Source organism: Amycolatopsis sp. lyj-109 (assembly GCF_046548995.1).
Lineage (GTDB): Bacteria > Actinomycetota > Actinomycetes > Mycobacteriales > Pseudonocardiaceae > Amycolatopsis.
This window is the reverse complement of record NZ_JAJPWR010000028.1, coordinates 57,672-113,428: the sequence shown is the minus strand read 5'-3', so window position 1 is coordinate 113,428 and position 55,757 is coordinate 57,672. Positions and strand designations below refer to the sequence as shown.

Below are 55,757 nucleotides of genomic sequence, written 5' to 3'. Positions count from 1 at the left end.
ATGGGCGTGCTGAACGTGACGCCCGATTCCTTTTCGGACGGTGGCCGGTACCTCGGGCTCGACCAGGCGCTGGAGCACGCCCGCGAGATGTGGGCGCGCGGGGCCGACCTGATCGACGTCGGGGGCGAGTCGACGCGGCCGGGAGCGTCCCGGGTGGACGCCGCCACGGAGCTGCAGCGCATCCTGCCGGTGATCGAGACGCTCGCCGCCGAAGGGGTGGCGCTGTCGGTCGACACCACGCGGGCCACCGTCGCCGCCGCGGCGCTCGAAGCCGGCGCGCACATCGTCAATGACGTCTCCGGCGGCCTGGCCGATCCGGACATGGCGCGCGTCGCGGCCGAGGCCGGCGTGCCGTGGGTGCTGATGCACTGGCGCGGGCACAGCAAGGACATGCAGGCGCTCGCCGAGTACGAGGACGTCGTGGCCGACGTGCGCGCCGAGCTGCTGTCCAGAGTGGACGCCGCGCTCGCGGCCGGCGTGGCCGAGCACGCCATCGTGCTGGACCCCGGGCTCGGGTTCGCGAAGAACGCGGAGCACGACTGGGCGCTGCTGCGCGGGCTGGGCTCGTTGCTCTCGCTCGGTTTCCCGGTGCTCGTAGGCGCCTCTCGCAAGAGGTTCCTCGGTCGTCTGCTGTCCGAAAAGGACGGGACGCCGCGGCCGCCGGACGGCCGGGAGGACGCCACCGCCGCGGTCTCCGCGCTCGCCGCGGCGGCCGGTGCGTGGGGCGTGCGGGTGCACGAGGTCGGGGCTTCGCTGGACGCGGTCGCGGTGGCCGCCGCTTGGAGGACGGATGGCTGACCGGATCACCCTGACCGGCCTGCGCGTGTTCGGGCGCCACGGCGTGTTCGAGCACGAGAAGCGGGACGGCCAGGAGTTCGTCGTCGACGTCACGGCGTGGCTGGACCTCGGGCCGGCCGCCGCGTCGGACGACCTGACCAAGACCCTGCACTACGGCGAGCTGGCCGAGCTGGCGGCCGGGATCGTCGCGGGCGAGCCGTACGACCTCATCGAAAGCGTCGCGGGCAAGATCGCCGACGAGGTGCTGCGCGACGAGCGCCTGACCGCGGTCGAGGTGACGGTGCACAAGCCGTCGGCGCCGATCCCGCTGACGTTCGACGACGTGGCCGTCACGGTCCGGCGCGACCGGTGAGCCGCGCGGTCCTCTCGCTCGGCTCCAACCTGGGCGACCGGCTGGGGTTCCTCCAGTCGGCCCTCGACGCCGTCCGGCCGGCGCTGGTCGCGGTGTCGGGCGTGTACGAGACGAAAGCGTGGGGCGTCGAGGACCAGCCGGACTTCCTCAACGCGGTCTGCGTGGTCGACGACCCGGCGCGCGACCACTGGGCGTGGCTGCGCACCGGTCAGGCCGCCGAGCAGACGGCGGGCCGCGTCCGGGAGCTGCGGTGGGGTCCGCGAACGCTGGACGTCGACGTGGTCACGGTGGACGGCGTGACGTCGGCGGACCCGGAACTGCTGCTCCCGCACCCGGGTACCCCGGACCGCGCGAGCGTCCTGGTGCCCTGGGTGGAGATCGACCCGGACGCGGTCCTGCCGGGCCACGGCCCGATCGCGGAGCTGCTGAAGGCCCGCCCGGCGGACGAGCTGGCCACGGTCCGCCGGACGGATCTCGAGCTGCGCTGACGGCCGCGGATTCGACGGCCGGAAAGGTGACTCATCGGTGAACCGGGGGTGGCCGTTACGGGTCACCGCCGGTCCGTCGCCGAGCTGTCGTCTCCGTGCGGTCAGCCGCGCAGGGCGTCGATCATGAAGCGGACCGCCGGCTGGGCCGTCGGGACCGGGGGCCAGCCGTTGATCGTCGCCAGCAGCTGCCAGTAGCGCTCGGCCCGCGGGTCGCCGCTCGTCGCGAACCGGTCGGCCAGCTCCGCGCGGAACTCCGGGGCCGCCGGGTCCTGGTCGTGGCGCGCCGAGGCTGCCGCGAGGTCGGCCGCAAGCGTTTGCCCCGTCTCCGACGTGGGCGATTCACCCGGTGCCACCGCCGCTTCCGCGCGGGATACCCAGACCGGCCAGTTCTCCTGCCAGGCCCCAGCCGGTTGCTGGAACTCGCCGTCCTCGATCTGCTTCGCCTGGGTTTCGCTCATCCGGCGGATCAAGGCCCGGAACTGCGGGTCCTGGACCAGCTCGGCGAACTCGATCCAGGCCTCGAGCTGCTCGGGCGTCGGGTCGTCGGGCAGCTCCGGCTTCCCGGCGCGCATCCGGCGGTAGAACTCCTGCTCGATGTCGAGCCCGGCGACCATTTCGTCCCAGAACTCGTCGACCAGCCGCTTGCGCTCCTCGTCGGACATCGACGCGAGACGGTTCATCAGGTTCACTTCCTCCAGTTCGGAATTGCGCTTGGCCACCGCGCGCAGCACCGCCCGGCGCAGCCGCAGCCGCCGGATCTGCTCGTCGAGCGCGTCGACGTGCCGGACCGCCAGCTCGCCGACCGTCGTCGACTGGCTCAGTGCGGCGGAGACGTCGGCGAGGCCGAGACCCAGCTCCCGCAGCGTGCGGACCAGCTCCAGGCGGGCCATCGCGGCGGCGTCGTAGAGCCGGTAGCCGGCGTCCGTCCGCTCGGTCGGCGGCAGGAGGCCTTCGTCCGAGTAGAAGCGGATCGTCTTGACCGGCAGGCCGGTCCGCCGGGACAGCTCGCCGATGGTGAAGGTTGCGGTGGTGCCCACAAGACGCATGATGAACTCTCCAGTCGGTGGAGAGTCAACCGTACTTCGGGGGGTCCGGGTGGCGGAGCCCCCGGCTCGGGGCGAAGCCCCGGAACGTTACTGCACGGTACGGTCGAGGCATGCACTTCACCCGGCCCCGCGACCTGCTGATCGCCGGGCTGCTCGGCCTGGGCCTCGGCTACCTGCTCTTCCAGACCGCCTACGGCTCGCTGCCGCAGCTGCCGCTCCTCGCCGGCGTCACGTTCGCCGTGCTGGCCGTGATCGAGGTCGTGCTCGCCTTCTCGATCCGGTCGCGCATCAAGAACGGCCGGGTCGTCGGCGCGATCGGGGTAGCCCGATCGGTGGCCCTCGCCAAGGCTTCGTCACTCGCTGGCGCGTTCATGGCGGGCGCCTGGCTCGCGGCGCTCGCCTATGTTTTACCCAGACGTGACGAACTCGTCGCCGCGGTCCTCGACACGCGCGCCGCGGCGGTCGGCGTCGTGTCCGCCGCAGCCCTGGTAGCTGCGGCTTTGTGGCTCGAACACTGCTGCCGGACCCCGCAGGACCACGATCGCGAGCGCACCCGCGGGACGACCGGTTAGCGCTGGAATCCCACCGCTCGCTGGCCGAGTAGGTCTCGTTCGGATTACGAGCAGGTACGGTGTCAGTCATGACCGGCGTGGGTGACGACTCGCGCGGCCGCCTACTGGGCAGGCCGTGGCTCGTTGTCGGCTTTGTCCTCGCCATCGGAGCCACCCTCGCACTGGTGCTCAGCGACGACCTCCGGTATCTCCGGCTCGGGATCGTCGCCGCCCTCTGGGCTGCCCTGATCGGCGCTTTCCTCGCCGTGAAGTACCGCAAGAGCGCGGCACAGAGCGAGGACGCGGTCGCCGAGGCGCAGGCTGTGTACGAACTGGAGCTGGAACGCGAGATCGCGGCCCGGCGCGAGTACGAGCTGGAGATGGAGGCGGAGAACCGCACCGCCGCCGACTCCAAGGGCCGCGAGGAGCTGGAGGCGCTGCGCGCCGAGGTGTCCGCGCTGCGCGACAGCCTCCAGTCGCTGTTCGGTGGCGAGGTGCTGCTCGAACGCGTCGCGCTGACCGCGCAGGCGACCCGGATGCGCAAGCTGTCCGACGAGAACCGGATGATTCCCGACAGCGCGCCGAAGAAGAAGCCCGCGCAGCTGATGGCCGGGAGGAAGCCGGTGGTCGAGGGCGGCGAGCGGCCGACCGAGCTGATCGACCGCGTCCTCGACGAGCGCCGCCGCAAGGCCTCGAACGGCAAGCCCGCGAACGGCAAGGGTCTCGGCAAGGGCAACAAGGGCTTCGGCGGCAAGCCGGTCCCGAAGGCGCCGGCGAACGTCTCCGTGCAGAGCACCCAGCAGATCGCCCGGCCGAAGCCGCTGAGCGACCGCCGTCCGCCGGTGCCGCCGGTCGACCCGGCGCTGAACGCCGCGCAGCGTGAGCTGAAGGCCGCCGAGCTGCGGGCCGAGGCGGCGCGCCGCCAGGCCGAGTCCCAGCCGATGCGGCTGCCGAAGCCGGACGAAGTCGCGAAGCAGCCCGAGCGCCGTCCGGAGGCTGCCGCCGAGCCGACGCGCCGGGACGTGCCGCGCCCCGCCGACCCCAAGACCGAGATCCGGCGTCCGCCGGAGCCGAAGCCCGAGATCCGCCGCCCGCCGGAGCCGCAGACGGAGATCCGCCGTCCCGAGCCGCCGCCCGCGCGCCGGGCCGAGATGTCGCGGTCCGACATCCGGCCGGTCGAGGTGTCGCGGTCCGACATCCCGCGCGTCGAGATGTCGCGTCCGGACATCCCGCGCGTCGAGGCACCGCGGCCGCGGCCCGAGGCACCGCGGCCGAACGCCCCGCGGGCCGAAGCGTCGCGTTCGGACATGCCGCGCGTCGAGATGCCGCGTCCCGAAATCCCGCGGGTGGATATGTCGCGGTCGGACATTCGTCCGGTCGAGGTGTCGCGTCCGGACATTCCGCGGGTGGATATGTCGCGGTCGGACATTCGTCCGGTCGAGGTGTCGCGTCCGGACATTCCGCGGGTGGATATGTCGCGGTCGGACATTCGTCCGGTCGAGATGTCGCGCCCCGACATCCCGCGCGTCGAAATGTCCCGTTCGGACCTCCCGCGCGTCGGCGGCCAGCCGAACGGCGCGCGTCCCGACCCCCGCAAGGCGCCCGAGCCGCCGCGGCCGGTGCCGGGCCGTCCGGCGGCCAGCGTGCCGCCGCCGAAGCCGTCCGAGATGTCGCGTTCGGACATCCGGCCGGTCAAGGACCTGAGCGCGGCCTTCCAGAACCGCGACGACTTCGCCGAGCGCCAGCGGCCGAACCGGCCGAAGCCGCCCGAGCCGAAGCCGCCGATGCCGCGGGACGCCGCGGCGTCCCGCACGGACATCCCGCCGGTCGTCCCGCCGACGACGCCGGTGCCGAGCAACGGCCCGTCGCCGCGGCAGCCGTCGCGCACGGACCTGCCCCCGGTGGTGCCGCCGACCACGCCGGTCCCGGCCGCCGACGGCCGTCGCCCGTCGCGGCTGGAGCAGTTCTCGCGGGCCGACATGTCGCCGATCCTGGAGGAGCCGCCGTCCCGTCACGGTGGTTCGCACCGGGCGCCGGCGGCGGAGGCCGCCAAGGCCGAGGCACCGACACCGAACCCGACGTTGCCGGAGTCGGTCCGCAACTTCCAGGGCCGTTCCGGAGGCCGCCGCCGCAAGCCGGAGGAATCGCAGCAGATGCCGGCGGTGCCCCCGGCACCGGAGCCCCCGGGCGGAGGCCGCCGCCGCCGTCCGGACGGTGAGCCTCCGGCCTGGGAGGGCATGGTCGCGGAGCGGGCCTCGATGTCCCGCCGCGGCATGGCCCCGGTCGACCCGGCGGATGTCGAGCAGCAGCAGAACGGCAACGGCCACAACGGCAACGGCAACGGCCACAATGGCAACAGCCACAACGGAGCCCGCAACGGCCACCGGGCGGCCCCGGAGCCGGCCCCGGGCAGCGGATCGCATGCGGCAGGCCGTTCGGTCAGCGAGCTCCTGGCGGCCAACGGCGGCACGGGCTCGACGCCCCGCCGTCGCCGCCGCGCGGAGGACTGAAGCCCCACGCACTCGAGGCAAGCGCCCCAAGGCGGCCTCGGGTGCGCGGGACGCACGCAGGACCACCTTGGGTGCGCGGGACGCACCCAAGGTGGCCTCGGGGGTGCGCGGGACGCACCCAAGGCCACCTCAGGTGCGTCGCGCGCGTGCTTCGGGCTCGGCCGGGGCGCGAGAGCCGATGCGGCATTCCGGTCCTCCGGACCTCTTGCGTAGGGTGACCCGCTGTGAGCGGAACCCTCTCGCCCGCGACGGGACTTGATCGCGGACGGCGGCCTCGCCGGGTCACCGTGCTGCTGCCGGTGCTCGGGCTGATCGTGGTGGCCCTGTGCGGCCTGTTCCTGTTCGGGCTCGCCACCGCGCGGGTGGGCCCGCTCGCCGTCACCATCGGTGTCCTGGCCGCGCTCGTGCCCGTGGCCGGCGTTGTCGCCGGGTTCCTCTGGGTCGACCGCTGGGAGCCCGAGCCCGCCAAGTTCCTCCTGCTTGCCTTCGCCTGGGGCGCCTGCATCGCGACCATCACCGCGCTGCTCATCAACACCACCGCCGAGGCCGTCGGGGACGAGCTGCTCGGTCAGGGCAGCGGCAACACCGTCGCCGCGCTCATCTCCGCCCCCGTGGTCGAGGAGGCCGCGAAGGCCCTCTTCGTGGTGCTGATCCTCTGGCGACGTTCGAGCGAGTTCGACGGCGTCGTGGACGGGGTCGTCTACGCCGGGTTCAGCGCCGCCGGGTTCGCCTTCACCGAGAACATCTACTACTTCGGGCGGGCGTTCGCGGACTACGGCTTCGGTGACGGGCACAGTCAAGGCGTCATCACGGCGTTCTTCCTCCGTGGCGTGCTCGCGCCCTTCACGCACCCGCTGTTCGCCGTGCTCACCGGCATCGGGATCGGCATCGCCGCGCGGACGACCACCAGGGCGCTCAAGTTCGTCGCGCCGATCGCGGGGTACCTCGCCGCCGTCTGCCTGCACGCGTTGTGGAACAGCGCCGCGCTGCTCGGCGGGTCGAAGTTCCTCACCGTCTACTTCCTGATCATGCTGCCGCTGTTCCTCGGTGTGGTCTACCTGGTCGTCCTGCAGCGGAAGCGGGAGCAGCGGATCATCGCCGCCGCCCTGCCGCACATGGCGGCGGCGCGGTGGATCGCGCCCTCGGAGGTCGAGCTGCTGGCCAGCCTGCCTGGGCGCCGTGCCTGGCGCCGCCAGGCGAAACGCCAGTCCGGAAAACGCGCTGCCCGCGCCGTCGCGGTGTACCAGGCGAGCGTCACGGAGCTGGCGTTCCTGGACCGGCACGAGCTCCACAGCGACACCGACCGGCAGCGCCAGCAGGAGCTGCTGCGCACGTTGAAGGCCGCCCGTGCGGAGGCGACGCGCCTCGCCGACGAGGCCGTCCGCGGGTGACCCGGTCCGGGTGAAGCTGGTCACCCGGGCTCAACGACGCCTGCTTGCCCGAGTGACCAATCCGGCCAAAAGTAGGCCGACCTCACGCGGGACGTTACCTTTGCCACACAGCCGGACGGCCGTGACTGTGGTCGGATTGGTCACCGAACGGCACAGTAGTCTCGCGCCGTCGTCCGGTACCCGGAAAGGGACTGGAACGAGAGCAGAGGGAGTCTGCCAACCATGAGCGTCCACAGGCGCACGCCATGATGAGGCCCGCCCGCCTCGCGGTCGGCGTCGTTTCCGCCGGCCGGGTGGGCAGCGTGCTCGGCGCCGCGCTGGCCCGGGCGGGGCACACGGTGGTCGCCGCGTCCGGTCTGTCCGCTTCGTCGCTGGCCCGTGCCGAACGCCTCCTCCCCGACGTGCCCCTCCTGCCGCCCGACGAAACCGTCCGCCGCGCGGACCTCGTGCTGCTCGCCCTGCCCGACGACGCGCTCGCCGGGATGGTCCGCGGGCTCGTCGCCACCGAGTCGCTGCGGCCCGGGCAGATCGTCGTGCACACCTCCGGCGCGCACGGCATCGACGTCCTGGCGCCCGCGGCCGAGGCCGGCGCCCTGCCGCTCGCCCTGCACCCGGTGATGACGTTCACCGGCCGCGAGGAGGACCTCGAACGGCTGGCGGCGTGCAGCATCGGCGTCACGGCGGCCGAGGACGACGAGGCGGCGTGGCACGTCGGCGAAGCGCTGGCCGTCGAGATGGGTGCCGAACCGGTGCGGATCCCCGACTCCGCGCGAGCGCTCTACCACGCTGCGTTGGCCCACGGTGCGAACCACCTGATGACGCTGGTCGCGGACTGCGCGGACCTGTTGCGCCAGGCCGGAATCGGGCAATCCGAACGCCTGGTCGCACCACTGCTCTCGGCGGCATTGGATAATGTGCTGCGACACGGCGACCGCGCCCTCACCGGCCCGGTCGCGCGTGGCGACGCCGGCACTCTCCGCAAGCACCTCGAGGTGCTGGCGGACCGGGCGCCGGACGTGGCGCCGGCCTACCGAGCGCTGGCCAAGCGCACGGTGGCGCGTTCGTCGGCTGCCGGGCTGCTGGACACCGCGGCCGCCAAAGACCTCACCGAACTCCTCGACGATCCCGCCGAAGGGCACCAAGACCAGTGACCACACCGAAATTCAGCCGCGGCACCCTGAACACGTTCACCTCGCCCGAGCAGGCGAGCCAGGTCAGCCGGGCGCTGCACGGCGTCGGCCGCAAGCTGGCGCTCGTGCCGACCATGGGCGCGCTGCACGCCGGGCACCGCGAGCTGATCCGCCGCGCGAAGCGGCTGCCGAACAACGTCGTGGCCACCTCGATCTTCGTCAACCCGCTGCAGTTCGGCGCGGGCGAGGACTTCGAGGCGTACCCACGGCCGCTGGAGAAGGACCTCGCCGTGCTGAGCGAGGACGGCGTCGAAATCGCGTTCACGCCGAGCGCCGACGCGCTCTACACCGACGGCGCCGTGGTGACCGTCCACCCGGGCCCGCTCGGGGAGGAGCTGGAGGGCGCTGTCCGGCCCGGGCACTTCGCCGGCGTCCTCACCGTCGTGGCGAAGCTGTTCAACCTGCTCCGCCCGGACTACGCCCTCTTCGGCGAAAAGGACTACCAGCAGCTGGTCCTCATCAAGCGCATGGTGCGGGACCTGAACATCGACACGCACGTCATCGGCGTGCCGACCGTACGGGAGCGGGACGGGCTCGCGTTGTCGTCGCGCAACGTCTACCTGACGCCCGAACAGCGCGAAGACGCCATCGTCCTGTCGGCCGCCCTCACCGCGGGGGCGTTCGTGGGCCGGGACGGTAAGGACGCGGTCCTCGAGACCGCGTGGAAGACCCTCGCCGCGCGGCCCGCGGTCGAGGTGGATTACCTGGAGTTGAGGGGAACCGACCTCGGGCCCGCGCCCGTCGACGGTGAGGCACGACTGTTGATCGCGGCCCGGGTGGGGAGTACCCGGCTGATCGACAACGTTCCGGTGTTGCTCGGCGCTTCGGTGGAGCACCCAGCACGTCCGGAGTGGGACGCAGGGGAATAGGAGTCCACGATGTACCGCACGATGCTCAAGTCGAAGATCCACCGCGTCACCGTGACCCAGGCCGACCTGCACTACGTCGGTTCGGTGACGGTCGACGAGGACCTGATGGAGGCCGCGGACCTGCTGCCGGGGGAACAGGTGTCCATTGTGGACGTCACCAACGGGGCGCGGCTGGAGACCTACGTCATCAAGGGGGAACGCGGCAGCGGGGTGCTCGGCATCAACGGTGCCGCGGCGCACCTGGTGCACCCGGGTGACCTGGTCATCCTCATCTCGTACGGCCAGATGGACGACGCCGAAGCGGCGACGTACCAGCCGCGGGTGGTGTTCGTCGACGCGGACAACCGGATCGTCCACCGGCACACCGACCCCGGCCACGCGCCGGAGGGCTCCGGGCTGCTGTCCGGCACGGTGACGCTGCCGCCGGACGAGGAGACGGCGATCTTCCCGGTCGCCGAGACGGCGGACGCCCGCCGCCTCGACGCGTTGCTGCACGCGGAAAGCTGACCCGCTTGCTGCTCACCGTCGACGTCGGCAACACGAACATCGTGCTGGGGCTGTGGTCCGGGCACGAGCTCGTGGGCGACTGGCGGATGCGGACGGACGCCCGCATCACGGCCGACGAGCTGGCGTTGACGGTGCGCGGGCTGCTCGGCCCGCACGCGGACGCGGTGTCCGGGATCAGCGCGTTGTCGACGGTGCCGGCGGTGCTGCGCGAGCTGCGGGTGATGCTCGGCCGGTACTACGCCCGGGTCCCGAAGATCGTGGTCGAACCGGGCGTGCGCACCGGCGTGGCGCTGCTGGTGGACAACCCGAAGGAGGTGGGCGCGGACCGGCTGGTGAACACGCTGGCCGCGCACCACCTCCACAGCACGGCGTGCGTGGTGGTCGACTTCGGCACGTCGACCAACGTGGACGCGATCTCGGCCCGCGGCGAGTTCCTGGGCGGGGCGTTCGCGCCGGGGATCGAGATTTCGGTGGACGCGCTGGCGTTGCGCGCGGCGGCGCTGCGGAAGGTCGAGCTGGTTCCGCCGCGGTCGGTGATCGGCAAGAACACGGTGGAGTGCCTGCAATCCGGGATCCTTTACGGCTTCGCGGGCCAGGTGGACGGCCTGGTGCGCCGGATCGTGCGCGAGCTGGCCCCGGGCGGGGAGAAGGTGGCGGTGCTGGCGACGGGCGGCTTGGCGCCGCTGGTGCTGGACGAGTCGGAGACGATCACCGACCACGTGCCGGAGCTGACGCTGCTCGGGCTGCGGCTGGCCTACGAGCGCAACATCCGGCCCTGAACGTCCTCACCGCCGCCGTGCGCGCAACACCGTGGTGACCAGCGGCAGGTCGAATTCGCCGTCCGCCGTGGCCGGGTTCTCCGTGAGGAACCGCCGGAGCCGGCCCAGCAGCGCCGCGGACTCCTCCGGAGCCGACACGATCACCATCGAATACGTCGCGATCGTTTCCACCAGGCTCTCCGCCGTACGCCGTTGCGCATGGCGAAACCGGTCGCTTTCGAATGACTCGAATGCCGGGTGCGTGACCTCGCGCATGTTTTCGACGCTCGCCGGGCGGCGGGCGCCGTCGCGGCCCAGGGTGGTGAACTCGGCGACCCACGGCACCGATTCGTCTTCGTAGTTCCACATCGGCACCAGCACGCCGCCCGGGCGCAGCACGCGGCCGATCTCCGTCATCGCCGCCGGGACGTCGAACCAATGGAACGCCTGGCCGACGAAAACCGCGTCGACGGCCGCGTCGGGCAGCGGGATCCGTTCCGCCTGACCGGCCAGTGACGTCGCCGACGGCACCGCCCGCTCGAGTTCCGCGCGCATTTCCGGGTCGGGTTCGACGGCGGTGACGTCGAGCCCGAGCGCGGTCAGGCCGAGGGTGAGTTTGCCGGTTCCGGCGCCGAGATCGAGCACCCGGCGCGGCGTTCCGCTCGCTCCGGAAAGGCCCCACTCGATCGCTGCCCGCGGGTAATCGGGCCGGTGCTGGGCGTACTCGGCGGCGCGGCTGCCGAAGGAAGAAGCGCGCTGACCACGGGTGGGATCGCTCACGCTGTCCAGGTTAAGCGAGGAAAGCCAAAGGTAATCCGGTTGGCGTAGCGCTCGGCCGGGTTCGTACCCTATGGCCATGACCGAAAACCCCGCTTCCACCAGCGAGCCCGCCGAAGACGAACTGCCCGAGCAGATGCGGGTGCGCCGGGAGAAGCGCGACCGGATCCTCGCGGAGGGTATCGATCCTTACCCGGTCGAGGTACCTCGGACACACTCGCTCGCCGAGGTGCGCGCCGCGCATTCCGGACTGCCCGTCGACACCGCCACGGGCGAGCAGGTCGGCGTCACCGGCCGGGTGATGTTCCTGCGCAATACGGGCAAACTGTGCTTCGCGAGCCTCCGCGAGGGCGACGGCACCGAGCTGCAGGCGATGATCAGCCTGGCGAAGGTCGGCGAGGACGCGCTGGCGGCGTGGAAGAGCGACGTCGACCTCGGCGACCACGTGTTCGTGCAGGGTGAGGTCATCACGTCCAAGCGCGGCGAGCTTTCGGTGATGGCCGATGCCTGGCGCATCACGTCGAAGGCGCTGCGCCCGCTGCCGACCGCCCACAAGGAACTGGCCGAGGAAACGCGGATCCGCCAGCGCTACGTCGACCTCATCATGCGCCCGCGCGCACGGGACGTCGTGCGCACGCGGGCCGGCGTGGTCCGGTCGCTGCGGGAGTCGTTCCACCGCCGCGGGTTCACCGAGGTCGAGACCCCGATGCTGCAGACGCTGCACGGCGGCGCCGCGGCCCGCCCCTTCGTCACGCATTCCAACGCGTTCGACATGGAGCTCTTCCTGCGGATCGCGCCGGAGCTCTACCTCAAGCGCTGCGTCGTCGGCGGCATCGAGAAGGTCTTCGAGATCAACCGCAACTTCCGGAACGAGGGCAGCGACTCGTCGCACTCGCCGGAGTTCGCGATGCTCGAGTACTACGAGGCGTACGCCACATACGACACGAACGCGGTGATGACGCGGCAGCTGATCCAGGAGGCCGCGCAGGAGGTGCTGGACTCGCTGGTCGTCACGCTGCCGGACGGTTCGGAGTACGACCTCTCCGGCGAATGGACCACGCTCGGAATGTACGAGTCGCTGTCCGATTCCCTCGGCGAAGAGGTCACGCCGGAGACGCCCGCCGCCAAACTGCTCGGATTTGCGCAGGCCAGGGGCCTGGAAGTGGACCCGAAGCTCGGACACGGGAAGCTCGTCGAGGAACTGTGGGAACACCTCGTCGGAGATCACCTGCACGCACCGACGTTTGTCCGTGATTTTCCGCTGGAGACGTCGCCATTGACGAGGCAGCACCGCTCCCGGCCCGGGGTGGCCGAGAAGTGGGACCTCTACGTGCGCGGATTCGAACTCGCCACCGGATACTCGGAGCTGGTGGATCCGGTCGTCGAACGGGAACGCCTCACCGAACAGTCGCTGCTGGCCGCGCAGGGCGATAGCGAAGCCATGCGGCTCGACGAGGATTTCCTGCGGGCCCTCGAGTACGGAATGCCGCCGAGCGGTGGTGTCGGAATGGGTATCGACCGGCTCCTCATGGCGCTGACCGGTCTCGGTATCCGGGAGACGATCCTCTTCCCGCTGGTGCGACCTGAATAACCCGGCCGTGTGAGGATAGCAGTGGGTTATCGCAATGAGATTTGCGCTGCCCTCCGGAAGCGGGTACTAATGTCTTAGACAAAGACTTCTGTCCCGGGGCTTGCCCCGTACCAGATCATTGAGTAAGCCCCGCAGGAGGAATCGGATGGCACAGAAGGTGCTCGTCTCGCTGGTCGACGACCTCGACGGCAGTGAGGCGGAAGAGACCGTCGAGTTCGGTTTGGACGGAGTCAGCTACCAGATCGATCTCTCCTCGGAAAACGCCGAGGAGCTGCGGGACGCGCTCGCTCAGTATGTCGAGCACGCGCGTCGTGCGGGCGGTCGCAAGCGTGCCTCGGTCCGCCCGGTCTCGGGTAAGGGTTCGGCTCGTCCGGCCGCCGTCGACCGCGAGCAGAACCAGGCCATCCGGTCGTGGGCGCGCAAGAACGGTTACGCGGTTTCCGACCGCGGCCGCATCCCCTCCGAGGTTGTCGAGGCCTACCACAAGAAGAACTGAAGATAGTTCACGCCGCTGTCAAGCTAGCCGGCTGTGGGGCGCTGACCAGCAGTTATCTCCAGTGGCGTGGCCAATCTCGGTGATGTGGGGTTTCCAGGGATGGCCGCCGGGCGAATTTTCGCCCGGCGGCTTTCTTCATGTCCGATCACTGTCCGGTTCCCGTTCGGCGGCGGCGCGGGCTGTTCGGGCGTACTCGGCAGGCGACTGGCCGGTCACCGTCCGGAAATCGCGGATGAAGTGCGACTGGTCGCTATAGCCCAGTCGAACCGCCAGACCGGCGTAATCGGGTTGTCCTTCTGTGACGAGTCGCTGCGCTGCGTCATTGAGGCGGTATATCCGGATCGCCCACTTGGGCGGGACGCCGACGTGTTCGGCGAACACGCGCTGGATGGACCGGGTGGTTAGTCCAGTATCCGCGCACAGTTGCGCCACCCGGGTAATTTCCGGATCCCGCGCGATTGATTCCACCGCCTCCGCGGCCTCGCGCGCTGCCGGAGACAGCGTCACCGGATTTGCGATCAGCAAGTTGTCGATCGCACCGGCCATTTGCGCATCTCCGCCGGCGGTCTGGACCGATTCGGCTGCCGTCGCGGCCGCCGGTCCGAAAACGTCGGCGAGTGGGACGACCCGGTCGGCGATGTCACGTACCGGGCCGCCGAGGAACGCGCGGAAGGTGCCCGGCCGGAATCGCACGCCCAAGCCCTGGACGTGGCCGGCCAAGCGGTGCGAAAAGACGTCGTGGGCCGGGCCGTGGACGCCGGAGGCGCCCGGGAAGAACGTGACGTGGACCGAGAGGTTCGGGAGCACCCGCTGCTCGTACGGCGGTTTGCCGCGCAGGTCCCACCGCAGGATCCAGTGGTATTCGACCAATTCGGCGAGTTCCGGCGCGGGCGGGTGCCGGGTCAGCGTGAACATCGTGCGCGCGGTGGCCTCGGCCACGATGCCGCGCGGGATCCGGTGCGTCACGGGTTCACGGTAGCTGTCGCGTTCGTTCAAGACGCGGCGCTCGCCGGGAGTTTGGATCACCGGCATGACTGCTTCGCTGCTGCGCCCGGCCGCGGCCGAATTCCTCCGGATCGCCGGCGCGGTCCCCGACCTGACCGCGCCGACGCCGTGCGCCGGGTACGACGTCCGCGGGCTGCTCAACCACCTCTTGTACTGGGGCCCGTGGCTGATCGCCGCGGGCCACCGGGCGGCCCCGCCCTCGCCGGCCGGTGGGGAGGCGGAGGCGGCGCTGGTGACGGAGGACTGGCACGCGGACCTGGAGAAGCAGACGGAGACGCTGGTGGCGGTGTTCGGCAGGCCTTCGGCGTGGACGGGCACGACTTCGCTGGGTTCGGCTTCGATGCCGTCGGCGGTGGTGGGCGCGATGGTGCTGGGCGAGTTCGTGCTGCACGGGTGGGATCTGGCCCGGGCGAGCGGGCAGCAGCTTCGCTGTGCGCCCGAAGCGGCGACGGCGGTGTACGAGTCCGCGGTGGCGATGGGTGACCAGGCGCGGTCGATGGGGGTCTACGGGCCGGCGGTGGCGGTGTCGCCGGATGCGTCGCCGCTGGAGCGGGCGTTGGGGGCGGCCGGGCGGGATCCGGGCTGGAGTCGTCCACAGGTGGGCTGAGGTGTGGACAACTCCGGTGGGTGGTCGCCGATCGGCGGTTTTTGGTCGGTCCGCGCCGATACGCTGGACCCGGGGGGCGCCCCCGCGGGCCGGCGAAGTTTGTTGTTGCAGGCAGACACAGCTCTCGAGGCAGAGCCGCTTTTCTTGGGCTGGGCCGAGGTCGGCAAGGCCGTGGCTGCCCGGCTTGGCCGTGGGAGGTTCCGGGGTGCCGTGAATGAGTCATTCATGACCTCCGACGCCAGGAATGAGTCATTCACAGCACCGGCGAGAGCACTCAACGCCTCTCGCAAAGGGGCTCAGCCGGGCGATCGCCGGTGCCCCGCCCTCCTGGAAACCCGGCGGGACTGCGCGCCGCCCTGAGCTACCGCGAGCAGGTGCGCGGGCACCCATCGCACTCGGCCGACGACGGCAGCAGGTACGAAAAGCAGCAGCTCTCCCGCCGCCGCGTCCACTCCCGGTGCCCCTCGGGCCCCTCCGTCAGCCGCAACGTCGACGCCGACGTCAGCGGCGGGTACCGCTCGTCGAGCACCAATGCCGCGTCCGCGACCCCGGCGCCCTCCGCCTCCGGTGTCCCGCCTTGCCGGCCGGCCCACCACAGCGAGTTCTCCAGCGCGTCCGTCGCCGCCGCCCACAGCGTGCGGCGGCCGAGCCTGCTCAGCGGTGCGTACGCCCGGACGAACCGGGCCGCGTGAGCCAGGTAACGCGCCCGCAGGACCGCCGCCAGTGCTCGCTCGTCGCGGACCACCGTCGCCTCCGGGCGGGCCGAGCCCGGGTCCGTCGGGAGGCAGTGGAACGCGTCACCCAGCACCGCCATGCCGTCCGGGTGGGGGCGGTCGTCGGCCAGGCGGAAGGCCAGCTCCGACGGCTTCAGTGACGGCACCCGGCGCTCGTGGTGCCACAGCAGCGCCCCGACGTACGCCGGTACGTGCAGGTACCAGGTCAGCACCCAGCTGGCCGTCGTCCGGGCCGGTGTCGCGTCGTGCTCGCGCAGCAGCCAGTCGCCCAGGAGGCCGCGCCACTCGTCGAAGTACGCGGGTGTCTCCAGCAGCTCCGAGCAGCGGATCCAGCCCACCGGGACGTCGTTGCGCAGCTCACTGCGTTCCTGCAGGCCGGAGATACGCTGCAACGACGACGCGAGGCCGTCGCCGACCTCGCGTGCGTCACGGAAGGACCGCTGCTGGTTCAACCGCGGCCCTCCTCGAAGCGCCGTAGGGGATTAGGCGTGCCTAACCTTACAGGCTTTCGGGGGCTGCGCCAATCGGGTGGGTCACTCTCAGCTTGCGGACTGTTCGCGGTGAGCGGACAGGGCGCGGATGGCGGAATCCTCGTGGCCGTCCGCACGTTGGGCTTGACGTAAAGGTGCAGGGCAACCTGATGATGGGAGCACCCGGGAAGATGCCACGTCCGGGTGCGGAAATGACCGCCGACAGCCGTAGTGGTACGCCAGCGCGACGACTTGGCTACTAGAGTGGTCTCACGGTGCTGAATCCATCGCGGTGAAAGCACGATGGACAACGGGCCGCCGGCGCAGCAGTCGAGGGAGTGCACATGTTTGAAAGGTTCACCGACCGCGCGAGGCGGGTGGTTGTGCTGGCTCAAGAAGAGGCCAGGATGCTCAACCACAACTACATCGGCACCGAGCACATCCTCCTGGGTCTGATCCACGAGGGTGAGGGTGTCGCCGCCAAGGCGCTGGAGTCGCTGGGCATCGCCCTGGAGGGCGTGCGCCAGCAGGTCGAGGAGATCATCGGCCAGGGCCAGCAGGCGCCGAGCGGGCACATCCCGTTCACGCCGCGCGCCAAGAAGGTGCTGGAGCTGTCGCTGCGCGAAGCGCTGCAGCTCGGCCACAACTACATCGGCACCGAGCACATCCTGCTCGGCCTGATCCGCGAGGGCGAGGGCGTCGCCGCGCAGGTCCTGGTCAAGCTGGGAGCGGACCTCAACCGGGTCCGCCAGCAGGTGCTGCAGCTGCTCTCGGGCTACCAGGGCGGCAAGGAGTCCACCGAAACCGGTTCCGGCCGCGGTGAGGGCACCCCGTCGTCGTCGCTGGTCCTCGACCAGTTCGGCCGCAACATGACCGTGCTCGCCCGCGAGGGCAAGCTCGACCCGGTCATCGGGCGCGGCAAGGAGATCGAGCGGGTCATGCAGGTGCTGTCCCGCCGGACCAAGAACAACCCGGTGCTCATCGGCGAGCCCGGCGTCGGCAAGACCGCCGTCGTCGAGGGCCTCGCGCAGAGCATCGTCAAGGGCGAGGTGCCCGAGACGCTCAAGGACAAGCAGCTCTACACGCTGGACCTGGGCTCCCTGGTCGCCGGCTCCCGCTACCGCGGTGACTTCGAAGAGCGCCTGAAGAAGGTGCTCAAGGAGATCAAGACCCGCGGCGACATCATCCTGTTCATCGACGAGCTGCACACGCTGGTCGGGGCGGGTGCCGCCGAGGGCGCGATCGACGCGGCATCGATCCTGAAGCCGATGCTCGCCCGCGGTGAGCTGCAGACGATCGGCGCGACCACGCTCGAGGAGTACCGCAAGTACATCGAGAAGGACGCCGCCCTCGAGCGCCGGTTCCAGCCGATCCAGGTCGGCGAGCCGTCGCTGGAGCACACGATCGAGATCCTCAAGGGCCTGCGTGACCGGTACGAGGCGCACCACCGCGTCTCGATCACCGACTCGGCGCTGGTCGCCGCCGCGACCCTGGCGGACCGGTACATCAACGACCGGTTCCTCCCGGACAAGGCGATCGACCTGATCGACGAGGCCGGCGCCCGGATGCGCATCCGCCGGATGACCGCGCCGCCGGACCTGCGCGAGTTCGACGAGAAGATCGCGAACGTCCGCCGCGACAAGGAGTCCGCGATCGACGCGCAGGACTTCGAGCGGGCCGCCCGCCTGCGTGACGAGGAGAAGACGCTCCTCGGCCAGAAGGGCGAGCGGGAGAAGCAGTGGAAGGACGGCGACCTCGACGTCGTCGCCGAGCTCGACGACGAGCAGATCGCGGAGGTGCTGGCCAACTGGACCGGCATCCCGGTGTTCAAGCTGACCGAGGAGGAGACCACCCGGCTGCTGCGCATGGAGGACGAGCTCCACAAGCGCATCATCGGCCAGGAGGACGCGGTCAAGGCCGTCTCGCAGGCGATCCGTCGTACGCGTGCCGGTCTCAAGGACCCGAAGCGCCCGTCGGGCTCGTTCATCTTCGCCGGCCCGTCCGGTGTCGGTAAGACCGAGCTCTCGAAGGCGCTGGCGGCGTTCCTGTTCGGCGAGGACGACGCGCTCATCCAGATCGACATGGGCGAGTTCCACGACCGCTACACCGCTTCGCGGCTCTTCGGTGCCCCTCCGGGCTACGTCGGCTACGAAGAGGGCGGCCAGCTGACGGAGAAGGTGCGTCGCAAGCCGTTCTCGGTGGTCCTGTTCGACGAGATCGAAAAGGCGCACCAGGAGATCTACAACACGCTCCTGCAGGTGCTGGAGGACGGCCGCCTGACCGACGGTCAGGGCCGCACGGTCGACTTCAAGAACACGGTCCTCATCTTCACGTCCAACCTGGGCACGTCGGACATCTCGAAGTCCGTCTCGCTCGGCTTCGCCGGGGGCAACGACTCCAGCACGAAGTACGAGAAGATGAAGCAAAAGGTCAACGAGGAAATGAAGAAGCATTTCCGCCCGGAGTTCCTGAACCGGATCGATGACATCATCGTGTTCCACCAGTTGACCAAGGAACAGATCATCATGATGGTCGACCTGATGATCAACCGGGTCGAGACCCAGCTGAAGGCCAAGGACATGGAGCTGGAGCTGACGGCGAAGGCCAAGTCGCTCTTGGCCAAGCGTGGCTTCGACCCCGTGCTGGGTGCGCGGCCGCTGCGCCGCACGATCCAGCGCGAGATCGAGGACCAGCTGTCGGAGAAGATCCTCTTCGGCGAGGTCGAGCCGGGCCAGATCATCCTGGTCGACGTCGAGGGCTGGAGCGGCAACCCTGAGGACAAGGACGACCAGGCCAAGTTCACCTTCCGCGGTGAGCGCAGGCCGTCGTCGATCCCGGACGCCCCGCCGGTCAGCATCGGCGCGGGCCACGAGGAGCAGGGCGGCGAAGCCGAAGGCGAGTGATCGTCGCGTAGTACGCCGGAAGGGCGGTTCCCCGAGTGGGAGCCGCCCTTCTCGCGTCTGGCGTTCGTGAACCTGTGCCACGAAGACCCGTCTCCGCGGATCGGGTCGAAGAGGGGATCGATGGGCGATGAGTCGGTCGTGGAAGGAAGTCAAGGCGGACAAAGCCGCCGTCGATCGGGAGACCGGCGGGGACATCGGGGCCGCTCGTGCTGCCGCGCGGGAGGTCACCGAGGCGTACGTGCTCGGCTTCCGCCTGGCGCAGCTCCGGGAGGACGCCGCCATCAGCCAAACGGAGCTGGCGCGGCGGATGGGGGTCAGCCAGCCGCGGATCAGCCAGCTCGAGCAAGGTGACCCCGGTCAGATGGAGCTGGACACCCTCCGGCGCTACATCACGGCGCTCGGCGGCCGGATGCGGGTGGTCGCCGATTTCGACGATCACGACGTCACCGTTTCCGCTGCAGAGCGGGACTCTGCCTGAGCGGAGCGGTGCCCCTGGCCCGTGAGACGATGCCCGCGGACCTTGGGAGGGGAATCCGCGTGGACGTGCTGTCGATCGACTTCGGGACTTCCAGCACGGTCGGGGTGCTGTCGGCGTTCGGGCGGGGGCCGCGGGCCATCGAGGTCGACGGGTCCGTCACCATGTCCTCCGCCGTCTACGTCAACGATGACGGCCTGCTCGTCGTCGGCCAGGACGCCGAGCGCCGGGCGCGGCTCGATCCCAGCCGGTTCGAACCGAATCCCAAGCGGCGCATCGACGAAGGCACCCTGCGGCTCGGCGAGACCGACGTCGACATCGCCGACGCCTTCGCCGCCATCCTGCGCCGCATGGGCGAAGAGGCCGAACGGCAGCTCGGCCGCCCGCCCGCGCAGATCCGGATCTCGCACCCCGCCGGCTGGGGCGCCGAGCGGCAGGACGTGCTCCGGGCCGCCGCCGCGAAGGCTCGGCTTGCCGATGCCCGGCTCATTCCCGAACCGGTGGCCGCCGCCGCTCACTACGCCAGTCTCGGGAGCCGGGCCGGTGGGCCCATCGGCGTCTACGACCTCGGCGCCGGCACCTTCGACTGCGCCGTCGTCGGGGTCACCCGGCAGGGCTTCACCGTGCTCGCCGAGGACGGCCTGCCCGATCTCGGCAGCCTCGACATCGACCAGGCCCTGCTCGTCCACATCGGACGCGAGGTATCGCACGCCGATCCCGCGCAGTGGCAACGCCTCCTGCGGCCGCAGACCACCGCCGATCGCCGGACGCGGCGGGCGCTGCTGCAGGACGTCCGCGACGCCAAGGAAAGTCTCTCGCGCCACGCGCAGACCCACGTGCCGATGCCCGAGCCGTTCGGGGACGTCCTGGTCAGCCGGGACGAGCTCGAAGCGCTCGTGCGGCCCAGCCTGCTGCGCAGCGCCGAACTGCTCGCCGCCACCATCCGCCGCGCCGGTCTCACGCCCGCGCAGCTCGCCGGGGTCTACCTCGTCGGCGGGCCGAGCCGGATGCCGCTGCTGGCCACGCTGCTCGGCCGGCAGCTCGGCGTCGCGCCGACCACGCAGGACCAGCCCGAGACAGCCGTCGCGTTCGGGCTGCACCACGTTCCGCTCGGCACCACCACCGACCTCACCGTGCCCGCCTTCGCGCCCGTCCGCCCGCCGGTGACGCCGCCGCGGCCGCAGCCGTGGCAGCAGCAAGCCGCCCGGCCGCCGCAGTACGCGCCGCCACCGGCGCCGCCGCGGCCGGAACCGGTGCCGCGCAAGCGGACCAAGCTGTTCATCGGCTTGGCCGTGCTCGTGGTTGTCGCGATCACGGCGACCATCGTCGTGCTCCTCGCGACCAGGAGCGACTCCGCCCAATCCACTGTGGACTGTACGACCGTGGCCCAGCGCGACCAGGCCGGGTTCACCCCCTGCCTGCGCTCACTGGCCGGCACCGTGCCCGACCGGGCCACCTGCCGGGCCGCCGACGACATCGGCGCGCTGCTGCACGCCCAGGCGGCCGTCACCTGCGGGATCACCGGCGGCGCCGTCAACTACTACCAGGGCGTGACCGTCGAGGAGATCGAGGTGACCGCGAAGCTGCAAGCGGACGGCAACGCGCTCGATCGCGGCACCTGGGCCGGCGGCGGGCTGCACGGCCGGTACGTGGCCGGGGCCGGCCGATCGTCCGCGATCGTGCTCTTCGGCGCGGACGGCCGCCGGGCGGCCGCGCTCTTCACTTCGCGCGAGGCCCACCGCACCAGCGACCTGCTCGCGTTCTTCGAGCGCAGCCTCAAGCCGGCCTGACGGCTCACCAGGCCTTGTCGAACCGCATCCCGCCGGCGTACCAGTCGTCGTCCGGCACCGGCCGGACCGGCGGCTCGGCGACCGGCGCATCGGTGGACCGGTCCTTCAGCACCTTGCCATCCGCGGCCGGAGGGCCCGGAGAAGGCGCCGGAGCGGCCACCGGAACCGGGGTCGGCTCGAACTGCACCCGCCAGCGCAGCCGGTCCATCAGGTAGCCGCCGCTGCCCAGCGGCGCCAGCAGCTGACCGGTCCGCTTCGCCGACTCGCGCTGGGCCTCGACGTACGTGCGCAGGACGGCGTCCGCGATCTCCGACGGCGACATCCCCGAGACGGCGTCGGTGAGCCGCAGCCGGGTCAGCACGCCGTCGGTGTTGACCGACAGCGAAACCGTGCCGTCGGCGGACGTCGCCGTCGTCGACAGCGCGTCGAGCTCGGCCAGCAGGGCCTCGCGGTCCGGTTTGGCCGGACGGTCAGCCATTCATCCGCCCCACGTGCCCGTTGTCCTGCGAAACCCGGCCGTCGGGGGCGATGTCGACGTGTTCGTCGCGGACGTTCTTCTCCGTCTGACGCGAGGTGTGCTCGGTCTCGAAGTTGTCCGGGTCGAAGCTCGAGCCCGGGCTGACGTCCGGCGAGTCCGGGATCTTCGGCAGGTCGACGGCTTCGTCGCCGATGCGGTCCGCCAGTGTCCCGGCCGCCTCGCCGGCGCCTTCACGGATCTTGCCCGCGCTGTCGAGGAAGCTCTGGTACAGGTCGAACGCGTTGTCGCCGGTGATCTCCGCCTGGTTCGCCACCACCGCGCTGATCGCGCCGCCGGCGGCGTTCCCGGCCACCAGCGCGCCGTTGGCCGCGGTGAAGATCGCCGCGCCCGCCGGGGCCGCGACGCCGGCGCTGGCCACGGTCAGCAGCCCGGCGACCGCGCCCGCGAACGTCGCCGCGAGCACCTTCGACATGGCCGCTTCGCGCTTGCGGGACTGGTCTTCCTGGAACTTCTTCGCCGTCTCCAGGAACGTCGTGCCGAGGTTGCTCAGGTCCTGCCGGGCCGAGGCGATGGCCTCGCGCGCCGCCACGAGGTCGCTCTCCAGCACGGTGATCTTGGTTTCGACCTCGGTGAAGGCGTCGGCCAGCTGGTTCAGGTAGGCCTTCACGGCGTTCGCCGCGGAGCCGCGCCACACGTCGAGGAACTGCCGGGCGTCGTCGAGCTTCGGCTTCGAGTCGCGCTGCAGCTGCTTCCAGACGGCGTCGTGCTTCATGATCAGGCGCTGCAGGCCTTCGGTCGACTCGTGGTCGATGTCGGCGTCGGAGAACTCGCGGTAGATCCCGGCGATTTCGTCCTGCATCTTCCGGACGTTCTCGTTGGAATCGTCGAAGCCGAACAGCAGGAAGTTGGTCTGCCTGAGCACATCGATGGCGTCCAGTGCGTCGTTCGCGCCGTCCTTCAGGTCCTCGGAGACGCCTTCGAGGAGTTCGGCGCGGCGGTCCTCGCCGGTGGACATCGGTTCGGCGTCGAGGCCGGTGTCGAAGTAGCCGTCCACGTCCTCAGTTCCCTTCCAGGCCCGCGGCCGCGCGGTTGACGTGCCGCTTCGAGTCCTCGTCGGCCTGTTCGTACAGTTCCGCGACCCGCATCAGCGCGTGGCTCGTGTCGGCGGTGGTCTGGTGCAGCTGCGCGACCAGCTGCTGGATCTTCGCCAGGTGGTCGTTGTAGGCCGCCGCGACGGCGGGCATGCCCAGCGAGCGGCCGAAGGCGTTGTCCGCGGGGAACATGCCGGTCAGGCCGCCGAGGAAACCGCCGCCGCCGGCGGAGACCGGGACGTCGGTGCCGCGCAGGCCGCTCGACGCGGTTTCCGCGGCGTCGGCCGCGGACTGGAGGGCTCCGGCCGAGTCCCGCAGGTCCTGCAGGTCGGTCTCGAATCCGATCATCACTCACCTCTTCTTCGGGCTGCGCGTTCCGGACATGTAAACACCGTTCGATCACCCGGCAGGCTGCTTTCCCGGCGGTGTGCCTCAGATCACGACCCGCTCGCCGTACCGCCGAACGGGCGAATGTCGTCCGTGCCGGTCGTGCTCGACGCTCTTACCTGCATGAGCACCGTCACGAGACCTCGCGCACCGACCGTGCGGAGCCGGTTGCGCGAGGCAAAACGCTTCTCCTGGACGGGATTCGCGGTCACGGTCGGGGCGTCGCTGCTCGGCACGCTCGTCCCGGCCGCGATCGGGGCCGGTCCGGACGCGACGCTGATCTCCACGCTGGTGGTCACGGTGCTGGCAGCCGGCGGGTTCACCGCCAAGGACGGCACTGCCCGCGGTGTCAAGGCGATCGCGATCCTGCTGCTGGCGACGGGCGCGCTGGTCCTGACGGTGACCGGGGTGACTGTGCTCGACCTGGTGCGCGGGCGCCCGGCGACGTTCCCGGGTGTGCCGGAGGTGGTCGCGGAACCCCGGGTGCTCGTCCCGGAGTCGGTCACCTGCGGCACGACACCGGTGCACACGACGACGACCTGCGTGGTGTCGGTCCGCAGCGTCGGCGCGAGCGCACTGCGGGTCAGCGGGATCGAGGTGGACGGCACGGACTTCGCGGTGGACGCGAGGGGGTGCGTGGGCCAGGAGGTGGCACCGGGCCGCCGGTGCACGCTGGTGGTGAGCTTCACCCCGGCCTGGAGCGGCGACCGGGTCGCGGACCTGACGGTGCACCACAACGTCCCGGGCCCGGCGGCGTTCGTCGAGCTCACCGGCCGCGGCGGTTAGTGCTCCGCGCCCGCGCTGACCGCCAGGTCCTCCGTCACCCGCAACGCCGTGTCCGCCAACGCTTCCAGCGCGAGAGCGATCCGGTGCACGCTCAGCGACGCCTCGGCCTTGCCCGCGGCCGCGACCTGCTCCGGGCTGAACGGGACGTGCACGAAACCGCCGCGGGCGCCCGGGAACTCCGTGGCCAGCAGGTGCATCAGACCGTAGAAGACCTGGTTGCACACGTACGTCCCGGCGGTGTGGGAGACCGATGCCGGGACGCCCGCCGCGCGGATCGCCGCTACGCACGCCTTCACCGGCAACGTCGTGAAGTAGGCCGCCGGGCCCTCCGCGACGACCGGGGCGTCCACCGGCTGCGCGCCCGCGTTGTCCGGGATGCGGGCGTCGATCAGGTTGATCGCCACCCGCTCCGGGGTCACCTCGGCCCGGCCGCCCGCCTGGCCGGCGCAGACGACGAGCGACGGCCGGTGCGCTTCCAACGCCTGCCGCAGCGCGGGCAGCGACGCCGCGAATGCGCAGGGCAGCACCCTTGCCATGCCATCCTCCCCAAAGCCGTGAAGGCCACCTTCAGGAACTTTACGTTCCTGAAGGTGGCCTTCACGCACTTGCTCAGGCGGCGGGCTTCAGGCCACCCGGGTAGAGGTACTGGTCGGCCGGCTTGCCGGTGCCGTACACCCACGCGTCGAAGAAGCCCTGGAGGCTCCGGTGCGCGGCGAATTCGGTGAACCGCTGGAACTCCTGCATGCTCGCGTTCCCGTCGCGGTGCAGCGACGGCCACGTCTTCAGCACCCAGGAGAAGGCCTGCTCACCCATGTAGTTGCGCAGCGCGTGCAGCATCATCGGGCCCTTCGAGTACACGTACGTGAACTCGTTGCCTTGGCCCATGTCGTAGAGCTTGCCGTTCCAGAACCGCACCGACGCGGTCTTGACGTCGTTGGCGTACTGCGCGTTCAGGTCGACGCCTTCCTTCGCCTCGTCCCACAGCCAGGTGGCGTAGGAGGCGAAGCACTCGTTGAGGCAGACGTCCCGCCAGTGCGCGACCGCCACCGAGTCGCCGTACCACTGGTGGGCGTTCTCGTGGACGATCGTCGGCACCGTGCCGGCCCAGCCCGCCGAGTAGATCGGCCGGCTCATCGTCTCCAGCGAGAAGCCGATCTGCTCGTTGAGGAAGATGCCGCCCGCCGCGTCGATCGGGTACTTGCCGAACTTCGACTCGAGGAAGTCGAGGATCTCCGGCAGCCGCGCCTCGGCCTGCTTCGTCGAGTCGGGGACGCCCGGGGCGAACGCGCTGACGATCGGGGTGCCGTCCTTCCGCTTCTGGCGGTCGAACGTCCACTTGTCGATCGCGACCGTCGTCATGTACGGCACGATCGGCGTCTCTTCGGCCCAGACGTGCGTGGTGCCGCCGGGGGCCTTGACCGACGGCTTCTCGCGGCCGTTCGCGATCACGCCCCACTCGTCGGGCACGGTGATCGCCAGGTGGAACGTGGCCTTGTCGAGCGGGGTGTCGTTGACCGGGTACCAGGTGGTGGCCGACTTCGGCTCGCCGGCGACGAACGCGCCGCCCGCCCGGGCGAACTGCCAGCCGTTGTTCCCGAGCGCCGGGTCGTCGATCGGCGCGGGCACGCCGTGGTAGGCGATCTTCACCTTGAAGCGCTGGCCCCGCCACAACGCCCGCGACGGCGTGACGACCAGTTCGTGGTCCCCGGTGCGGCTGAACTTCGCGTCGCGGTCGTCGACCTTCACCGAGTCGACGGTCAGGCCGCGCAGGTCCAGGTTGAACGAGCTGAGCGCCTGCGTCGCCCGCGCGGCGATGTCCTGGTTCCCGGTGAGCTGGTGCGACGCGGGGTCGTAGCCGACCTTGAGGTTGTAGTCGGCGACGTCGTAGCCGCCGTTGCCGTCCTGCGGGTAGTAGCTGTCGCCTGCGCCGTCGCTGCCGGGCTTCGGCGCGCCCCAGCCGTCGCCCGCCGCGGCGACACCGGTGCCGAGGCAGAGGCCGGCGACCACGGCGGCCGCCACCACGACCGGTTTCTGTCCCCTCATGAACGCTCCTGTCCGTCTGGATGGGCGGGGCACTTTCACGTGAAAGTGCCCCTTCGGCAACGTATCGACACGAACGGGGGCTCCGGGGGATCGCGTCGTATTTGTCCGGATAATCAGCACTTCCGTCGGCCCGCCCCGGTGCCGGCCCGCCGTCTGGAAAGCTGGACACATGCGCGTTGCGCTGCTGGGCCCGCTGCGGGCGGCGGAAGACGACGGCACGCCGATCGACATCGGCGGCGCCCGCCTCCGCATGCTCCTGGCCAGGCTGGCGCTGGACGCCGGGCGCGCGGTCCCGGCCGACGCGCTCGTCGACGGGCTCTGGGGCGCCGAACCGCCGGCCGACGCGGCCAACGCCCTGCAGTCGCTGGTCTCGCGGCTGCGGAAGGCCCTGCCGGTGGCCGTCGAATCCGGGCCGGGCGGCTACCGGCTCGCCGTGGCGGCCGGCGACGTCGACGCCGAGCGGTTCGAACGGCTCGCCGCCGAGGGCCGCCGCGAACTGGCCGCCGGCCGCGACGCCCACGCCGCCGACCTGCTCACCGAGGCCCTCGCGCTGTGGCAGGGCGCCGCCCTCGCCGACGTCCTCGACGCGCCTTTCGCGCCGGCGCCGGCACGGCGGCTCACCGAACTGCGGGCCGAGGCGGCCGAGGACCGGTTCGAGGCGCTGATCCGGCGTGGCGAGCACGCCGGGGTGCTGGCCGACCTGACCGCGGCGGCCGACGCCGACCCGCTGCGCGAACGGCTCGCCGGGCTGCGGATCCGCGCGCTGTGCGCGGCCGGGCGGCAGTCGGAGGCGCTGGCCGTGTACGCCGGGATCCGCCGTACCCTGGCCGACCAGCTCGGTGTCGACCCCTCGGCCGAACTGCAGGAGGTCCACGTCGCCGCGCTGCGCGGCGAGTTCGCGCCGCCGCCGCCGGTGGCCGACCGGCTGCCGACCCGGCTGACCACGTTCGTCGGCCGCGACGACGAGCTCAAGCTGCTGGCCGAGCTCCTCGGCGGTGCCCGGCTGGTCACGCTGACCGGGCCGGGCGGGGCGGGCAAGACCCGGCTGGCCACCGAAGCGGCGTCACGGCACCCCGTGCACCAGCGGGGCCGGGTCTGGTTCGCCGCGCTGGCCGGCGTCCGCGATCCCGACGACCTCCCCGGTGCGCTGCTGGGCGCACTCGAGGTCCGGGAGATCCGCACCGAGACCGAGATCAACCGCCGCCAGCCGGAGCCGGTGGAACAAGCCGTCGAGGTGCTCGGTGGCGACGAAGCCCTGCTGGTGCTGGACAACTGCGAGCACGTCATCGACGCCGCCGCGCGGCTGGCCGACGAACTGCTGCACCGGGCGCCGCGGCTGCGGATCCTGGCCACCAGCCGCGAGCCGCTGGCGATCACCGGGGAGGCGCTGTGCCCGCTCGGCCCGCTGCCGGTGCCCGCGGAACGCGCCGCGCCCGCGGAAGCCGCCGAGCTCGACTCGACCCGGCTGTTCCTCGACCGGGCGGCCGCGGTCCGCCCCGACTTCGTGCTCGATGAGTCCACTGTGGACCACGTCGGGGAGATCTGCCGCCGGCTCGACGGGATGCCGCTGGCGCTGGAGCTGGCCGCGGCGCGGCTGCGGTCGATGACTGTGGCCCAGATCGCCGGCCGCCTCGGCGACCGGTTCCGGTTGCTCACCTCGGGCAGCCGGACGGCGCTGCCGAGGCAGCGGACGCTGCGCGCGGTCGTCGAGTGGAGCTGGGAGCTGCTGGCGGAGCCCGAGCTGGTGCTGGCCCGGCGGCTCGCGGTGTTCGCGGGCGGCGCGGAACTGGCGCCGATCGAAGCCGTCTGCGCCGACAGGTCGCTGCCCGCCGCCGACGTGCCCTACGTGCTCGGCAGCCTGGTCGAGAAGTCCATAGTGGACACCGTCGACGCCGGTGGCGAGCCGCGGTACCGGATGCTCGAGACGCTGCGGGTGTACGCCACCGAGCGGCTCGTCGAGTCGGGTGAGCACGACCGGACACGCCGGGCGATGGCCCGCTACTACGCCGAGCTGGCCCAGCGGCTGGAGCCGACGCTGCGCACGGCCGACCAGCTGCAGGCGATCGACCGGTACGAAGCCGAGAGCGCCAACATGATCGCCGCTCTGCGTGGCGCGATCGAAATGTCCGATGTGGACAACGCGGTCGCGTTGCTGGACGGGATGTTCTGGTACCTGACCATCCTCGGCCAGGGTGGTCGGATCGGCTCGCTGATCCGCGAGACCCTCGAGTTCGGCGACCGGCTGCCGCTGCAGGTCTCGGCCGCCTACCGGGCGCTCTGCTACCTGATGGACGCGGTCCCGGTCCGGTCGGACCAGCCCGAGATCCTCCGGCTGGTCGACGACTGCGTGCGCAGTGACGCGGTGGACCGGTACCCGGGGCTCGCGGTGGCGCTGCCGATGCTGGCCTTCCTGGGCGGAGACCGCGAAATCGCCGAGCGCGAGGTGCGCCGGGCCGAGCGGCACGCGGACGCGTGGACCCGCGCCGGCGCGTACTGGGTGGAGAGCTTCCTGCTCGACGATGATGGTGACGTCGAGGGGGCCGACCGCGCGCGCGACCAGGCCCACGCCGGGTTCGAGGCGGTCGGCGACCGCTGGGGCATCGCGATGACCCTGAGCTTCAAGGCGTACGCGATGTCGCAGAGCGGCGACAGCGCCAAGGCCATCGAGATCTACCAGCAGGGCCTGGCCCTGTCGATGGAGCTGCGGTCGTACGAGGACGCCGTGCAGAACTGGTGGCGGCTGGCCGTCGAGCGGGCGCGCGCCGGGGACTTCGAGGGCGCCTGGCGGGATCAGGAGGCGGCGGAGCGCTACGGCGAAGGCATCACGAACGTGCAGCACCGGGCCATCCTGATGTTCGGCAGGCTCGAACTGCTGCTGCGCACGGACCGGCTGGCCGAAGCGCGGGCGCTGCTCGACCGCATCTCCGCGATGGGGGGCGACGACTGGTTCCCCGGCGGGATGGGCGACGAGTTCATCCAGGCCTTCGAGGCGCGGATCCTGCTGGCCCAGGGCCGCACCGACGAGGCGGAGCCGCACGCGGCCATCGCGATCCGGGCGACCAACGGGCGCGGCGACATGCCGGACCTGGCCGGGGCGGTGGAACTGCTGGCGATGATCCGCGAGCGGCAGGGCCGTCCCGAGACGGCGACCCGGGTGCTCGCCGCCTCCGCCGTCATCCGCGGCCGGCTCGACCTCGGCAGCCCCGAGGTCCGGACGCTCATCGACGCCCTCCGCGCGACGCTCCCGGACTACGAAGCCCGCTACGAAGCCGGCCGCGCCTTGTCCAAAAAGGACACGATCGCCTGGCTGCTGGCCGAGCTCCGCTGACGCGGTCGTGAGTGGTAATTCGGGTTAGAACCCGAATTACCACTCACGACCGGTGGCGCGACTCACCCCCGTGTGTCGGCGCCTTTCAGACCCGCCGGCGGTAGGCCCAGGTGGCCAGCGGGAAGAACACGATCACGGCTCCGGCCATCCAGGCCAGCGCCCCAGCCAGCGGACCGGCCACCGGACCGCCGTTCATCAGGCCGCGCAGCGCGTTCGCCATCAGGCTGACCGGGCTGATGTCCGCCCACGCCCGCAGCCAGCCCGGCATGGTGGACGTCTGCACGAACACGTTGCTGCCGAACGTCAGCGGCATGATGAAGACGAACATCAGCGCCTGCGCCGAACCCGGCGACTTCATCACCATGCCGACGAACACCGAGCCCCAGCAGAAGCACAGCCCGAACGCCAGCGCGAGCAGGATCGCCACGGCGAACTCGCCGGGGCTGGTCGCGATCCGGTAGCCCATGATCGTCGCCACCACCATCAGCACCGTCAGGCACACGATGTACCGCACGACGTCGGCGAGCACCGCGCCGATCAACGGGGCCGAGCGGGCGATCGGCATGCTGCGGAACCGGTCGAAGACGCCTTTGGTGACGTCGGTGTTGAGGTTCGTCCCGACGGTTAGGCACGCCTGCAGGATGTTCATCACGATGATGCCGGGCACCACCATCTGCAGGTAGGCGTCGGTCGAGCCGGACAGCGCGCCGCCGAACAGGTAGACGAACATCACCAGGAAGATGATGGGCATCAGCGTGACGTCGGCGAGCTGCTCGGGATTCTTGCGGATCTTCAGGATGCCGCGCCATGCGAGCGAAAGCGCGTGCTGGAACCCCTTGCCGGGGCTGATGTGCCGGGGCGGGGCGGGGCGGTCGAGCGCCAGCGTCGTCATGCCAGGCTCCCTTCGAGGCTCTTGTCCTCAACGGACTGTTCGGCGGTGTGCCCGGTGAGGGCGAGGAACACCTCGTCGAGGCTGGGCAGCCGCAGCGCCAGCTCGTCCGCGGTGATCCCGGCCTCGTCGAGCTTGCGGACCAGGGTGGACAGCAGCACCGGGTCGTTGACCGGCGCGGTGAGCAGGCCGGACGCGTCGTCGCGGGTCGGCCGGACGCCGGACAGGTCGCCGAGGATCCGGTTGACGGCGTCCATGTCGGACAGCTGGGTCGGCCGGACCTGCAGCGTCTGCCCGCCGACGCGGCGCTTCAGCTCGTCGGCGCGGCCGTCGGCGACGACCCGGCCGTGGTCGAACACGGTGATCTTGTCGGCCAGCTGGTCGGCCTCCTCCAGGTACTGCGTGGTCAGCAGCACCGTCGCGCCCTCCGCGACGAGGTTGCGGACGACGTCCCAGACCTCGTTGCGGGCGTGCGGGTCGAGCCCGGTGGTCGGCTCGTCGAGGTAGAGCACCTCGGGCCGGCCGACGAGGCTGGCCGCGAGGTCGAGCCGCCGCCGCATGCCGCCCGAGTAGGTCCGGATCGGCCGCTTGGCCGCCTTGGTCAGCTCGAACCGCTCGAGCAGTTCGGTGGCGCGAGCCTTGGACTGGGCGCGGGAGTGGCCGTACAACCGTCCGATCAGGACGAGGTTCTCGATCCCGTTCAGGTCCTCGTCGACCGACGCGTACTGCCCGGTCAGCCCGATCAGGCTGCGGACCCGGACCGGATCGGTAACGACGTCGTAGCCGCCGACCGTGGCTCTGCCGGCGTCCGGTTTCATCAGGGTGGCCAGGATCCGGACGGCGGTCGTCTTGCCCGCACCGTTCGGCCCGAGCACCCCGACCACCTGGCCGAACGGGACCTCGAGGTCCACCCCGTCCAGCGCCTTGGTGTCCCCGAAGTGTTTGACCAGGCCCTCGGCCTGGATCGCGTGCGACATGGGCGTCCTCCTTCGCTCGTCGCTTCTGGGATCACAGTGGACGGCGGCGCTGGTAGCCCGCGCACAGCGCGCTGTCAGCGGCTGGCAGGCGCTGGTGGAGATCTTGTGGAGGAGTTGTCGAAGCCCGGCCGCGCGGCGCCGATCTCGGCATACTCGGCAGCATGGTGGTTGCGGAAGAGACGCGGTCGCGGCGGAAGAACCCACTGGTCACGGGCCTGTTGGTGGTGCCGGTGGTGCCACTGGCGATGCTGGCGGCGCTGCGCCTGGTCGGCTTCGACGGCGGCTGGTACACGCTGATCGCGCTGTCGTTGACGCCGTACGCGGCGGCCGCGGGCGTGCTCGTCGGCGGCGCCGCGCTGGCGTTGCGGCGGTGGTGGACCGGCGGGGTCGCGCTGGTGCTGGCGCTCGCGCTGGCCGTCCTCGTCCTCCCGCGGATGTCGGCGAGCGAGCAGCGTGACCTGCACGGCAAGACCCTGCGCGTCCTCTCCTCGAACCTGCTCTACGGCCAGGCGGACCCGAAGGCCGTCGTCGACCTGGTGCGCGAGCAGCGGATCGACGTGCTGAACTTGGTCGAGATGACGCCGTCCGTGGTCGACGGGCTGACCGCGGCCGGGCTGTTCGACCTGCTGCCGCACCGGGTGCTGCACCCGGCGCCCGGCGCGTTCGGCTCGGGGATCGCCGCGCGCTTCCCGCTGAAGGAGGTCAACCTGACCGGCGACTCGGCGGCCAAGCAGCCGGGCGCGGAGGCCGACCTCGGCGACGGCGTGGTGGCGGAGATCGTCGCCGTCCACCCGATCTCCCCGGACGTCGACACCCCGCAATGGGAGCGGGAGATCAAGGACCTCTCGCGTCCGGCGGGCGAGCACGGCCTGCGCATCCTGGCGGGCGACTTCAACGCGACGCTGGACCACGCGGCGTACCGCACGATCCTGTCCCGCGGCTACCGCGACGCGGCGGAGGAACGCGGCGAGGGACTCGCGCCGACGTGGCCGTCGTCGATGCCGGTGGTGACGATCGACCACGTGGCGGTGGACAACCGCGCGGCGGTGCTGGACTACCGCGTGTTCGACGTCGCCGGCAGCGACCACCGGGCGGTGTTCGCCGAAGTCCGTCTGCCGTGACGCTCGTGAGTGGTAATTCGGGTTAGAACCCTAATTACCACTCACGAGAACCCGCACCGTCTCTAAGGCGCCGGCCGCGATCGACGCACCGCGGCCGTGGCGGATCTCGGGTTCCCGCGGGTTGACGCGGATCAACGCGCCGGTCGCCGCACTGGCCAGTTCGGCGTAGCGGCGGACCGTCGGGACCGCCTGGCCCGCGCCCAGTTCCACCACGACGAGGTCACGGGCGGTCCGGCGCCACGCCGTCAGCTCGTCCAGCTGGGCCTGGCTGCGGTCCGGGACCCAGGAGAAGTCGCCGAACATCAGGATGTTGGGCCGCGCGAGGCCGCCGCAGCGGGGGCACGACGGCAGCGGTGGCACCGCGCGCATGGTGTCCTCGTCGACCACGACGTCGACGTCGGCCGGCCAGATGTCGGACGTGCACCCGGCCAGGCACTGCAGGTGGTGGATCGAGCCGTGTGCCTCGGCGACGAACTCGAAGCCCGCCTTCTGGAACTGGCCGTCCACATTGGACGTGAAGACCCGGACGCCGTGGGGCAGTGCCGAGCCGAACTCGCGCAGCAGCCGGAAGCCGTCGTGCGGCACCGTCCGGCGGTACAACGAAAGCCGGTGCCCGTAGAAGCCCCAGGCCAGCTCGGGGTCGTCGGCGAAGTGCCGCGGGTCGGCGAGCTCCTCGAACCGTAGCCCGAGCCGGGCGTACGGCGGATACGCGCGCCAGAAGCCTTCGCCGCCGCGGAAGTCCGGCAGCCCGGAGTCGACGCCCATGCCGGCGCCGGCGCAGATCAGCAGCGCGCCGGCGCCGTCCAGGAGCTTCGCGGCCAGCTCACGCACCCGGCTGCGAACCGAGGACGACCTCGAACTCCAGCAGGTTTGCGCCGGTGGACACGGGCTTGGCGCGCTCGCCCGAGTGCGCCGCGGCGGCCGGGCCGCCCTTTGCCCACGCCTGGTAGTGCTCCTCGGTCTCCCACTTCGTGTACACGAAGTAGCGCGTCTCGCCGGAAACCGGCCGCAGCAGCTCGAAGCCGAGGAAGCCGGGCTGCTCGTCGACCGAGTGCATGCGCGCGGCGAACCGCTTCTCCAGTTCGGGGCCGGCGCCCTCGGGGACCTCGATCGCGTTGATCTTCACGACACTCATGGCTCCCAGCCTAGTTGGCTCAGGTGTGTGACCCGTGCCACTGTTGAGGGCATGGGGAGCACCGAGCGCGACCTGGCCATCGACCTCGCCCGCATCGTCCGCGCCACCGCCGACGAGGTCGCGGGCGGCGGTGGGAGCGAACTCGTCGAACGCGTGACCGGCCACCTGGGGGCGCCGTTGCCGGAGGTGGTGGTCGTCACCCGCAACTGGCCGATGTGGGAGCACGCCACCATCCAGTGCGGTGTCGACGCCTACCTCGCCGAGCACGGCACGGCGGTGGGCTGGTTCGGCATTGCGGGCGGCCAGCGCACACACGAAGACCTGATCGGGATGCTCGCCACCGCGCGCAGGCACGGCATGTACGAGCTCGGCTCGGTGGACTACACGACCACGGCGATCGGCCCCGACGACGCGACCGAGGCGGTGCAGCTCGGGCTGGCCGGCACCCACGCCCCGGGCGGCGAGCCGGTGCTGCTCGCGATCCGCGGCGCCAACCCGCAGTGGGGGCTGGAGCAGTGCCGGCTGGAGGTCCTGGCGACGTCGCGGGCGACCGCCACCGAAGTGCGCGACCGCGTCGAGCGCCTGATGGCGGAGCGCGATCTCCTGCGTGGCCAGGTGCTGGCCTTCGGCACCAGCGAGCACCGCGGCAACGAGCTGCTCACGTTCCTCCCGCGGCCCACGCTGACCGGTGAGGAGGTCGTGCTGCCGGACGGCGTGCTCGAGGCGATCGAGCGGCACACGATCGGCATCGCGCAGCACGGCGAGCGGCTGCTGGCCGCGGGCCAGCACCTCAAGCGCGGGCTGTTGCTGCACGGCGCGCCCGGCACCGGCAAGACGCACACGGTCCGCTACCTGATGGGCCGCCTGCCGGACACCACGGTGATCATCCTGACCGGCCCGGCGATGAAGCTCGTGGCCAAGGCGGCCGAGCTGGCGCGGCGGCTGCAGCCGAGCGTGGTCGTGCTGGAGGACGTCGACCTGATCGCGCAGGACCGCAGCTTCGGGCCGATGGTCCAGCCGCTGCTGTTCACCCTGCTCGACGCGATGGACGGCGTGGGCGGCGACGCCGACGTGACGTTCCTGCTCACCACCAACCGGGCGAGCGAGCTGGAGAAGGCCCTCGCGGACCGGCCGGGCCGCGTCGACCTCGCCGTCGAGATCCCGCTGCCGGACGCGGCCGGGCGTGAAGCGCTGCTGCGGCTGTACGCGCGCGGCCTGAAGCTGACGGCGGACCTGGGCCCGGTCGTCGAGGCGACGGCGGGGATGACGGCGTCGTTCGCGAAGGAGCTGTTGCGCCGGGCGTCGCTGCTGGCACTGGCCGTGCGTCCGGACGAGGACGTCGTGGTCGGGGACGAGGAGCTGACGACGGCGTTGCGGGAGATGCAGGACGCCCGGAACGCGCTGACGCGGTCGCTGCTGGGCAGTTCAGCTGCGCAGTGACCCGGGGAAGAGGTCGGTGTCGGCCGGGAGCGTCGTGCCGCGGAACCAGCTGTCGAAGAAGGCCCGCAGGTTCTTGCCGCTGATCCGCGTCGCCATCGCCTCGAAGTCGGGCCAGGTCGCGTTGCCGTGGCGGTAGCGGGCCGGCCACTCGCGCAGCAGCTTCCCGAACGCCGGGTCGCCGATCTCGCGGCGCAGGGCGTGCAGGGCCAGGATGCCCTTGTTGTAGACGCCCTCGAACTCGTGGCCCTGGCCCATGCCGACCAGCTTCTGCGCCCAGAAGTCCGTGCTGCCGTGGGTGATCTCGATGGCCGCGCGGTAGCGGTCGTCCAGGTTCTGGCCCTCGCGCTCGGTCCACAGCCACTGCGAGTACGACGCGAAGCACTCGTTCAGGCAGACGTCGGACCAGTCTTTGAGCGACACGGAGTCACCGAACCACTGGTGGGCGTTCTCGTGCACCAGCGTCGGCAGGTCGGCCCACTTCGCGTAGGTCGGCCGGGTCTGCGTCTCGAGTGAGAACGGGACGTCCTCGTTCAGGAAGATCCCGCCCGCCGCCGACTGCGGGTACGGGCCGAACTTGCTGCTCAGGAAGCCGAGCACCTCCGGCAGGCGGTCGCCGATCGCGCGGCGGGCTTCGGCGCCCGGCGCATACGCGGAGACCACCGGGGTGCCGTCCGGCAAGGCCGACTTGTCGACATCGAACTTGCCGATCGCGATCGTCGTCAGGTAGCTCGCCACCGGGTTGGTCTCGGTCCAGGTGCCGGGCGGGCCCTCGCGGCCGTTCGAAAGCACCGTCCAGCCCGCCGGGACGTGCGCGGTGAGGGTGAAGGTGGCCTTGTCGCGCGGGGTCTCGTTCGCCGGGTACCAGAACGCCGCCGAATGCGGCTCGCCGACCATGTACGCGCCGCCGTCGGCCGAGTGCTTCCAGCCGTTCTCGCTACCGCCGTCGTGCAGGGTCTTGGCCGGGTCGCCGCCGTACCGGACCCGCGTGCGGAAGGCCGTCCCGGCCCGGATCGGTGCCGGCGGGGTGACGACCAGCTCGAACGCCTTCTCGCGGCTGAACGTCGCCGGTTTGCCGTCGACCTCGACACTCTGCACGGTCAGCCCGCGCAGGTCGAGATCGAACCGGCTCAGGTCCTGGGTGGCCTTCGCGGTCACCGTGGTGTCGCCGTCGAGGTGCCCGCTCGCCGGGTCGTACTTGACGTCGACCTGGTAGGCGAGGGCGTCGTACCCGCCGTTGCCGTCGTCCGGGTAGTAGGGATCACCGGCGCCGGACGCGCCCGGCACCGGGTGCATGGGCGGCGGCGGAGGTGGCAACGCGACGGCGTCACCGCCGCACGCCGCGGCGAGCACCACGGCGGCGCAGACGGCCAGGGCGGTGAGTCGGCGGCGCATACGACCACCATAGGTGATGGAAAGCGATCGTTCGGTCACGTTCCGCACCAGGGGTTTTGTGGTTAGGTGGCCGCGTGCTCTGTTTCGGCGGCAGCGGCGTGCCGATCGTTCTGCTCCACGGCCTGATGGGCCGCGCGCGGACGTGGTGGCGGGTCGCGGAGTGGCTCCGGCCCTACGGCGCGGTCTACGGCCTGGACGCGCGTGGCCACGGCAACGCCCCGCGCGTCGGCCCGTGGACGACCGAGCGCTTCGCGGACGACGTCGCCGACGCGCTGCGGAGCCTCGACGCCGGCCCGGCCGTGCTCATCGGGCACTCGATGGGCGGGCTGCACGCCTGGGCGGCCGCGGCGCGGCACCCGGAGCTGGTGCGCGCGGTCGTCTCCGAGGACTTCGCGCCGGACCAGCGCGGCCGGACCGTCGAGACCTGGCGCGGGTACTTCGAGAGCTGGCCGGTCCCGTTCTCCTCGCTCGACCACGTCCGGGAGTTCTTCGGCGACGCGGGCGGGTACTTCGCGGACTGCGTCGAGGAGCGTTCCGATGGGTTCCACCTGGTCGCGGACCTCGAGGACCTGTACGGCATCGCCGCGGAATGGGGTCGCCGGGACTACTGGGACGTCGTCGGGGCGATCCGCTGCCCGCTGCTGGTGGTCGAGGGCGAGCACACGGCGATGCCGCACGGCCAGCAGGCGCTCGTCGCCGACCGCGTCGCGGGCGCGAAACACCTGGTGGTGCCGGGCTCGGCCCACCTGCCCCACGACGAGGCCCCGGAGACCTACCGCGGAGCCGTCGAAGCCTTCCTCGGCCAGGTCCTGGCCCGCTGAACCGGTCGACACGCGTGATTGTCGGGTCGACACGCGTGATCAGAGGGACGACACGCCGCACGCCGTTGTATCGCCGTGTCGACCCTCAAATCACGCGTGTCGGCTTCCCGATCACGCGTGTCGACCCTTCAGGCCCGTGCCAGATCCGCCCGCCAGGCCGCCGTCGACCGGTCGGCCGGGACGATCAGCGGCCAGACGTCCGCGCCGAGGAAGCCCGTCTCGTCGGACACCTTCGCCGCCGTGCACGTGTCGCGGGCCAACCCTGCCTGAACGGACAACGCGGCCACGGCGTCCTTTGTGGACTGCCCGAAGACGCCGTCCGTCGGCACCCCGAAACCGGAGGCGCGCAGGAACTGCTGCGCCAGCTGCACCTTCCGGCCGGCGTCACCCGGCTTGAGCAGTGGCCACTCGGCCTCGGCCCGCGTCACCGCGACGCCGAGGACGCGGCCGACGGCGGTCCGCAGCTCCGGCAGCCGGTTGTAGAGCACCTGGCCGGGGCACTCCGTCGAGTTGAAGTCGCGGTGGCCCTTGATGAACTCCGGCGCGATGCCGTACTGGCTGGCGATGTAGGCGACCAGCGAGACCAGCGAGTTCCACAGCGCCGGCGGCACGTCCACCGTGCTGTAGAGGCCCTCGTTCTCGATGCCGATGACCTCGCTGTTGTGGTTGCCGACGTTCGCGCCCTGCACGTGCCGGGTGCCGCCGCGCAGGATCTCCAGGCTGCGGTGCCGGCCTTCGGTGATGTACCCGCCGCGGCTGTTGGTGAACTGCTGGCCGCTGTCGATCCAGCCGTTCTTGTCCATGTGCAGGTTCTGGATGAAGCGCGAGACGTAGTACGCGCGCGCCAGCGAGAAGTCGTCGTTCATCGGCGGGTCGACCGCGTGGTGCACGACGATGTACGTCGGCTTGTGGTTCTCCACCACGATGGTGCCGGTGGCGGGCCGGGCGCCCCAGTCGGACGTCGGGTGGATCGCCGGTACCGGAACGGCCGCGCCGGCCGTTCCCGTGGTCGTCATCCCCAGTGCGCCGGCCGCGGTTGCGGTCACCCCCGCCTTGAGCAGGGTCCGGCGGTCAACAGTGACCATGCGAAAAAGGTAACTCCGCAGCGCGCCGATGACAACTATTGACCAACTTTGGTTGTAGCGCGTTAGTGTTCACCTGGCAGGGCGAAGAGGCCGTCGCGGGTCTGCTCCAGGAGCCCGTCGACGAGCAGGGAGTCCAGGCAGCGGTCCCGCTGGCCGCCGTCGTGCCAGACGAGGTCCAGTTTCGCTTTCTCGACCGGGCCTTCGCTGCCGCGCAGCACGTCCAGCAGCCGCCCGCGGACCTGGCGATCGGTGCCGGCGAACTTCTGGACCGGCTTGGCCGGGCCGGTGTACTCGGGCCGCCCGGCGAGCTGCCACGCGCATTCGTCGTAGATCGGGCAGTCCGCGCACTTCGGGGCGCGCGCGGTGCAGATCAGCGCGCCGAGCTCCATGATCGCGGCGGAAAACTTCGCCGCGGGCGCGTCTCCGGCCGGCAGCAGGGCCTCGACGTCGGCCATGTCCCGGGTGGTGGACGCGGGCCCGGCGTCCCCGGCCCCGTGCACCGCCCGCGCGACGACCCGCCGCACGTTCGTGTCGACGACCGGCGCCCGCCGCCCGTAGGCGAAGGCGGCGACGGCGCGCGCGGTGTACGCGCCGATCCCGGGCAGCGCGAGCAGAGTGTCCACATCGGACGGAACGACGTCCCCGTGCTCCTTGGCGATCACCCCGGCGGCCTCGTGCAGCCGCAACGCCCGGCGCGGGTAGCCGAGCTTTCCCCAGGCTCGCACGACCTCGCCCGGTGACGACGCGGCCAGCGCGGACGGCACCGGCCAGCGTGCCAGCCACTCGTGCCAGATCGGCTGCACCCGGACGACCGGGGTCTGCTGGAGCATGATTTCGCTGACCAGGACACCCCAGGCCGAGCAGGTGGGCTCGCGCCAGGGGAGATCCCGGCCGTGCGCGGAGAACCAGTCGAGCAGTACGTCAGCGTCCACAGCCACGCCGGGAGGCTACTTCGCGTGCTTCGGCAGTTCGCGAGCGACCTCGTCCGGTGACGGCATGGCGGCGATCTCTTCGGCACTCGCACGGGCCGCGTCGCGGCAGGAGGACGCCTTCCGGGCCTGTTCGGCGACGGCGTCCGCGGTCAGCTCGCCGGGCAGGATGCGCAGGGCGGCACCCGCGGCGAGGAGGGCCTCGGCGTTGGCGAACTGGTCGGCTCCCTGCGGCAGGACCAGTTGCGGCACGCCCGCCGCGAGCGCGCCCAGCGTGGTGCCGCTGCCGCCGTGGTGCACGACCAGGTCCGCGTGTGCGAGCGCCGCCGCCTGCGGGACCCACGCCCGGGCGGTGACCTGCTCCGGCAGCGGGCCGAGCTCGGCCGGGAGCACGCGGCCGGTGGCCACCACGACGTGGGTGCCGAGCGTGGCCAGGCCCTCGATCGCCGTCTTGAGCACCTCCGGGGTGCCGAACGCCGTGCCGAGCGTCAGGTAGACCAGGGGGCGCCGGAAGTCGCCGGGCTCGGCGAACGGCACGGGACGCAGCGCGATCCGGTCCGCGGTCGCGAGGAAGCCCGCGTCCTGCAGGGACGGTGGGCAGATGTCCAGGTGCGTGCCGCCGTCCGGGCGGGTGAGGCCGATCCCGTCGGGGAACATCCGGCCGAAGCCGTGCCAGAGCGACGGGATCCCGGCGCGCCGGGCGGCCACGGCTGCTTCGGGAACGCCCCACCCGTGCACGACCAGGTCCGGACGCAGCCGCTTCAGGTCCGGCTCGAGGTCTTCGGCGTAGATCTCGTAGAACGAGTCCGCCGGCCGGAACGGGTTGAGGCCGAGCCGGCGCAGCGGCGCGTGGACGTGCTCACCGGCGGCGAAGTGCACCTCGTGCCCGATGTCCCGCGCCGCGACCGCGAGCGGGACCATCGGGTACGTGTGGCCGGCTGACGCCAGCCCGGCGAAGAGAATGCGCATGCTGTTCCCATCCGGATGTCGGCAACATCTGGATAGAAATGCTACTTGACCTCGGTGAGCTTCCCGGTCTTCACGTCGTAGACGAACCCGCGCACGTTCTCCGTGTGCGGCAGGTAGGCACTGCGCCGCACCCGCTCCACCGACGTCCGGACGCTGTTCTCGACGTTGCGGAACGCCTCGACCGACCAGGTCGGGCGCAGTCCGGTGTCGGTCTCCAGCTCGTCCTTGAAGTCGTCCTCGGTGACCATCGAAAGGCCGCACTCGGTGTGCTGGACGATCAGCACCTCGCGCGTCCCCAGCTTGCGCTGCGAAAGGGCCAGCGAACGGATCATGTCGTCGGTCACGACGCCGCCCGCGTTGCGGAGGACGTGCGATTCACCCTGGAGCAGGCCGAACAGCTCGAACACCCGGATCCGGGCGTCCATGCAGGTCAGGACGGCCACCTGGAGCGACGGCTTCGGGGACGAGCGGTCACCGGGCGTCACCTCGCCGAGTTCCTGGTTGCGCTTGAGCAGTACGTCGATCGAGGTCATCGGTCACCTTCCGGCCAGTGGCCCCGCGGCGCGGGCTAACCACTCCATTTGACCGGGTCAGTACCCCGATGAGCAATGCACTAAGGGCAATGTCACGAGGTCAGCCTCCGAACCAAGGCTCCTCGACGGTCCTCGGCGGCGCCGACGTCCGCCCGATGCGCAGCTCGGTCGGCAGGGTGATCGTCTTGGGTGCGCTCCGCTCGCCCGAGCTGAGCAGCAGCCGGCCGGCGGTCTTGCCCTTTTCGAGGACCGGCTGGTGGACCGTGGTGAGCCCGATCCGCTCGGCTTCGGCGATGCCGTCGAAACCGGTGACGGTGAGGTCCTGCGGCACCCGCAGCCCGCGCCGCTCGGCCTCGGCCATGGCGCCGAGCGCGAGGATGTCCGAAGTGCAGATCACCGCGGTGATCTGCGGGTACGCGTCCAGCAGCTGGCGGGCCGCGGACGCGCCGTCGTCCACCGTGTGGTCGAAGCGCTCGACCACCGGGACGCTCGCCCAGTCGACGCCCGCCGCCGAGAACGCGACGGCCAGCGCTTCCAGCCGGGTGCGCTGGACGTGGAAGTGCGCGCCGCTCTGCCGGGTCGTGGAGACGAAGTCGTCGTTGCGCTCGCGGGCCAGCCGCATGCAGATCACGCCGACCTGCCGGTGGCCCAGGGACACCAGGTGCCCGGCGATCTTGCCGACGGCCGCTGCGTCATCCGGGCCGACGCGGTCGATGCCCTCGATGCTCGGCTGGTCGATGATCACCGTCGGCACCGGCCGCTCGAGCACGGCGGCCAGGTGCGGGTCGTCGTCCGGCACGGAGTAGACGACGAAGCCGTCGACACCCGCGCGGTGCACCGCGGCGACGTCCTCGCGGCCCGGGCTGGCCGGCACCAGGTGCAGGCCGACGCCGGCGTCTTCGCAGGCCAGCGCCAGTCCTTCGAGGACACCGACGGCGGCGGGGTCGCGGAAGGCGTAGGAGAGGTTTTCGGTGAGCAGCAGCCCGACCGCGCCCGCCCTGCGCGTGCGCAGGGAGCGGGCGACCGGGTCGGGGCCGGGGTAGCCGAGGCGCCGCGCGGTCTCGAGGACCCGGCGGCGCAGCTCCGGCGAAAGCTGGTCCGGCCGGTTGTACGCGTTGGACACGGTGGTCCTGGACACTCCGAGCTCTGCCGCGAGCGACGCCAGTGTCGCCTGCCGTCGGGTGCGAATAGGACGTCCCATCTGCAAACCGTAACGGTTCAGAACGGTTTCCTGAAGAGACACCCCGCGTGGTCGATGTCTCGATCCGCATGCGCGGAGACGCATACACCAAAGCGGGATCTCATGGCCAGAAAGTCATCCGGATGGGGTAAGGTGAATCTGACAACGGTTTCCATTAGCGTCTACAGGGGTTCTTCGATGAGTTCTCGCCGCACCAGGAGCGCGCTCGCCGCCGCTTCGGCCCTGTCCGTGTTCGCTCTGGCCGCGTGCTCCGGCGGCGGGACGTCCTCCGACGGCGGCGGCGCGCAGGCGGGCAGCGACGGCAGGATCAAGGTGGTCGCCTCGACCGACGTCTGGGGCAGCGTCGTCACCGCCGTCGGCGGCGCGAACGTCGAGGTCAAGTCGATCATCCACGACCCGTCGGCCGACCCGCACTCGTACGAGACGACGGCGGACGACGCCCTCGCGGCGAAGGGCGCGCAGCTGCTGCTGTCCAACGGCGGCGGGTACGACGAGTTCTTCGGCAAGCTCACCGAGCAGTCGGGGAGCGCGAAGAAGCTGGTCGCCTACGACATCGCCGCGACCGGCGACGAGAACGAGCACGTCTGGTACGACCTGCCGGGCGTCGACAAGGTCGCCGACCAGCTCGCGGCGCAGCTGGGCGAGCTCAAACCGGCGGCCAAGCAGCAGTTCGCCGACAACGCGACCGCGTTCAAGGCCAAGGTCGACGCGCTCGAGAAGCGGCTCGAAGAGCTGGGGGCCGCCCACCCGGGTACGAAGGTCGTCGTCACCGAGCCGGTCGCGCACTACCTACTGGAGAGCGCGAAGATCACCGACGCGACGCCCAAGGCGTTCTCGGACGCGGTGGAGAACGACACCGACGTCCCGGCCGACGCCGTCAGCGCCTACAAGCAGCTGATCGCGACCAAGCAGGTCAAGGCGCTGATCAACAACGAGCAGACGGTGACGCCGCTGACCCAGGACGTCGTCAAGCAGGCGAAGGACACCGGGATCGGCGTGGTCGGCGTGACCGAAACGCTCCCCGCGGGTGTGACGGACTACATTGGCTGGATGACCGGGGAAGTCGACGAGCTGGCTGGGGCGTTGAAGTAGCCATGGCACCCGCATCCGACGACGTACGCCCCGCGGTCCGGGTCCGCGGGGCGGGGCTCGCGTTCGGCCCCCGCACCCTCTGGTCGGGGCTGGACCTCGTCGTCGAGCCGGGTGAGTTCCTCGCCGTGCTCGGCCCGAACGGCTCCGGCAAAAGCAGCTTCCTCAAGGCGCTGCTCGGCATGCAGGATCTGTCGGCGGGCACGGTCGAGATCGCGGGCGGCCGTCCGGGCGGCGCGAACCGCAAGGTCGGCTACATCCCGCAGCAGCGCGCGATCGACGAGTCGCTGACGCTGCGGGGCGTCGACCTGGTCGGGCTGGGCCTCGACGGGCACCGCTGGGGTTTCGGGCTGGCCGGCATGGCCGCACGCCGTCGACTCGTTTCCGAAGCGATCGACGCGGTAGGGGCGACGCGGTACGCGAAACAGCCCGTCGGCCGGTTGTCCGGCGGCGAGCAGCAGCGGTTGCGGGTGGCGCAGGCCCTGGTCGGCGACCCCGAGGTGCTGCTGTGCGACGAGCCGCTGCTGTCGCTCGACCTGGCGCACCAGCGCGCGATCAGCGAGCTGATCGACTCCCGCCGGCGCACGGCCGGCACCGCGGTGCTGTTCGTGACCCACGAGATCAACCCGGTGCTGCCGTTCGTCGACCGCGTCCTGTACCTGGTCAACGGCCAGTTCCGGATCGGCAAGCCGGACGAGGTCATGACGACCGAGACGCTGTCGCAGCTGTACGGCACCCGGGTCGAGGTGCTCAAGGTCGGCGGTCAGATCCACATCGCGGGCGCGCAGAGCTCGCTGTGCGAGGGCGAGCCGCACCACCACGAACACGACGTCGAAGAGCAAGTGGGCTGAGTCTTGGATCTGTTCGACTTCGGCAAGACCTGGGAGCTGATCACCGAGCTCGAGGGTGTCCAGACGGCGTTGCTGGCGGCGTTGATCCTCGGCCTGGTGGCGGGGGTCCTGGGCCCGCTGATCGTGATGCGGCGGATGTCGTTCGCGGTGCACGGGACGTCCGAGCTGGCGTTCACCGGCGGCGCGGCGGCCCTGCTGCTGGGGATCGGCGTCGAGTACGGCGCACTGATCGGCGCGGTGGTGGCCGCGCTGCTGCTGGGCATCCTCGGCGCGCGTGACGCCGATCGCGACTCGGTGATCGGCGTGATTCTCTCGTTCGGGCTCGGCATGGGCGTGCTGTTCCTGTCGTTCTACAAAGGACGGTCCGGGAACAAGTTCGGCATCCTCACCGGCCAGATCATCACGATCGATTCGACGAACCTGACGTTGTTCGTGGTGTCGTCGGTGGTGGTGCTGGCGGTGCTGGCGCTGGTGTACCGGCCGCTGCTGTTCGCTTCGGTGGACCGGAACGTGGCCGTGGCGCGCGGGGTCCCGGTCAAGACGCTGACGGTGGTGTTCGCGTTGCTGGTGGGCGTCTCGACGGCGCTGAGCGTGAAGGTGGTCGGGTCGCTTTTGGTGGTGGCCTTGATGGTGACGCCCGCCGCGGCCGCTGCTCGCGTGACGGCGTCGCCCTGGAAGGCGACGGTGCTGTCCGTGGTGTTCGCCGAGGTGTCGGCCATCGGCGGGATCGTGCTGTCGCTGGCGCCCGGGCTGCCGGTGAGCGCGTTCGTGACGGCGATTTCGTTCCTGATCTACGTGGTCTGCCGGGTACTGGCTTGGCAGCGCGACCGCCGGACCCGGGTCCGCTCGGTGGACCCGGCTCCGGACCTGGTCGCCGCGGCCTGAGCTACTGCACCTGGAGCGTGTCGCTGATCGCGGCGTTGCCCCCGGCGGGATAGCCGACGGACTGGTACGCGGCGCGGGCACGGGACAGGACGCACGTGTTGCTGGGCGTCTGCCGGACCGAACGAGCCGGTACGGCGAAGTTCGTGATGTAGGCGCAGGGGTAGTAGCTGCCGGACTTGTAGAAGCCGATGTTCACCCGGGACGGGATCCAGTTGTAGTCCGAGGCGTTGCCGAGGTGGAGGGTGAAGTAGACCTCGTTGTTGTCAGCCCATGCGCAGGACTGCCAGTACAGCGCCGAGTTGCCGGCGGCGTACTGGTAGTCGCTGCACACGTGCCCGAACTTGCCTGGGGGCACAGTGACGTCGGCGGAGGCGACGCCCGCGCCCGCGAACAGGCCGGCGAGCGAAAGTACGACTGCGGTGACGAACCGTTTCATTGAGTTCCTCTCGTGGGTGTCCCGATCGGCCGGATGGCTGCTCGGAACACCCACGAACGACCGCCGGGTTTAGGCGCGTCCGCGTTCGTCACCTGATCAGCCCAGCATCAGCAGGACCTGCAACTCGCCCACCACGAACCCGATCACGCCGCCGACGGCGATCAGCTTCCACTCGTCCTGCCGGAACGCCGGTCGCAGCAGGCCTTCGAACTCCAGCGGCGTCAGCGCCAGCATCCGCTGCTCGATCACCTTCGCGACGTCCATCGCTTCGGTGAGGTACCCCTCGGCGTACCGGGCCGTGTCCGGCAGCTGCTCCAGGGCCTTCCGGGCCGCCGCGTGCTTCATCTCGCGCAGGCGGGTGCCGCCCACCGCCCACGCCAGCGGCATCTGCGCGTCGACCGTCTCCGACACCAGGTGCTCCACCCGGGCCGCCAGCCGGTCCGCGCGGGGGCCGCGCAGGATGGCGTCCAGCAGGTTCTGGACGGTCAGGACCTCGTTCGCGATCAGCTCGCCGTACTGCCGCGCCACCTCGGCCCGGCGGCGCTGGAACTTGCCCTGGAAGATCACCCGGCCGACGCGCACCGGCTCGCGCGGGACGAAGATCAGCTTGATCGCCAGCCAGTCGGTGCACAGGCCGATGACCCCGCCGAAGGCCGGCAGCACCCACGGCTCACGCGTGAACGCCCACACGATCGTCTGGACGAGGCCGAGCCCGAAGCCGAAGTAGATGCCCATCCGGGCGATGAACGCCATCTCCGGCCGGGACGTTTCGCGGATCAGCCGCACCAGCAGCTTCTTGTCCCTGGTCAGCCGCTGAACCGTCATGTGCTGGACGTCGAGCACCTCTTCGAGGTTCTCGCGGACGTCGTCGAGGAACTCCCGCACCAGCCGCGGCGCCGCCGCCTGGACCTGCTTGATCAGCATTTCCTGCGCCAGCGTCGGCAAGACCTCCCACAGCCGCGGGTGGTGCTCGGCCAGCACCTCGCGCGCGATGTGGTCGACCGCCTTCAGCAGCGGCTGTTCCAGCTCGCTGGTGATGATCACCGGGTCGATCCGCCCCAGTACCTCGCGAAGGTCCAGCAGGTTCGCCGTCAGCAACTCGGTCGCGACCGCGGCCATCCGCCCGCCGTGCTTCGGGACGACGCCCTGCCAGCCGAGCAGCGGCGGGATCCCGACGAACTCCAGCGGCCGGAACATCATTTCGATGGCGACGCGCTTGGTGACGTACCCGATCAGCGCGGCGACGAACGGCATCGCCGCGTACAGGGGCCAGTGCCGGGCGAGGTCGTGCAGGACAGCGTCCATTCCGGCCTCCCTCACGGTCCCGAGATCGAAACCGTACCGGCTACCCGATGAGCGCCGAAGCCTCCTCCGCCTGCGGGTCGCCGAGTTCCTCGAACACGGTCCTCGCGCGCCGCCAGCAGTCGCGGGCCTGGTCCGGTTCGCCCAGGAAGGCCAGGGACCGGCCGAGGTTCATCAGTGTCCGCGCCCGGCCGTAGTCGTTGCCGGCCAGGACGTGCTGCGCGATCGCCTGGCGGTAGCGGTCGACGGCGCGGCGGTGGTCGCCGCGCAGCGCGTACGTCTCGGCGAGGTTCGCCAGGCAGATCGCCGTGTGGTAGCGGTCGCCGCGCCGCCGGAACACGGCCAGTGCCTCCCGGTTGCGGGCCGTTGCCGGTTCCAGGCGGCCGAGCGAGCTGTTCGCCAGCGCGATGTTCATCAGGGCCAGCGCCTCGCCGAGGGTGTTGCCGCGGTCCCGGTGCAGCTGCCTGGCCTGGGTGAACGCGGCCAGCGCCGGTTCGAACCGGCGTGTCTCGGCGTAGGCGACGGCCAGGCTGTTCAGCGTCACCGGCGCCCGGTCGTCGTCACCGGTCGCCCGGTGCAGGTCCAGCGCCTGCCGGAAGTACGCGATGGCCTCGTCGTACTGGCCGTTCACCGCGTGCGCGGAGCCGAGGCTGGCCAGCAGCGCGCCTTCGGCCTTCGGATCGCCGAGCTGCCGCGCGGAACGCAACCCGGCTTCGCTGGTCTCGAGCCAGTCGCGCCGCCGCTTGCCCGCGTAGCAGTACGACGACACGGCGAGCGCCAGCTGCCAGGCGTGTGCGTGCAGCCCGTGGGCCGCGGCGCCGTCGATCGCCGCGACCAGGTTGGCCTGTTCGGCGTCGCACCAGCCCATCGCGCCGCGGTGGTCCGGGAACGCGACCGGCGTGACGGCGGCGACCGGTTCGACCAGCTCGAAGGGCGGCCGGTGCGGCCGCAGCCGTCCCTCGGCGGCGACCGTCGTGTGCAGGTACCAGTCCAGCACCCGGTGCCGCGCAAGCCGTTCTTCGGGATCTTCGGCGGCCAGCTCCGCGGCGTAGTCGCGCAGGAGGTCGTGACAGCGGTAGCGGCCCGGCGCGTCCGGGTCGAGGAGGTTCGCCCGGGTCAGCTCGGCAAGCGCTTTCCCGGGTTCCGCGCCCGCCAGCGCGGCCACGCCGGCCGCGCTCACCGTCTGGCCGGGGTGCACGGCCAGCAGCCGGAACAGCCGCGCCGCGGCCGGGCTCAGCGCCCGGTAGGACCAGGAGAAGACGGTGCGCAGGTTCTCGCCGGTGAGGTCGAAGGCGTCCAGCCGCTGCCCCGCCCGGAGCCGGGCGGTCAGCTCGGCCGGCGAGACGCCGGGTTCCTCCAGTGCGCGGGCCGCGACGATGCTCAGCGCCAGCGGGACGTGCCCGCAGTAGGCCGCGAGCGCGTCGACGCCGGCCCGGTCGTCGCGCAGCCGGGCCGGGCCGAGGTAGCCGGCCAGCAGGTCGGCGGACTCGGCCGGGCGGAACGGCCCGAGCCGGACGGCGGCCGCGTGTTCGCGCGCGATCAGGCTGCTCAATCGCGTGCGGCTGGTGACCAGCACGACGCACCGGCGGCCGCCCGGCAGCAGTGGCCGGACCTGCTCGGCGTCGGCCGCGTTGTCGAGCAGCACGAGCGTCCGGCGGTCGGCGAGCAGGCTGCGCAGCCGGGCGGCCTGCTCGCCGACGTCCGCCGGGACCGAGCCGGGTGGGACGCCGAGGGAGTGCAGCAGCCGGGGCAGCGCCTCGGCCGGCCGCATCGGCGCCTCCGTGTGGTCGAAGCCGCGCAGGTCCAGGTACAGCTGGCCGTCCGGGAAGCGGTCGCGGGCGTGGTGGGCCCAGTGGACCGCCATCGTCGTCTTGCCGATCCCGCCCATGCCGTGGACGACGACGATGCCCGCGTCCGCGGTCGCCGCCGTCAGTTCGGCCAGCTCGGGACCCCGGCCGACGAACCCGCGCCGGGCGTGCGGCAGCTCGGCGGGCGCCGCCTGCCGGGCCGGCGCGGGTTCCTCGGCGGCCCGCCCGGTGGCGGTCAGGATCTGCCGCTGGATCGAACGCAGGTAGTGGCCGGGTTCGACGCCGAGGCCGTCGATCAGGGCTCGCCGCGCTTCCTGGTACTCGCGCAGTGCTTCGGCGGTCTGCCCGGTGGCCTGCAGGGCGAGCATCAGCCGGCCGCGGAACTGCTCGGCCAGCGGCCGGCCGGCGACCAGCGCGCGCAGTTCGCCGAGCATCCCGGCGTGGTTCCCGGCGGCCGTTTCGGCGTCGATCCACGCCTCGGCGAGTCGGCTGCGGAACTCCTCCCAGGTGGGCTCGTGGCGCTGCCGCAGCAACTCCGAATCGACGTCGGCGAGCAGATCGCCGCGGGAAATCGCGCGTGCTTCCGCGAGCAGGATGCCCGCTTTTTCCTGATCGCCGCATTCGGTCGCCGTCTTGTGCAGCTCGCGGGCGCGGAAAACGTCGACGTCGCCGGGTGCGACGTCCAACGAATAACCGGGCGCCCGCGTGACGATACGTGCACGGCCCGTCGCGGAAAGGTTCTTTCGCAGCCGGGTGACGTGGCTGTGCACCGTTTCCCGGGCGGTGACCGGCGGATCGTCGCCCCACAGGCAGTCGACGAGGCTTTCGGCCGAGACCACCTGTCCCGGCTGCATGGCGAGCGCGGCGAATATGACGCGTTGCCTCGCCGACGTGATTCGCGTGGTTGCGCCCGAATCGTCGCGAATTTCGAGCGGGCCGAGCAAGCGGATCTCCACCAGGGGAATCTTGCCACCGATTTGCCACCCGGTTGCCAGGTCCGGCGAGGAGCCTGCAAGAGATCGACCGGGCCGGGGGCCCGGTCCACATCGGAAGGAACGATGTCTGTGCTCCACAGGATGAAGCGAACCGCCGTCGCGCTCGTGGTGAGCGTGCTCTCCATCGGCCTGTTCACCCTCGCCGTGCCGGGCACCGCGAACGCGGAACCGGTGACCTACAGCATGGAATGCACCTCGCAGACCGGCATCCACTCCTACGTCACCAAGCCCAGCCAGTGCTCCTACGGCGTGATCAAGTTCATCAGCTCCTACGACGGCAAGGTCAAGGGCAAGCTGGACATGTACGCCCTGCAGACCGGCATGAAGCTGCACGGAGACAGCCTGGAGGAGCTCTACCGGAAGTGCTCGGCGAACATCATCTGCCAGATCGGGGTCGCGGTGGTCGACGCCATCATCCTGAAGAAGGTCAAGCTCGCCTACGTCTGGTTCAAGGCCGTCATCGGCTGACGAGCCCGGCCGCCCCGGTCCCCTCCCGGGGCGGCCGCCTCGCCCGAGCGGGGCGTCAGTGCAGCAGGAGCAGCACCTGCAGTTCGCCCACCAGGCCACCGATGACCGCGCCGACGGCGATGAGCTTCCACTCGTCCTGCTTGAACGCCGGCCGCAGGATGCCTTCGAACTCCAGCGGGGTCAGCTGCTGCATCTTCGTGACGATGGTGTTCCGGACGTCGAGTGCGCCGGTGGCGTAGCTCTCGACGTGTTTCACCGTTTCGGGGAGGAACTCGATCGCTTTGGCGGCTGCCGCGCGTTTCATCTCCTGGTACTGCCGGCCGCCGATGGTCAGCGCGACCAGCGGCTTGGCGATGCTCGCCTGCGCGTCGATCGTGCGCTGGACCTCGCGGGTGACCATGGCGAACAGCTTGTCCGCGCGCGGCCCGGTGAGCACGGCCTCCATCACGTTCCGCACGGTGAGCACCTCGTCGGCGATCAGCGCGCCGTAGTCGGCGGCGACCTCCTGGCGGCGCTTCTGGAACATCCCCTGCCAGCGGAACACGCCGAACCCGCGCGGCTCCCGGGGGTAGAAGATCATCTTGAGGGCGAGCCAGTCCGTGACGAAGCCCGTGACGAAACCGAAGATCGGCATGATCAGCGGCTGTTTCGTCAGCGCCCAGGCGACGAACTGGACGAGGCCGATGACGAACCCGAACCAGATCCCCGAGCGCGCGATGAACCGGAATTCGGGCGCGGCGACCTCGCGGATCAGCCGGCAGGTCAGCGACTTGTCGCGGACCATGGCGCCGATCAGCATGTCGTTGACGTCGAGGACGTCGTCGATGTTGGTCGAGACCTCCCGCAGCAGCCGTTTGACGACGACCGGCGCCTGCGCGCGGACCTGGTCGACGAGCAGCCGTTGCGCCCGCGCCGGCAGCATCTCCCAGAGCCGCGGCTGGTAGGTCTCCATGACCTCCCGCGTGACCTCTTCGACGGCCTTCAGCAGGGGTGGTTCGAGCTCTTTGACCATTTCTTCCGGATCGAGCCTGGCGAAGATCTCCTGCGGGTCGACGAGGTTGCGGGTCAGCAGGTCGACGGCGGTGGTGGCCATCCGCCGCGCGTTCGCCGGGATGACGCCCTGCCAGCCGAAGGGTTTGACGCCGGCGAACTCCAGGGGCCGGAACATCATCTCGATGGCGACCCGCTTGGTGAGGTAGCCGATCAGCGCGGCGATGAGCGGCATGGTGGCGTAGACGTGCCAGTGCGCGCCGACGTCGGCGAGGATCGCCGGTATGTCCACAGTGAACTCCTCGCGTCCGGTCGGCGATTCAGGATGCCATGCGTTACCGGGGGTTCCAATATCCGTGATGCATCCTTTTGGCGGTACGCATCGAAGGACCCTTGCTCATTAAGGTGGCCCGATGGTCGCGCCTGAGAAGCCCCAGTCCGCCTCGAAGACTGCCCAGTTCGCCGTGGGTGTCCGCGGCTACAACCAGCGCCAGGTCGACGCACGTCTCGCCGAGCTGACCAAGGAGCTGCGCGAGACGTCCCGCAACCGCGACGACGCCGTCGCGACGTCCTCCGACCTCACGAAGGCCCTCGCGTACGCGCAGAAGGAGCTGGCCGAGACGAAGGCCGCCCTGGCCCGGATGAGCTCGAGCCCGTCCGGCGCGGGCGCGATGGCCGAGCGCGTCCGGATGATGATGCAGCTCGCCGAGGAGGAGATCGCGGACCTGCGCTCGGCCGCCCAGGCGGATGCGGCGTCGACCCGCGACCAGGCGGACAAGTACGCGCACGAGACTCGCCGCACGGCCGACAAGCTGGCGAAGGACGCGGAGGAGGAGCGCGCCCGCTTGCGGTCGGAGGCCAAGGCCGAGGTCGAGCGGCTGAACGTGGCGGCGGGAGCGAAGAGGGTCGAGCAGGCGGCGGCGGCCGAGCGGGCCCGGAAGGAAGCGGACGCGGCGGCCGAGGCGGAGGCGGCTTCGGTGCGCGAGGCAGCGGACCGGAAGGCAGCGGAAGAGCTGGCGGCGCGGAAGAAGGCCTTCGAGGAGGAGTTCGCGCGCAAGAAGCAGGAGACCGAGGCGGCGCTGGCTTCGGCCCAGGCCCAGCAGGCGACGGCGGACCAGAACCGGAAGCTGGCGCTGGACCTGCGGGCGAAGGTCGCCGAGCGCATCGCGGCGACGGACGAGGCGGTCAAGGAAGCCATGCGGCTGCTGGCACCGGCAGAGGACGCTCCGGCGGCGAAGGCCGCTTCGGAGGCGAACGGAGACCGCAAGCCGGCTCCGGCGCCGAAGTCGTCGGCGGCTCCTGCTGCTCCCGCGGCTCCGGCGAAGGCTTAGTCCCGGCAAAGCGCATGAATCCCCCGGACGGGGAGGTGGCCGACACTCGGGGTGACTGGCAATCTGCATGGCAGTTGCCGATCATCCACGAGACAGGACCTGCGCATGATCCTCGAGACCGAGCGGGCCGCCGTGTGCGCCTACGCGCGCCGGATGGTCGGTGACGGCCTGGTCGTCGGCACCTCCGGCAACGTGTCCATGCGGGCCGGCGACCTGGTCGCCGTCACGCCCACCGGCGTCGGCTACTCGAGCCTCACCCCCGCCGACATCCCCATCGTCGATCTCGGCGGGCAGGTCGTCGACGGGTCGCTCAGGCCGACCAGTGAACTGCCGATGCACCTGTCCGTGTACTGGGACGTCCGTGACCCGGACGGTGAGCCCGTGACCGCCGTCGTGCACACGCACTCGCCGCACGCCACCGCCGTCTCCACGCTCGTGCGGGAGGTGCCGCCGATCCACTACATCGTCGCCACCATCGGCCCGTCGGTGCGCGTCGCGCGCTACGCCACCTATGGCACGCCGGAGCTCGCCGCGGCCGTCCTGGAGGCGCTCGAAGGGCGCCGTGGCTGCCTGATGGCCAACCACGGCACCCTCACCTACGGCGACGGCCTCGAGGCCGCCTACCACCGCGCCCAGCAGCTCGAATGGGCCTGCCGCGTGTGGCTGCTCGCGCAGAGCGCCGGCCGGCCCAGCCTGCTGCCGCCGCCCGAGGTCGTGAACGTCGTCGAGCGGCTGCGTGGGTACGGGCAGGGCTAGGACGCCACCGCGTCCAGCAGTTCGGCCACGGTCGGGTCGTCGACCGCCTCCTTGATGCACTGCCACAGCTGCAGGTTCGCGGTCGCCCAGCGGGAGTACGTCGCCGCCGCCTCGGGGTTGTAGAAGTAGTACCCCTCGTCGTGGGCGTCGCACTGCTCGCCGACGATCTTGTGGGCCAGCTCGCGCAGGCTCAGGCCGTTCTCGCGCAGGTACCGGTGCGCCAGCACCACCGGTGTCACCGGCAAAGCCTTGAACAACGTGTCCGCGTCGCTCAGCGCCTGCGCTTCCAGGGAAATGTCGCGGCCGCGAGTGGCCATTTCCGCTTCGTCGACGATCTCGTCGATCCACCGCGCGATCCGCGGTGGGACGCCGCATTCGGCGAGGATTTCCAGCCGCAGGCTCCGGCCCGCCGCGGCCGGCGAGTTCCGGAGCACCAGGTAGTTGACGTCGTGCACCAGCGCGGCCGCTTCCACCACCGGTTCGTCGGCGCCGTTGTGCCGGGCGAAACCGGCGGCCTTCGCGCGGACGAAACTCACGTGGTGCCAGCCGTGGAACGGCAGCCGCTCGGCGTACTGCCGGCAGAGCCGGTGGACCCTTCCTTCGACGGTACCGACGACGGCGTGGTCGATCGTGCTTTCCTGCGTGCGCATACACCTCTCCCATCCCGGCCGTGGTGTTCAGACGGGTGGAGTAATGGTAAGCGCCGCTGACGCCGGTGTGTAGCTAGATGCGGTCGGCCAATTCCCCCAATCGGACCTCGACCGGAACGTGACGATGACCGATTCCGCTGGCCGGGTCGAAAGACAAGCTGAAACTGCTCACCGGGCGTGATTTGACGAGGAAAGTCATCGTTCCGGTGGCCGCTTCGGGGATGCGGTGGAATTCGTCGGCCAGCATCGTGGCGCACGCGCCGGCCGCGCAGAGCGTCCGGCGGCGCAACCGCGCGGACGCGATCAGGCCGGTGCCGGCGTCGATCGTCGTCTCGTACCTTTCGTGCAGGTAGTCACCACGGAGGATCGTGGTGCAGAAGTGGTACCTGTGGTTGTGCACGGAATCCGCGTACCCCTCCCGCCAGTCCTGCTGCGCCTTGTATTCGTGCAGCCAGAAGGAAAACGGGTCGGCCGGCGAATCGAGCAGGCACCAGGCGAAATGGGTGGTCGTTTCCCGTGACGAGCGCAGGACCTTGGTGGCCTGCGCGGCGGACAGCGCGCGGAGCTGCGTGCGCAGCTCCGCGCGGAGCCCGGACTGGGCGGCCCACGGCCGGAACCAGCCGTCGACCGCGCGCCACTCGGCGGCGAGCGGGAAACCGGCCGTGCGCAGGCGCGTGGCCAGTTCGGACAGGGGGGACAGGCGGGTGAGCAAGGTCAGCTCCCTAGCTCGGCGACTGCGGAGAACTCCGCGCGGAAGGCGTGGAACTTGCCCTCCAGCTCGCGGAACTGCTCCTCGGACAACGGGGATCCGGTGATCTTCTCGAACAGCGCCAGGAAATCCGTCCGCGTCGTCGCGGACGTGATGCGGAAGTGGCGGCCGGCCCGGGACTGCGAAACGCGCACGAATTCGGCGCGTTCCATGTTGTAGAGGAAGGAACCTTCGGTGAATCGCAGGGACCGCGGGTACAGCTTCGTGGCGCCGCGGACGTCGCTGTAGAGCGTCACCCACACGCTGTCGTCGAACATCTCGAGCCGGTCCAGCGGCGGGTCGGCGACCACGGTGATGTCGACCTGCGCGCACCGGCTGCGCGCCAGGAAGAGACCGACGAGCCCGATCCGGATCTCTTCGTCGAGCCGGGTCTGGATCTGTTCGGAGTCGACGTCGGCCGCTTCGCGGCGCAGCAGGTACCGGGCGCGCCCGCTGATCGAGCTCGCGTCGCGCGGATCGGCGATGACGGCCCGCAGTTCCCGTTCGGTGCGGGAAAGCAACAGGCGGGCGGCCGCGTGCCGACCGGAAAAACCGCGGAAGAAGTACTGCCGGGTCGCGTCGAGGTCGGCCATCAGCGCGCGGTTGAACGCGGGGTCGGGATCGGTCGTCGCCTCGAAGACGTCGGTGGGGAAGAACTCCTTGTTCAGTGCGCGGTATTCGGCGCTCAGGTCCTCCAGCGCGCGCCGGCTTTCCTCGATCACCGGTGTCACGAGCGCCTTCTGGGACGCACTGGCGGTGATCAGGGTCTGGCCGAACCCGACGATCGCGGAGATCAGGGTGCCGGTGCCGAGCGACGCCACCAGGTTCTTCCCGGTGCCGGGGTCCATCAGGCCGGCGATCCACAGGCTCAGGCCGGCGACCACGACGAGCACCGTGAGCAGCAGGCTCGTCCTGGTCCAGAAGATCTCTTGCAGTGGGGTACGGCGGAGGCGTCCGCCAGCCGCAGCCACGTACTTCACCTCCCTCGAACCACCCGAACGGACGTATGCGTAAAGTGTCTGTTCGAGCGCGGGGAGTCACTTTACGCGCCTACTGGGGTGCGCGAAATAAGAAGTTCGGGGGACAGGACTGACGGACGGACGTCACTCTCGGCAATGATTCACCGAGTCGATCGGGTTTCCGAAAATGCCGGAAAACCATGATCAAAGTGTGCGCGGCAGCCCGTTTTCGTACCAGCCGGTGCCCGGTTCGGTGGTCATCAGGAATTCCACGACGACGGGTGCGGGGACCGGGTGGATCTCCGGGTGATCGCGTTCGTCGCGGGCGGTGTCGACCGGCCAGGCCAGTTTTTCCTCGTCGAGCGAAAACTCGCCGCCGGCCCCCGTGCGGTTGCCGCGGGCGTCGAGTCTGGACCATTTTCCGTGCAGGTACACGGCATTCAGCCCGTGCAGGGCGGAGAGCTCCTGGTAGCAGAAGCCGGCGGGAATCCCTTGTGCGCGCAGCAAAGCGGCGAGCAAGTGGGCCTTCGCGTGGCAGATGCCGACGCGCTCGCGCAGGACGTCCGATGCCCGCCA

The 55,757-nt window shown here is 71.0% G+C and carries 53 protein-coding genes and 1 pseudogene (1 of these 54 only partly in view); 27 read left to right on the top strand and 27 right to left on the bottom strand.

The window, feature by feature from the left end:
* Genes folP through folK form a run of 3 tightly spaced genes read left to right on the top strand, consistent with a single transcriptional unit; the run spans position 1 to position 1,638 of the window.
* On the top strand, positions 1-798 hold the full coding sequence (gene folP, locus ACLJQF_RS40980; protein WP_410615690.1) for a dihydropteroate synthase: 798 nt from the start codon (positions 1-3) through the stop codon (positions 796-798).
* The gene (folB, locus tag ACLJQF_RS40975) at positions 791-1,150 is read left to right on the top strand and encodes a dihydroneopterin aldolase (RefSeq protein ID WP_410615682.1); all 360 of its coding nucleotides are present in this window, start codon (positions 791-793) and stop codon (positions 1,148-1,150) included. The genes folP and folB overlap by 8 nt, the downstream gene beginning before the upstream one ends.
* Entirely contained in the window at positions 1,147-1,638 is a 492-nt protein-coding gene (gene folK, locus ACLJQF_RS40970) for a 2-amino-4-hydroxy-6-hydroxymethyldihydropteridine diphosphokinase (protein ID WP_410615681.1), read from the top strand. Before folB ends, folK begins: the two co-directional genes overlap by 4 nt.
* A gap of 101 nt (positions 1,639-1,739) precedes the next feature.
* Here the strand turns inward: folK and ACLJQF_RS40965 are convergent, their stop codons facing one another.
* Positions 1,740-2,675: a MerR family transcriptional regulator gene (locus ACLJQF_RS40965; RefSeq protein WP_410615680.1), complete on the bottom strand. Its 936-nt coding sequence runs from the start codon at positions 2,673-2,675 to the stop codon at positions 1,740-1,742.
* Positions 2,676-2,794: 119 nt separating this feature from the next.
* On the opposite strand from ACLJQF_RS40965, the gene ACLJQF_RS40960 reads away from it, so the two are divergent.
* The 7 genes from ACLJQF_RS40960 (at position 2,795) to ACLJQF_RS40930 (ending at position 10,481) form a co-directional block, all read left to right on the top strand.
* A complete protein-coding gene (locus tag ACLJQF_RS40960; protein ID WP_410615679.1) occupies positions 2,795-3,256 on the top strand; it encodes a DUF3180 domain-containing protein in 462 nt (153 codons plus the stop codon).
* Between the two features lie 68 nt (positions 3,257-3,324).
* Complete coding sequence (locus ACLJQF_RS40955) at positions 3,325-5,745, top strand: DUF6779 domain-containing protein (RefSeq protein ID WP_410615678.1); 2,421 nt, start codon at positions 3,325-3,327, stop codon at positions 5,743-5,745.
* 287 nt (positions 5,746-6,032) lie between these two features.
* Positions 6,033-7,136, top strand: coding sequence for a PrsW family intramembrane metalloprotease (locus tag ACLJQF_RS40950; protein ID WP_410615689.1), 1,104 nt, complete (start codon positions 6,033-6,035; stop codon positions 7,134-7,136).
* Between the two features lie 191 nt (positions 7,137-7,327).
* On the top strand, positions 7,328-8,287 hold the full coding sequence (locus ACLJQF_RS40945; RefSeq protein WP_410615688.1) for a Rossmann-like and DUF2520 domain-containing protein: 960 nt from the start codon (positions 7,328-7,330) through the stop codon (positions 8,285-8,287).
* Positions 8,284-9,195: a pantoate--beta-alanine ligase gene (gene panC / locus ACLJQF_RS40940; RefSeq protein ID WP_410615677.1), complete on the top strand. Its 912-nt coding sequence runs from the start codon at positions 8,284-8,286 to the stop codon at positions 9,193-9,195. The genes ACLJQF_RS40945 and panC overlap by 4 nt, the downstream gene beginning before the upstream one ends.
* A 9-nt stretch (positions 9,196-9,204) precedes the next feature.
* A complete protein-coding gene (gene panD, locus ACLJQF_RS40935; RefSeq protein ID WP_013230457.1) occupies positions 9,205-9,702 on the top strand; it encodes an aspartate 1-decarboxylase in 498 nt (165 codons plus the stop codon).
* Between the two features lie 5 nt (positions 9,703-9,707).
* Entirely contained in the window at positions 9,708-10,481 is a 774-nt protein-coding gene (locus ACLJQF_RS40930) for a type III pantothenate kinase (protein ID WP_410615676.1), read from the top strand.
* A 6-nt stretch (positions 10,482-10,487) separates the two neighbouring features.
* Here ACLJQF_RS40930 and ACLJQF_RS40925 read toward each other — a convergent pair whose 3' ends face one another.
* Positions 10,488-11,240 carry a class I SAM-dependent methyltransferase gene (locus tag ACLJQF_RS40925; RefSeq protein WP_410615675.1) on the bottom strand — a complete coding sequence of 251 codons (753 nt, stop codon included), beginning with the start codon at positions 11,238-11,240 and terminating at the stop codon, positions 10,488-10,490.
* A gap of 76 nt (positions 11,241-11,316) precedes the next feature.
* Here ACLJQF_RS40925 and lysS point away from each other — a divergent pair, with 76 nt between their 5' ends.
* Together lysS and ACLJQF_RS40915 are read left to right on the top strand one after the other, a co-directional pair.
* The gene (gene lysS, locus ACLJQF_RS40920) at positions 11,317-12,828 is read left to right on the top strand and encodes a lysine--tRNA ligase (protein ID WP_410615674.1); all 1,512 of its coding nucleotides are present in this window, start codon (positions 11,317-11,319) and stop codon (positions 12,826-12,828) included.
* Positions 12,829-12,973: 145 nt separating this feature from the next.
* A complete protein-coding gene (locus tag ACLJQF_RS40915) occupies positions 12,974-13,324 on the top strand; it encodes a histone-like nucleoid-structuring protein Lsr2 (protein WP_410615673.1) in 351 nt (116 codons plus the stop codon).
* Between the two features lie 135 nt (positions 13,325-13,459).
* Here the strand turns inward: ACLJQF_RS40915 and ACLJQF_RS40910 are convergent, their stop codons facing one another.
* Positions 13,460-14,320 (bottom strand): DUF6597 domain-containing transcriptional factor, encoded by an 861-nt coding sequence (locus ACLJQF_RS40910; protein WP_410615687.1) that lies wholly within the window; start codon positions 14,318-14,320, stop codon positions 13,460-13,462.
* Between the two features lie 34 nt (positions 14,321-14,354).
* Here ACLJQF_RS40910 and ACLJQF_RS40905 point away from each other — a divergent pair, with 34 nt between their 5' ends.
* The gene (locus tag ACLJQF_RS40905) at positions 14,355-14,936 is read left to right on the top strand and encodes a TIGR03086 family metal-binding protein (RefSeq protein WP_410615672.1); all 582 of its coding nucleotides are present in this window, start codon (positions 14,355-14,357) and stop codon (positions 14,934-14,936) included.
* Between the two features lie 361 nt (positions 14,937-15,297).
* Here the strand turns inward: ACLJQF_RS40905 and ACLJQF_RS40900 are convergent, their stop codons facing one another.
* Entirely contained in the window at positions 15,298-16,122 is an 825-nt protein-coding gene (locus ACLJQF_RS40900) for a (2Fe-2S)-binding protein (RefSeq protein WP_410615671.1), read from the bottom strand.
* A 362-nt stretch (positions 16,123-16,484) separates the two neighbouring features.
* Between ACLJQF_RS40900 and ACLJQF_RS40895 the strand changes: the two genes are divergently transcribed.
* From ACLJQF_RS40895 to ACLJQF_RS40885, 3 genes are all read left to right on the top strand, one after another.
* On the top strand, positions 16,485-19,043 hold the full coding sequence (locus tag ACLJQF_RS40895) for an ATP-dependent Clp protease ATP-binding subunit (RefSeq protein ID WP_410615670.1): 2,559 nt from the start codon (positions 16,485-16,487) through the stop codon (positions 19,041-19,043).
* Positions 19,044-19,170: 127 nt separating this feature from the next.
* Entirely contained in the window at positions 19,171-19,521 is a 351-nt protein-coding gene (locus ACLJQF_RS40890; protein ID WP_410615669.1) for a helix-turn-helix domain-containing protein, read from the top strand.
* 59 nt (positions 19,522-19,580) lie between these two features.
* Positions 19,581-21,308 (top strand): Hsp70 family protein, encoded by a 1,728-nt coding sequence (locus ACLJQF_RS40885; RefSeq protein WP_410615668.1) that lies wholly within the window; start codon positions 19,581-19,583, stop codon positions 21,306-21,308.
* A 4-nt stretch (positions 21,309-21,312) separates the two neighbouring features.
* Here the strand turns inward: ACLJQF_RS40885 and ACLJQF_RS40880 are convergent, their stop codons facing one another.
* The 3 genes from ACLJQF_RS40880 to ACLJQF_RS40870 are packed head-to-tail and all read right to left on the bottom strand — an operon-like array spanning position 21,313 to position 23,225.
* Positions 21,313-21,786 carry a YbaB/EbfC family nucleoid-associated protein gene (locus tag ACLJQF_RS40880; protein WP_410615667.1) on the bottom strand — a complete coding sequence of 158 codons (474 nt, stop codon included), beginning with the start codon at positions 21,784-21,786 and terminating at the stop codon, positions 21,313-21,315.
* The gene (locus ACLJQF_RS40875) at positions 21,779-22,840 is read right to left on the bottom strand and encodes a hypothetical protein (RefSeq protein ID WP_410615666.1); all 1,062 of its coding nucleotides are present in this window, start codon (positions 22,838-22,840) and stop codon (positions 21,779-21,781) included. The genes ACLJQF_RS40880 and ACLJQF_RS40875 overlap by 8 nt, the downstream gene beginning before the upstream one ends.
* A 4-nt stretch (positions 22,841-22,844) precedes the next feature.
* Positions 22,845-23,225: a hypothetical protein gene (locus tag ACLJQF_RS40870; protein ID WP_410615665.1), complete on the bottom strand. Its 381-nt coding sequence runs from the start codon at positions 23,223-23,225 to the stop codon at positions 22,845-22,847.
* A 162-nt stretch (positions 23,226-23,387) separates the two neighbouring features.
* Here ACLJQF_RS40870 and ACLJQF_RS40865 point away from each other — a divergent pair, with 162 nt between their 5' ends.
* Complete coding sequence (locus ACLJQF_RS40865; RefSeq protein ID WP_410615664.1) at positions 23,388-24,050, top strand: hypothetical protein; 663 nt, start codon at positions 23,388-23,390, stop codon at positions 24,048-24,050.
* Here the strand turns inward: ACLJQF_RS40865 and pcp are convergent.
* Positions 24,047-24,592 (bottom strand): annotated as a pseudogene (gene pcp, locus ACLJQF_RS40860) (pyroglutamyl-peptidase I); the annotation flags it as partial. The gene ACLJQF_RS40865 and the pseudogene pcp overlap by 4 nt on opposite strands.
* A 67-nt stretch (positions 24,593-24,659) precedes the next feature.
* The gene (locus ACLJQF_RS40855; RefSeq protein ID WP_410615663.1) at positions 24,660-26,093 is read right to left on the bottom strand and encodes a M1 family metallopeptidase; all 1,434 of its coding nucleotides are present in this window, start codon (positions 26,091-26,093) and stop codon (positions 24,660-24,662) included.
* Between the two features lie 169 nt (positions 26,094-26,262).
* On the opposite strand from ACLJQF_RS40855, the gene ACLJQF_RS40850 reads away from it, so the two are divergent.
* The gene (locus ACLJQF_RS40850) at positions 26,263-29,421 is read left to right on the top strand and encodes a BTAD domain-containing putative transcriptional regulator (protein WP_410615662.1); all 3,159 of its coding nucleotides are present in this window, start codon (positions 26,263-26,265) and stop codon (positions 29,419-29,421) included.
* A gap of 85 nt (positions 29,422-29,506) precedes the next feature.
* On the opposite strand, the gene ACLJQF_RS40845 is transcribed toward ACLJQF_RS40850, so the two are convergent.
* On the bottom strand, positions 29,507-30,313 hold the full coding sequence (locus tag ACLJQF_RS40845) for an ABC transporter permease (protein WP_410615661.1): 807 nt from the start codon (positions 30,311-30,313) through the stop codon (positions 29,507-29,509).
* Positions 30,310-31,287 (bottom strand): ATP-binding cassette domain-containing protein, encoded by a 978-nt coding sequence (locus tag ACLJQF_RS40840; protein WP_410615660.1) that lies wholly within the window; start codon positions 31,285-31,287, stop codon positions 30,310-30,312. Before ACLJQF_RS40840 ends, ACLJQF_RS40845 begins: the two co-directional genes overlap by 4 nt.
* 161 nt (positions 31,288-31,448) lie before the next feature.
* Here ACLJQF_RS40840 and ACLJQF_RS40835 point away from each other — a divergent pair, with 161 nt between their 5' ends.
* Positions 31,449-32,408: an endonuclease/exonuclease/phosphatase family protein gene (locus ACLJQF_RS40835; protein WP_410615659.1), complete on the top strand. Its 960-nt coding sequence runs from the start codon at positions 31,449-31,451 to the stop codon at positions 32,406-32,408.
* 30 nt (positions 32,409-32,438) lie between these two features.
* Here the strand turns inward: ACLJQF_RS40835 and ACLJQF_RS40830 are convergent, their stop codons facing one another.
* Both ACLJQF_RS40830 and ACLJQF_RS40825 read right to left on the bottom strand, forming a co-directional pair.
* Positions 32,439-33,239 (bottom strand): SIR2 family NAD-dependent protein deacylase, encoded by an 801-nt coding sequence (locus ACLJQF_RS40830; RefSeq protein ID WP_410615658.1) that lies wholly within the window; start codon positions 33,237-33,239, stop codon positions 32,439-32,441.
* Positions 33,232-33,543, bottom strand: coding sequence for an antibiotic biosynthesis monooxygenase family protein (locus ACLJQF_RS40825; protein WP_103351085.1), 312 nt, complete (start codon positions 33,541-33,543; stop codon positions 33,232-33,234). Before ACLJQF_RS40825 ends, ACLJQF_RS40830 begins: the two co-directional genes overlap by 8 nt.
* Positions 33,544-33,594: 51 nt before the next feature.
* On the opposite strand from ACLJQF_RS40825, the gene ACLJQF_RS40820 reads away from it, so the two are divergent.
* Entirely contained in the window at positions 33,595-34,983 is a 1,389-nt protein-coding gene (locus ACLJQF_RS40820) for an AAA family ATPase (protein WP_410615657.1), read from the top strand.
* Here the strand turns inward: ACLJQF_RS40820 and ACLJQF_RS40815 are convergent.
* A complete protein-coding gene (locus ACLJQF_RS40815) occupies positions 34,969-36,375 on the bottom strand; it encodes a M1 family metallopeptidase (RefSeq protein WP_410615656.1) in 1,407 nt (468 codons plus the stop codon). The genes ACLJQF_RS40820 and ACLJQF_RS40815 overlap by 15 nt on opposite strands.
* A 74-nt stretch (positions 36,376-36,449) precedes the next feature.
* On the opposite strand from ACLJQF_RS40815, the gene ACLJQF_RS40810 reads away from it, so the two are divergent.
* Positions 36,450-37,196 (top strand): alpha/beta fold hydrolase, encoded by a 747-nt coding sequence (locus ACLJQF_RS40810; protein WP_410615655.1) that lies wholly within the window; start codon positions 36,450-36,452, stop codon positions 37,194-37,196.
* A 128-nt stretch (positions 37,197-37,324) separates the two neighbouring features.
* Here ACLJQF_RS40810 and ACLJQF_RS40805 read toward each other — a convergent pair whose 3' ends face one another.
* From ACLJQF_RS40805 to ACLJQF_RS40785, 5 genes are all read right to left on the bottom strand, one after another.
* Positions 37,325-38,281: an N-acetylmuramoyl-L-alanine amidase gene (locus ACLJQF_RS40805; protein WP_410615654.1), complete on the bottom strand. Its 957-nt coding sequence runs from the start codon at positions 38,279-38,281 to the stop codon at positions 37,325-37,327.
* Between the two features lie 62 nt (positions 38,282-38,343).
* Positions 38,344-39,219 carry an A/G-specific adenine glycosylase gene (locus ACLJQF_RS40800; protein ID WP_410615653.1) on the bottom strand — a complete coding sequence of 292 codons (876 nt, stop codon included), beginning with the start codon at positions 39,217-39,219 and terminating at the stop codon, positions 38,344-38,346.
* 9 nt (positions 39,220-39,228) lie between these two features.
* Positions 39,229-40,179, bottom strand: coding sequence for a glycosyltransferase (locus ACLJQF_RS40795; RefSeq protein WP_410615652.1), 951 nt, complete (start codon positions 40,177-40,179; stop codon positions 39,229-39,231).
* A gap of 41 nt (positions 40,180-40,220) precedes the next feature.
* Entirely contained in the window at positions 40,221-40,712 is a 492-nt protein-coding gene (locus ACLJQF_RS40790) for a beta-class carbonic anhydrase (protein ID WP_410615651.1), read from the bottom strand.
* A 100-nt stretch (positions 40,713-40,812) separates the two neighbouring features.
* The gene (locus tag ACLJQF_RS40785) at positions 40,813-41,913 is read right to left on the bottom strand and encodes a LacI family DNA-binding transcriptional regulator (protein WP_410615650.1); all 1,101 of its coding nucleotides are present in this window, start codon (positions 41,911-41,913) and stop codon (positions 40,813-40,815) included.
* 177 nt (positions 41,914-42,090) lie between these two features.
* Between ACLJQF_RS40785 and ACLJQF_RS40780 the strand changes: the two genes are divergently transcribed.
* The 3 genes from ACLJQF_RS40780 to ACLJQF_RS40770 are packed head-to-tail and all read left to right on the top strand — an operon-like array spanning position 42,091 to position 44,738.
* A complete protein-coding gene (locus ACLJQF_RS40780) occupies positions 42,091-43,005 on the top strand; it encodes a metal ABC transporter solute-binding protein, Zn/Mn family (protein ID WP_410615649.1) in 915 nt (304 codons plus the stop codon).
* Between the two features lie 2 nt (positions 43,006-43,007).
* Positions 43,008-43,853, top strand: a complete 846-nt coding sequence (locus ACLJQF_RS40775) for a metal ABC transporter ATP-binding protein (protein WP_410615648.1) — start codon at positions 43,008-43,010, stop codon at positions 43,851-43,853.
* Positions 43,854-43,856: 3 nt separating this feature from the next.
* Complete coding sequence (locus ACLJQF_RS40770; RefSeq protein WP_410615647.1) at positions 43,857-44,738, top strand: metal ABC transporter permease; 882 nt, start codon at positions 43,857-43,859, stop codon at positions 44,736-44,738.
* Between the two features lies 1 nt (position 44,739).
* On the opposite strand, the gene ACLJQF_RS40765 is transcribed toward ACLJQF_RS40770, so the two are convergent.
* From ACLJQF_RS40765 to ACLJQF_RS40755, 3 genes are all read right to left on the bottom strand, one after another.
* The gene (locus ACLJQF_RS40765) at positions 44,740-45,174 is read right to left on the bottom strand and encodes a hypothetical protein (protein WP_410615646.1); all 435 of its coding nucleotides are present in this window, start codon (positions 45,172-45,174) and stop codon (positions 44,740-44,742) included.
* A 96-nt stretch (positions 45,175-45,270) separates the two neighbouring features.
* Positions 45,271-46,479, bottom strand: coding sequence for a DUF445 domain-containing protein (locus tag ACLJQF_RS40760; RefSeq protein WP_410615645.1), 1,209 nt, complete (start codon positions 46,477-46,479; stop codon positions 45,271-45,273).
* A 40-nt stretch (positions 46,480-46,519) separates the two neighbouring features.
* Positions 46,520-49,240 (bottom strand): AfsR/SARP family transcriptional regulator, encoded by a 2,721-nt coding sequence (locus tag ACLJQF_RS40755; protein ID WP_410615644.1) that lies wholly within the window; start codon positions 49,238-49,240, stop codon positions 46,520-46,522.
* A 120-nt stretch (positions 49,241-49,360) separates the two neighbouring features.
* On the opposite strand from ACLJQF_RS40755, the gene ACLJQF_RS40750 reads away from it, so the two are divergent.
* Complete coding sequence (locus ACLJQF_RS40750; RefSeq protein WP_410615643.1) at positions 49,361-49,747, top strand: hypothetical protein; 387 nt, start codon at positions 49,361-49,363, stop codon at positions 49,745-49,747.
* 55 nt (positions 49,748-49,802) lie between these two features.
* Here ACLJQF_RS40750 and ACLJQF_RS40745 read toward each other — a convergent pair whose 3' ends face one another.
* On the bottom strand, positions 49,803-51,029 hold the full coding sequence (locus ACLJQF_RS40745; protein WP_410615642.1) for a DUF445 family protein: 1,227 nt from the start codon (positions 51,027-51,029) through the stop codon (positions 49,803-49,805).
* Positions 51,030-51,150: 121 nt separating this feature from the next.
* Here ACLJQF_RS40745 and ACLJQF_RS40740 point away from each other — a divergent pair, with 121 nt between their 5' ends.
* Together ACLJQF_RS40740 and ACLJQF_RS40735 are read left to right on the top strand one after the other, a co-directional pair.
* Positions 51,151-52,068: a hypothetical protein gene (locus ACLJQF_RS40740; RefSeq protein ID WP_410615641.1), complete on the top strand. Its 918-nt coding sequence runs from the start codon at positions 51,151-51,153 to the stop codon at positions 52,066-52,068.
* A gap of 105 nt (positions 52,069-52,173) precedes the next feature.
* Positions 52,174-52,824, top strand: a complete 651-nt coding sequence (locus ACLJQF_RS40735) for a class II aldolase/adducin family protein (RefSeq protein ID WP_410615640.1) — start codon at positions 52,174-52,176, stop codon at positions 52,822-52,824.
* On the opposite strand, the gene ACLJQF_RS40730 is transcribed toward ACLJQF_RS40735, so the two are convergent.
* From ACLJQF_RS40730 to ACLJQF_RS40715, 4 genes are all read right to left on the bottom strand, one after another.
* On the bottom strand, positions 52,821-53,474 hold the full coding sequence (locus tag ACLJQF_RS40730; protein WP_410615639.1) for an HD family phosphohydrolase: 654 nt from the start codon (positions 53,472-53,474) through the stop codon (positions 52,821-52,823). The genes ACLJQF_RS40735 and ACLJQF_RS40730 overlap by 4 nt on opposite strands.
* Before the next feature lie 73 nt (positions 53,475-53,547).
* Positions 53,548-54,186, bottom strand: a complete 639-nt coding sequence (locus ACLJQF_RS40725) for a hypothetical protein (RefSeq protein WP_410615638.1) — start codon at positions 54,184-54,186, stop codon at positions 53,548-53,550.
* Between the two features lie 2 nt (positions 54,187-54,188).
* On the bottom strand, positions 54,189-55,202 hold the full coding sequence (locus ACLJQF_RS40720; RefSeq protein ID WP_410615637.1) for a hypothetical protein: 1,014 nt from the start codon (positions 55,200-55,202) through the stop codon (positions 54,189-54,191).
* A 183-nt stretch (positions 55,203-55,385) separates the two neighbouring features.
* Positions 55,386-55,757, bottom strand: the 3' portion of a protein-coding gene (locus ACLJQF_RS40715; RefSeq protein WP_410615636.1) for a transglutaminase domain-containing protein. The gene runs 201 nt beyond the window's last position; the window shows 372 of its 573 coding nt (coding positions 202-573); its start codon lies beyond the right edge, outside the window — the gene reads right to left on this strand; it ends in the stop codon at positions 55,386-55,388.

Bases quoted from the DNA above. Each gene is read 5' to 3' on its own strand.
- ACLJQF_RS40825 (WP_103351085.1), bottom strand. From the start codon at position 33,543: ATGAGTGTCGTGAAGATCAACGCGATCGAGGTCCCCGAGGGCGCCGGC.
- ACLJQF_RS40775 (WP_410615648.1), top strand. From the start codon at position 43,008: ATGGCACCCGCATCCGACGACGTACGCCCCGCGGTCCGGGTCCGCGGG.
- ACLJQF_RS40790 (WP_410615651.1), bottom strand. From the start codon at position 40,712: ATGACCTCGATCGACGTACTGCTCAAGCGCAACCAGGAACTCGGCGAG.
- ACLJQF_RS40815 (WP_410615656.1), bottom strand. From the start codon at position 36,375: ATGCGCCGCCGACTCACCGCCCTGGCCGTCTGCGCCGCCGTGGTGCTC.
- ACLJQF_RS40760 (WP_410615645.1), bottom strand. From the start codon at position 46,479: ATGGACGCTGTCCTGCACGACCTCGCCCGGCACTGGCCCCTGTACGCG.
- ACLJQF_RS40880 (WP_410615667.1), bottom strand. From the start codon at position 21,786: ATGGCTGACCGTCCGGCCAAACCGGACCGCGAGGCCCTGCTGGCCGAG.
- ACLJQF_RS40780 (WP_410615649.1), top strand. From the start codon at position 42,091: ATGAGTTCTCGCCGCACCAGGAGCGCGCTCGCCGCCGCTTCGGCCCTG.
- ACLJQF_RS40865 (WP_410615664.1), top strand. From the start codon at position 23,388: ATGAGCACCGTCACGAGACCTCGCGCACCGACCGTGCGGAGCCGGTTG.
- ACLJQF_RS40785 (WP_410615650.1), bottom strand. From the start codon at position 41,913: ATGGGACGTCCTATTCGCACCCGACGGCAGGCGACACTGGCGTCGCTC.
- ACLJQF_RS40730 (WP_410615639.1), bottom strand. From the start codon at position 53,474: ATGCGCACGCAGGAAAGCACGATCGACCACGCCGTCGTCGGTACCGTC.
- ACLJQF_RS40805 (WP_410615654.1), bottom strand. From the start codon at position 38,281: ATGGTCACTGTTGACCGCCGGACCCTGCTCAAGGCGGGGGTGACCGCA.
- ACLJQF_RS40890 (WP_410615669.1), top strand. From the start codon at position 19,171: ATGAGTCGGTCGTGGAAGGAAGTCAAGGCGGACAAAGCCGCCGTCGAT.
- ACLJQF_RS40895 (WP_410615670.1), top strand. From the start codon at position 16,485: ATGTTTGAAAGGTTCACCGACCGCGCGAGGCGGGTGGTTGTGCTGGCT.
- ACLJQF_RS40870 (WP_410615665.1), bottom strand. From the start codon at position 23,225: ATGATCGGATTCGAGACCGACCTGCAGGACCTGCGGGACTCGGCCGGA.
- lysS (WP_410615674.1), top strand. From the start codon at position 11,317: ATGACCGAAAACCCCGCTTCCACCAGCGAGCCCGCCGAAGACGAACTG.
- ACLJQF_RS40795 (WP_410615652.1), bottom strand. From the start codon at position 40,179: ATGCGCATTCTCTTCGCCGGGCTGGCGTCAGCCGGCCACACGTACCCG.
- ACLJQF_RS40915 (WP_410615673.1), top strand. From the start codon at position 12,974: ATGGCACAGAAGGTGCTCGTCTCGCTGGTCGACGACCTCGACGGCAGT.
- ACLJQF_RS40740 (WP_410615641.1), top strand. From the start codon at position 51,151: ATGGTCGCGCCTGAGAAGCCCCAGTCCGCCTCGAAGACTGCCCAGTTC.
- ACLJQF_RS40840 (WP_410615660.1), bottom strand. From the start codon at position 31,287: ATGTCGCACGCGATCCAGGCCGAGGGCCTGGTCAAACACTTCGGGGAC.
- folB (WP_410615682.1), top strand. From the start codon at position 791: ATGGCTGACCGGATCACCCTGACCGGCCTGCGCGTGTTCGGGCGCCAC.
- ACLJQF_RS40735 (WP_410615640.1), top strand. From the start codon at position 52,174: ATGATCCTCGAGACCGAGCGGGCCGCCGTGTGCGCCTACGCGCGCCGG.
- ACLJQF_RS40835 (WP_410615659.1), top strand. From the start codon at position 31,449: ATGGTGGTTGCGGAAGAGACGCGGTCGCGGCGGAAGAACCCACTGGTC.
- ACLJQF_RS40855 (WP_410615663.1), bottom strand. From the start codon at position 26,093: ATGAGGGGACAGAAACCGGTCGTGGTGGCGGCCGCCGTGGTCGCCGGC.
- folP (WP_410615690.1), top strand. From the start codon at position 1: ATGGGCGTGCTGAACGTGACGCCCGATTCCTTTTCGGACGGTGGCCGG.
- ACLJQF_RS40750 (WP_410615643.1), top strand. From the start codon at position 49,361: ATGAAGCGAACCGCCGTCGCGCTCGTGGTGAGCGTGCTCTCCATCGGC.
- ACLJQF_RS40960 (WP_410615679.1), top strand. From the start codon at position 2,795: ATGCACTTCACCCGGCCCCGCGACCTGCTGATCGCCGGGCTGCTCGGC.
- ACLJQF_RS40765 (WP_410615646.1), bottom strand. From the start codon at position 45,174: ATGAAACGGTTCGTCACCGCAGTCGTACTTTCGCTCGCCGGCCTGTTC.
- ACLJQF_RS40845 (WP_410615661.1), bottom strand. From the start codon at position 30,313: ATGACGACGCTGGCGCTCGACCGCCCCGCCCCGCCCCGGCACATCAGC.
- panD (WP_013230457.1), top strand. From the start codon at position 9,205: ATGTACCGCACGATGCTCAAGTCGAAGATCCACCGCGTCACCGTGACC.
- ACLJQF_RS40820 (WP_410615657.1), top strand. From the start codon at position 33,595: ATGGGGAGCACCGAGCGCGACCTGGCCATCGACCTCGCCCGCATCGTC.
- ACLJQF_RS40850 (WP_410615662.1), top strand. From the start codon at position 26,263: ATGCGCGTTGCGCTGCTGGGCCCGCTGCGGGCGGCGGAAGACGACGGC.
- ACLJQF_RS40905 (WP_410615672.1), top strand. From the start codon at position 14,355: ATGACTGCTTCGCTGCTGCGCCCGGCCGCGGCCGAATTCCTCCGGATC.
- ACLJQF_RS40955 (WP_410615678.1), top strand. From the start codon at position 3,325: ATGACCGGCGTGGGTGACGACTCGCGCGGCCGCCTACTGGGCAGGCCG.